This is a genomic window from Novosphingobium profundi (assembly GCF_020524485.1).
GTDB lineage: Bacteria > Pseudomonadota > Alphaproteobacteria > Sphingomonadales > Sphingomonadaceae > Novosphingobium > Novosphingobium profundi_A.
Window position 1 is genome coordinate 172,234 of the sequence record NZ_JAIVLF010000007.1, and the last position, 56,553, is coordinate 228,786.

Sequence of the window (56,553 nt, forward strand, 5' to 3'; positions counted from 1 at the left end):
GCGGCACGACCATCGTCTGGTCTCCGACATTCACGATCATGCCGTCCGAAATCGCCAGCGTGAGCGGCATGGTCAGGATGAAGGCCGTGCCCTTGCCGGGCGTGCTCTCGATGGTGATGCGGCCGCCCAGATCCTTCACGTTCTGGCGCACGACATCCATGCCGACCCCCCGCCCGGAAATGTTCGAAATCTGCGCCGCCGTCGAGAATCCCGGCGCGAAGATCAGGTTGTCGATCTCTTCAGCGGAAAGCTGCGCATCGGGTCCGACGATGCCCTTCTCGATCGCCTTGGCCAGAACGACCTTGCGATTGATGCCCGCGCCATCGTCGGCAATCGAAATGACGATTCGGCCCGAACGGTGCTCCGCCGCAAGGGTCAGCGTACCTTCAGGGGACTTGCCTGCGGCGATGCGATCTTCGGCCTTCTCGATTCCGTGGTCGACCGCGTTGCGGATCAGGTGGGTGAGCGGTTCGCCGAGACGCTCTATGACCGTCTTGTCGAGTTCCGTCGACTCGCCATGGACCTCGAGGCGGACATGCTTGCCGGTAGATGTGGCAAGATCGCGCAGAATGCGCGGCACGCGGCTGAAGACCGAGGCAATGGGCTGGGCGCGAATCGACATCGCCGATTCCTGGATATCGCGCGTCAGGCTTTCGAGCAGCGAGAGCTCCTCGCTGGCATTGACATGGACGCCGTCCAGACGTTGCACGAGCATGGCCTGGGCAATGACCAGTTCCCCGACCAGATCGATCAACCGGTCAAGCTTGTACAAGTCGATGCGGATGGATTGCCCGGCCCCCTGAGACGCCGGCTGTGCGCCAGCGGCGGCCGCGGGTTTGCCCCCGGTTGGCGGCGTATTCGCGTCCGCACCGACCGGTGCGGAAGTCTCGACACTCTGGAGAGGCCGCGCCTCCTCTGGTGCCGGTGCCCCGGCTTCCTGCGGCTGAGAATTGCCATTCGACGCGGCCACGGCCGGTGAAGGTGCCGCTGTAGGCGTGGCGGCTGCATCCAGCTCGACATCGGGGATACGCTCGTCCGCGCCCACCGCGATCGCGCAGTCATCACCGATGAAATCGAAGATGTCGCGGACCCGCTCCTCGCTCACCGTGTCAGGAATGGCGAAGGTCCAGCCCAGATAGCCCTGCGCGACATCGAAGCTGTCCAGCTGCGGAACCTGACCGACATCACAGTGGAGACACGTTCCGCCCAGTTCAGCTACGTCGCGCAGCATCAGGAGCGGCTCGTTGCCGTTGCGCATGGCCCCTGCCCGGGGCCGCAAGTGCAGTTGCCACGATTCGCCTTGCGGTGCCTCTGCGGGGGAGCCGGGCGCGTCAAAATCCGCAGTCAGGTCATCGAGCAGAGCATCGAGATCGATTTCAAGGTCTTCCTCGTCGTCGCTTGCCGCCGCCGCTTGCGCGTCGACCTGCACGGGTTCCTCAACCGGCGAAGGTGCCGGAGCCGCGCTCTGTGGCGCGTTCCCTGCATTGGCGGCCATGGCGCCTTCCATCTCCGCGATCAGACCGGCATCGTCGGGCGCATCCCCGCCCTCGCGCGCGGCCTCGACATGGTCCGCAAGCGTGTCGAGCGCACGCAGCAGAAGGTCGATCAGTGGCGGGGCGATCTCCACCAGGCCTTCGCGCACATCCGAAAGCAGCGTCTCGAAGGTGTGCGTATAGGCCTGGAGCGCGCCATACCCGAACGCACCTGCGCCCCCCTTGATGGAATGCACCGCGCGAAACACGCCGTTGACGGTATCAGCATCCTGCGTGCCTGCACGGCATGCGGCCAGGCCAGCTTCGGCGGCGGCCAGGGATTCCTCGCACTCGACGAAGAATATCTGCTGGATTTCTTCCGGGCTCATGCATCCCCCTCTTCGAAGAGTTCCGATTGAAGGCCGGTCAGTGCGGCCGCCTGGAGCAGGGCCGGCGAGGCTTCGATACGCGCCCCACCGCCACTGCGGCGGGCCGAGACCAGAAGCTGGAGAACCGCCTGTCCGACATGCTCGACGCTGCTGCCATCGATCTCGATAGGCGCATTGCCGACAGCGCCTACGAGTTCGGGCCAAAGAGCTTCGGCAGCGGCGCGGTCACACCGAACCGGCAGAGAGATGGTTCCCATCAAAACGCCCCCCTCACGCCCCAAAGCGCAGGCTGGAGTGGTTCAGGCAAGTCCCGTGGCGGAACGGCATGCGGTTCGATAACTGCGACATAAAACCCTCGCGGATGCGATCGCCGAACTGTCAGGGCCGAGGTGGCCGGGGCGTCGACCGGGGAGTTAGCCGCGCGGCTGCCAACAGCGGGTTTGCCTCAATCTCCGGCATTTTGCGTAAGGCGCTTAAGGGAAATCGTCGCAGCCATTGACTTACCTCCGTGCCGATCCGGCAGTCCGGAAGCACAAGAGAGGTTTCACTCCATGCATGACGCCCGCGTCCTGGTAGTCGACGATTCCGCGGCGATGCGCGCCCTGTTCTGCGATGTCCTGGAGCAATCCAAGAACATCCGTGTCATCGGCACCGCCGCCAATGCCGCCGAAGCGCGCGAACAGATCGCTGAGCTCCAGCCGAATGTCGTCACGCTCGATGTCGAAATGCCCGGCATGAGCGGTATCGAATTCCTCGAAGAGATCATGAACGGGGGTAACCCCCTGCCCGTGGTCATGCTCTCCAGCCTGACCCAGAGCGGGACCGAGACCTCGCTCAAGGCCTTTGAACTTGGCGCGGTGGAATGCTTTCCCAAGCCTCTCAAGGCCACCCCGGAACAGTTCGCCAAGACGGTCGGAAAACTGGGCAAGATCGTCCTCGCCGCGGCCAATTCCAACGTGCGCGACAAGCCCCGCCCCAAGGCCGCCCGCGGCGAGGGCGAGGCGGATGACGACAGCGGCTACCAGTCCAGCGGCATGATCGCAGCCTTCAGCACCTCCATGGGCGGCGTCGATGCCCTCACCGAAGTGCTCGGGCAGTATCCCAAGGCCTGCCCGCCCACCGTCATCATCCTGCAGACCGAGCCGATGCTGGCCGAAATGTTCATCGCCAAGGCCGACAAGGACTGCCGGTGCGCCGTCGTGGCCGCCGCCGACGGCGCCGAACTCAAGCCCGGCACGGTGCACATTGCCTACGATCCTGCCCGGCATGTGATCGTCGAACCGGGCACGCCAGCCAGGCTCCGCCTGGTGGAGCGCGATCCGGTGGGCGGTTTCCGGCCTTCCGCGACGCTTCTTTTCGGCTCACTGTCGCGCGGCAACATGCCCGCGATCGGCGCCGTACTCACCGGTATGGGCGAGGACGGCGCCAAGGGGCTCAAACTGCTCCAGGCGGCGGGCTGCCGCACGCTGGCGCAGGACCGGAACACGGCCACCGTCCCGCAGGCCCCCGCCGCCGCCGTCGAGGCCGGGGCGGCGAGCGCGGAACTGGGGCTTGCCGAACTGGCCGCCGACATCCTCACCAATTGCGCAGCTACCAGCTAGAGCGTCCCCAGCCGCGATAGGCGGCAAACGAAGGCCGCTGGTGGCCTAGTGCCCCGACGCCGGTTTCATGCCGCGTTTGGGCCTGGGGGCGAACCAGATCGCAAAGGCGGCGACCAGAAGCGCGATGGCCGAATACATGGCAACGTGCACCGTGGCCTGCGCCTGGGCCTGCAGGGCCACGATCCGCTCGATTGCAGAACGCGCCATTTCGAGTGGCATGCCCTGCGCTTGCAGCGCCGACATCGTGCGGTCCGTGTGGTTCATGCTGGCCACCAGATCGGCGCCATCGCTGCGCTCCAGGTTCGCCCAAAGGGTCGTCACGATCGAGGTGCCGATGGCCCCTGCCAGGGTACGCCCGAAATTCGAGATCCCCGCCGCCGAGGCGGTTTCGTCCGGATCCACGGAGGCCAGGCCAATGGTCGTCAACGGCACGATCATGAAGGCGACACCTATGCCCTGGATCAGCTGCGGGAAAGCCACCTGCCAGAGAGTGGAATCGGTTGACCAGTACGTGCGCAGGTACGCGCAGAAGGCCAGCCACGAGACGCCCAGGAACACCAGCAGCCGGGGATCGGCGCGCTGCATGAGCTTGGGCACAATAGGCGATGCGAAGACTGCCAGGACACCCGCTGGCGCCATGGCGATGCCTGCCCAGGTCGCGGTATATCCCATTCCTCCCTGCAGCCACTGAGGCACGATGACCACGGCCGAGAAGTAGGTTGCGAAGGCCAGCGCCAGGGCAAACGTCGAAGCGCTGAACCCTCGGTGTCGGAACACCGCGAGATCGACGATGGGGTGCTCTTCGGTCAGCTCCCAGATCACGAAGATCACGAAGAAGATGACTGCAACGACCGCAAGGATGCAAATCGTGGTGTTGTGGAACCAGTCCCGATCATGCCCGAGATCGAGCATCATCTGGAATGCCCCAACCCAGATCACGAGAAGGGCGAGCCCGACCTTGTCGATCGGCAGATAGCGCTTGGGCGAAGCCACATCGCGCAGCAGATAGGCAAGCGAGAGGAAGACCGCGACCACAATCGGCACGTTGATCAGGAAGATCCAGCGCCAGTCCCAGTTGTCCGAGATATAGCCACCCAGTATCGGCCCCGCGATCGGCGCGACAACGACGGTCATCGCCCACATCGCCATTGCCTTGGGATGCGATTCACGCGGGAAGATCTTGAGCAGCAGCGTCTGCGAGAGCGGCATCAACGGCCCGCCGCACAGCCCCTGCCCCAAGCGGAAGATAAGAAGGACCGTCAGGTTGCCCGAGACACCGCAAAGGGCCGAGAACAGACCAAAGCCAAGGATCGACATCAGGAACATCCGGACCACACCGAAGCGTCCCGCCAGCCAGCCCGTCAAGGGAACACAGATCGCCTCGGCGACCGCGTACGTGGTGATCACCCAGGTCCCGCTCTCGGTGGAAACGGCAAGTCCGCCTGCGATATGCGGCACCGAAACATTGGCGATCGTCATGTCCAGCACGACCACGAAGTTCGCCATCGCGAGGACGAAGGCGGTGATCGCAAGCTTGGCGCCGGAGAAGGTCCCGTCCTGCCCGGGCGGTGAGGTCGGCGCAGCGGCCGCGTCCTGTGCCATTACCGCTCGCTCGTCAGGTCGATCTCGGCTTCCATCGAAAGTCCCACGCGCAAGGGGTGGGCCTTCAATTCGTCCCTGTCGAGCTCGATGCGCACCGGAAGGCGCTGCACGACCTTGATCCAGTTGCCCGTCGCGTTCTGGGCCGGGATCAGCGAGAAGGCTGCGCCCGTCCCGCCCGAGAAACCGACGACCTTGCCGTGATACTCGACATCGCCGCCATAGAAGTCGGAGGTCAGCGTAGCGCTCTGCCCGGCCCGCACCTTTCCGAGCTTGTCTTCCTTGAAGTTGGCATCGACATAGAGCTTGTCGACCGGGACAATGACCATCGCGGGCGAACCATCCTGGATCTTCTGGCCAACCTGGATCGAACGCTGCGCCACGACGCCCGCAATCGGCGCGCGCACGACCGTGCGTTCAAGGTCCAGCTTGGCAGCCTCATAGCGGGCCTGGGCCAGCTTGATCTCGGGCGCGGTCTCCACGTCGGTTCCCTTCGTCAGGGCAACGGCAGCCTGCTCCTGCTGCCGCGCGCTGACGGCGCTGGCCTGGGCCTGCTTGAGCGCGGCTCGCGCCTGTTCGAAGGCCGCCTGAGCCGAATCCAGCGCCTGCTTCGCCGAGGTCAGTTCCTCGGTCGACACGGCACCCGAGCCCGCAAGAGCATCGCGCCGAGTAAAGTCCGAGGTAGCCTTGGTCAGATCGGCCCGAGCCGCCTGAAGATTGGCCCGCGCGGTATCGATCTGCGCCTGGTTGGCATCTGCCGCCGCAGCCAGGGCCTCGTTGTTGGCAAGAGATTGCCCGTACATTCGCTTGGCGCGCTCCAGGTTCGCTTCCGCTTCGGCCAGCGCGATCTTCTGGTCCTTGTCCTCGATACGGAACAGGAGCTGCCCCTTGCGGACAGGCTGCGTATCCGTGACCAGAACCTCGATCACGCGGCCCGAGGTCAGCGGCGTGACATCGGCGTTTTCGCCAGCCACATAGGCGTTGTCAGTTGAGACCGAGCGGCTGCCGATGAAGAATTCATAGCCGCCCCACAGCACCGCCGCGACGGCCACGACCCCGCCCAGCCCCATGAGGAGCGTCTTGCGCTTGCTCTTGGGGATGACGCTGCCCTTTTCCGGTACGCCCTCGGCCCCGGCCCCGCCGCCCGTGTTCGTGTCAGTCATCGCTATTGGCTTTCTCGTCGTTTTCTTCGGCATAACCGCCGCCAAGCGCGCGCTTGAGCGCGACATCGCTGGCGAGCGTTGCAAATTGGGCATCCAGCGCGGAGAGGCGCGCGTCGAGTTCGGAAGTCTGGCTGGCCAGGACCTCAATGTAGGTGGTGAGCCCCGCCCCATAGCGCTGCGAGGCGAGACCGAACGCGGCCTTGGCCTCGGTCTCGACTGCCAGGGCGTGCTCTCGCTGACGAGACGCGGAATCGCGGCTCGCAATCGCATCTGCGACTTCCTGCAGAGCCTCGATAACGGTCTTGTTGTAGCTCGCGACCATCGAATCGTACCCGGCCCGCGCCACACGGTAGCGACCGGACAGGGCGCCCCCCTGGAAGATAGGCAGGCTGACCGCCGCACCCGCGCTGCCATAGTCCGAACCGTCGTCGAACAGATTGGAAATCCCGAGCGACGTCAAACCGATCAGGCCACCAAGAGAAACGTCGGGCAGGAACGACTTGCGGGCATATTCCGTGCCGCTTTGCGAAGCCTCGACAATACGGCGCGCTGCGACGATGTCCGGTCTGCGACCGGCAAGAGCGATTCCCGCATCTGCCGGCACGCGCGTCATCGCGATACCGTCAAGGGGTGCCGGTACAAGATCCTGCGTCCGATCCGGTCCCGCCCCCAGAAGAGCCGCGAGCGCGTGGCGCCGCCTGGCGATCTGCTCACGATTGGCGACGATCAGCCCCCGCGCACGGGCCACTTCGGCCCGTGCCTGGCGCAGTGGCACCTCGTTCTCCAGTCCTTGTTCAAACCGCTTGGCCGTAAGCTCCTCGGAGCTTTCCCGCACATCCAGCGCTTCCTCGAGGACTTTCTCGCGCTCCAGCAAGCGTGCGAGGTCGAAATAGGACGAGGCGATTTCGCTGGTCAGGACGAGCTCTGCCTGCCGCACTTCGGCAAGGGCCGCCTCCGTGGCCGAGGTAGCGGCCGCAAGGAGCGCGCGGTTCTTGCCCCAGATGTCCAGGTTCCAGTTCGCGGACAGGGCCAGGGTCCCGTAGTCTTCCCAGCCCTGCGGAAGGGCGGACGCCGGAGTTCCGTTGTTGTAGCTCTGCTTGGCGAATTCACCCGAGCCTTGCGCGCCCAGCGAAGGCAGCACGCTCGAACGCGATGCCTGCAGCGCACCGCGCGCCTGGCGCACCCGAGCAATCGCGGAGGCCAGATCCGGCGAATCCGTGAGGGCTGCCTCGATCAGGCCATCGAGTTGCGGGTCGTCATAGCCCCGCCACCACTGGGACGGCGGCCATTCCTCGCCCTGTCCGGCAGCCGTGATCGACCGCTCCATTTCGAACGAAGATAGCGGTCGTATCTCGGGCTTGGGCCCCAGGTCCGGCGCACATCCGGCAAGCGAAATCGTGGCAGCCAAGAGGAAACTTGCTGCGACTCGTGAGGGGAATATCGTACTCATCAGTACACTTTTTATCGTTGCATCACTTGCAAGAGTCAACGGAAAAGTGTACTACCTAGTTTAGGTATGGATCAGAACATTGGGAAACGGGAGCGCAACAAGGCGCGCAAGCGGGCCGAGATCGTGGAGGCCGCCCGCACGTCCTTCCTTGAGCAAGGATACGCCGCAACGAGCATGAGCGCGGTTGCCGATGCCCTGAGTTGCTCGAAAGCGACCATGTGGTCGCATTTTGCATCGAAAGAGGATCTGTTCGCAGCCGTCATTGACGACCTGGTGGGGCAATTCTCACAGGAAATCGATGAAGTCCTGACCCGCCAGACGTTCTCCTGTCCGGCACTGCACCGGGCGTGCCTGCGGTTTCTCGACTGTCTTCTCAAGGATCATTCGATCCGCCTCTTCCGCCTCGTGCTGAGCGAGGGCGAACGCTTCCCCGAAATCAACGAAATGTTCTACACCCGGGGCCCTGAAAAAGTCCGGCGCGAGGTCCATCGCTTTTTCTCCACTGCATTTTGCGAAGACGATGCCCAGCGCCTCACCACCGTGATTACCTGGGCGATGACAGGCTTTCGTACCGACATTCTGCTGCGCCCGGTAAAGCCCGATGCCGCGGAATGCGAAGCCTTCGTCGACGATCTCATCGCCTCGATCGACTGGGAGCGGCTGAGTCCCCGCCGGTCCAACACCTGAAGCTCCCGGGACAACTCAGGCCCGGTGCTTTTTTACCTACGGCAAGGCTGCTAAAGCGACAGGCATGAACCACTCCCCCATTCTCGTCGTCACGACCGGCGGTACGATCGACAAACACTATTTCGACGCCCTCAGCGAATACCAGATCACCGAAAGCGTGATGGGCAAGCTGCTCGAGACAGCACGGGTCGCGCACCCTTTCCGTATCGTGGAACTGCTGCGCAAGGACAGCCTGGAACTCACCGAGGAAGACCGCGACCTGATCGCCCAGACGATCCGCGCCGCTCCCGAGACGCGGATCGTGCTTACCCACGGCACCGACACCATGACCGAGACCGCACAGGCGCTCGCTGGCATTCAGGACAAGACGATTGTCCTGTGCGGCGCCCTGACCCCAGCCAGATTCGCCGAAAGCGATGCGGCGTTCAATCTCGGCATGGCCTTCGCCACGGCGCAGACCGCCGCGCCCGGCGTCTGGATCACCATGAGCGGCACCGTCTTTAACGGCCTGCAGGTGCGTAAGGACCGCGAGGCGGGCAAGTTCGTCGATATCTGAGGCCCCCGCTTAGGCAAGTTCCACAGGTCCCGGCTTCGTGACTTCCCAACCAATTGCCCCTTAGCCTGAGCGCTCTCCCGACACGTGCAGGTACCTGGCCTCGTGCCTGACCCGCGCGGGGGATGAGAGAGCTTTCGCGAGGGGGCAGGCGTGACAACGACGATTTCCTGCGGGCACGAACTTCCGGGCGCCCTGCTCTATGCTCCCATCGGCGCTCTGATCATTGAGCGCACAGGCCTTATCTTCGGTGCGAACGCCAGCGCCGCGAATCTTCTTGGCGAGTCCGATCCCGAACCGCTGCGCCATTCGCTGATCTATACCTGGCTCAAGGAAAGCGACTCGGAAACCCTGCGTCACATGGTCGACGTCCACTTTCAGGCGCCGGTCGAGACACGTGCGGGTTGGACCCGCCGCATGACGATTCCCAGCGTTGACGGCTCCGAACGTCCGGTTGAACTTACGCTATCCCCCTTCCCCGAGTCTCCAGAAGCCAATGCCATTGTGTTCGTGCGCAGTCTCGAACGCATCATGACCGCCGAACGGCGCTTCGCCCAGATATTCGAGAACCTCCCCGTCGGCCTTCTCGTCGTCGACAGCCGCCAACGTATCGTCAAGGCGAACCGGACGCTCGGCGCCGATTTCGGCTATTCCCGGGAGGAGTTGATCGGCCAGTCGCTGGCCATGCTGATCCCCGAACGCTACCGCTCTGCACATCGCGATCATCTACAGGGGTACGTAAAAAGCCCCAGTTCGCGGATGATGGGGGTTGGAAGAGACCTCACCGGGCTGCATCGCTCAGGGCAGGAGTTCCCGATCGAGATCGCTCTCACCCGCCACGAGAACGCCAGCCAGCCGCTGTACATGGCCATCGTCACCGACATCACACACCGCAAGCGCTCCGAAGTCGCCATGCAGCAGACCAACGCCCAATTGGAAGAATTCACCTATGTCGCCAGCCACGACTTGCGCTCCCCCTTGCGGGGTATCGCCGACCTCGTCAGCTGGATCCGCGAAGACCTCGAGGGCCATGAACTCCCCCCCGATGTCGCCCGCAACTTCGAACGCGTCGCGATCCGGATCGAACGTGCCGAACAGATGATCGACGACCTCTTGAACTACGCCCGTATCGGGGTACGCGACCCGCAGCTTGAAACTCTCCAGCCCCGAGACTTGATCGACGAGGTACTTGCGACGAGCAACATTCCGGGCAGTTTTTCCCTGGAGATAGATGTGGATGCGGGCCCGCTGAAGGCCGCCCGTGCCCCCCTGTCCGCCTCGCTGAGGAACCTCCTCAGCAATGCGGTCAAGCACCACGGTTCGCCAGGCGGACGCATCCGTATTCAGGTCACCGAGGATGGGCGCTTCACGGTCTTCACCGTCGAGGATGACGGACAGGGAATTCCCTCTGGGAACGAAGAACGTATTTTCAAACTCTTCCACCGAGGATCGACCCGGGTGGAAGGCGACGGCGTCGGCCTCGCGTTCACCCGGCGCATGATCAATGCGAACGGCGGCATGATCTGCGTCACACCGCACGGTGAGATGGGAGGCGCCCGCTTCGATATCTACTGGCCACGCATTCTGCTTCGGGAATTCAAGGATGGTTGAAACGCCACCGGACCTTCAGACACCATCGGATGTCGTCGAATGCACCGTCCTTATCGTCGATGACGACGATGTGGCGATCGAGGGCGTGCTCCGTTCCTTCCGGCGGCACGACGTGACCTGTCCAACGCTGACGGCCGGGGATGGCCGCGAGGCCCTGTCCATCTTGCGCGGGACGCATCCCAGCAAAAACATTTCGCCGCCCTACATCATCCTGCTCGACCTCAACATGCCCGACATGGACGGCTTCCAGTTCCTCCAGGCCTTGCGCAAGGATCCAGCCTTGCGACGTAGCGTCGTGTTCGTCCTGAGCACGTCGGCCCGCGATCAGGACATGCGCCGAGCCTACGACGAACATGTGGCTGGCTACATGGTCAAGTCTGCCGTGGGCCCCCAGTTCGCTCGGTTGGCCGACTTCATTCGCAAGTACACCGGCACCCAGAATCTCCCGCGAGACGCCTTATGACCAAGGACATTCACCGCTCCATGCAAGATCACCACGGCACCGGTGACGAGGATCTTCTCGAGGTTCTCATCGTCGATGACGATGATGTTGATCGCGAGAAGCTCTCCCGCATGCTGCATCGCACGGCCTGGAACGTGCACGTCGAGGAGGCCGCTTCGCGCTGCGAGGCTCTGGAACTGATCCGCAACCCGGACAGCCGTTTCGACATCGTATTTCTTGACTTCGGCCTATCCGACGGTGACGGCCGCGAACTGCTCCCGGCCATTCGCGAAGAACTGGATCCGGACTGCCCCATCATCGCTGTCACCGGCCATGGCAGCGCCGAGATCGCCGCGGATTCGATCAAGCAGGGGATGACCGAGTTTCTTACCAAGCGTATGCTCTCGGCCGAGAACGTCGCCGCGTCTATCGAGGAGGGCATCGCCTGGCGGCAGGATCGCAAGGCCGTGCGCCAGGCCGAAGCGGAACTGACCCACAAGAGCCTGCACGACCCTCTCACCGACCTGCCCAACCGCACGCTTTTCTTCGACCGCCTGACGCAGGCCTGCGCACGGGCCCGCCGCAGCGGCGACAGTTTCGCCGTCGTGATGGTCGATCTCGACCGGTTCAAGGAAATCAACGACAGCCTCGGCCATGCCGCGGGAGACGTGGTTTTGCAGACGGTCGCGCGCCGGCTGCGCGCCCATCTGCGCGAAGTCGACACCGTCGCCCGCCTTGGCGGTGACGAATTCGCCATCATCCTGGAGTCCGTCGCCACGGTGGATGCCGCCACGGCAATGGGCGAGAAGATCAATCAGTTGATCGAACAACCCGTTCTCCACGACAACCGTGTCCTCTACGTCGGGGCCTCCTTGGGCATGGCCCTGTGCCCACAGCTCAGTTTCTCGCCCACGGCCCTTCTCTCGGCCGCAGACAGCGCCATGTACAAGGCCAAAGCCGGCGTCGAGAAAACATGCGTGGCGCGCAGCCAGGAGCTTCAGGATCCCGATGAACTCGATCACAAGGGGCTCCTCGAAGAATTGGCCGAAGCCATCGCGGCGCGCGAGATCCAGTGGCACTGGCAGCCCAAGATCGACCTGCTCCACGCCCGGGTCACCGGCTTCGAGGCCCTGGTCCGTTGGGTTCCGCACGACAGTGGCGATGTGTCTCCCGAACAGCTTATCCGGGTCGTCGAACAATCGCCCCTGATCGAACCCTTCACGATCCTTTGCCTGGATACGGTGCTTGGCCAGTTTGCAACGGTCCACGAAGCCTGGCCGGACACCAGCATCTCCATCAACGTCTCGGCGCGCATGCTGGAGCGTCCCAGTTTCGTCGAGAATGTGCTGAGAAGCATTTCCATGCATCAGATCAACCCGGAGCGCGTCATCCTGGAATTGACGGAAACCGCGCTCATCGCCCATCCCGCGCAAGCCCGGCGTGTCGTCGAAAAGCTCCACCAGGAAGGCGTGCGCCTTTCCATCGACGACTTCGGCGCCGGCTTCACCTCCTTTGGATATCTCCGGGACTTCACGATCGATGAAATCAAGATCGATCGCTCCTTCATATCCCGCTGCACCCAGAGCACCTTCGATCAATCGCTGATCACGTCCCTCGTGGTCCTGTGCAACAGTTTGGGCATCAGTCTTGTTGCCGAAGGGATCGAAGACGAATCTGTGCGCGCCCTTCTGGTCTCGCTGGGGTGCCCCTTCGGCCAGGGCTACGGCATCAGCCGTCCGCTTCCGTTCGACCACCTCCAGAGCTGGATGGTCAAATGGAACTCCAGCCCCCATTCCCTACCGGCTTACAGTCCGGAATCTCGCCTTCAATAGCAACCGCCAGCCGGGTCCTTGAACAGTGTCCCTCCGACAGGTCGTCCGGCCTTCATCCCTGATCCGGTTCATGTGAGGTTCGCGACGCTTCAGGCAAGGCACGGCCAAGCATACCGAATCAAGGATACTCGAGATGAAACATCCGCTCATGGGCCTCGTCCTCGCGATTGCCGGAGCAAGCCTGCTCCCAACGGCCGCTTTCGCCGATCCTCCACGCCATGCACCCGCGCATGGCTACCGCAACAAGCACCATCGTGATTACCGCCATGACGACCGCCGCGGCCTGTACGATGCGCGCGGACGCTACCGTTCGCCCCGGCGTATCAGCCGCAACTCCCATGTCTGGCGTGGCCGCGACGGGCGCTACTACTGCCGCCGTGACAACGGGACGACCGGGCTCATCATCGGCGCGGGTGTCGGCGCCCTGGCCGGACACGAGTTGGCCGGTCGCGGCGATCGCACGCTGGGCACCATTCTGGGCGGCGTACTCGGCGGGGCGCTTGGCCGCGAAATCGACAAGGGCGATATCCGCTGCCGCTGATGACATTGATTTTCTGCTGAAATTTTCACCGCGCCGCGATGGAGCCGTAAGAGTTCCGCCGCGGCGCGTGTGCCGTTGGCTTTCCGGGTCTGGGGCACCCCGGCCCCGCTCCGCAGGCAACCTTTTCCTGCACCGGCCTTGCCGCTTTCCACACGCCAGCCCCCTTCCCTCGTCCGGCATGTTATGCTCCTATAGAGCACGATGCGTCTCTCCTTGTGCCACATACCCCGCTGGACTTCCTCGGTTAACGTGCCGAACGGCCCCGAACACGCGTTCTCCCGGGCGCTGCCTTGCGCGGATCGCGGCGCGTGAGCGGCAACACCCGGACTGTCCTGATTACAGGAGGTGCCAGGCGTATCGGAGCCCATCTCGCCCGCGCCTTCGGTGCGCAGGGGTGGCATGTCGCCATCCACTTCGGAAATTCACGTAAGGAAGCCGAAGCCCTCGCCGACGAGTTGCCGTCTGCAGAAACCGTCTCCTGCGATCTCGATGACTGGGACGCGGGCCCCGCCATGATCCGCGATCTTGCCGAACGTCGCGGCGATTGGCGCCTTCTGGTCAATTGCGCGGCCGTTTTCGAATTCGACGATGCAAAGGTGCTGCAGCCCGACACGTTCGAGGCCGCAATGCAGGTCAATGCCGGGACGCCTGCCCGCATGGCCCAAGCCTTTTTTGCCCATGCGCGAACACCGTCGGGACGTCGCCTGATCCAGATCACCGATCAGAAGCTGCGCAATCCCAATCCCGATTTCTTCTCCTACACGATGAGCAAGCACGCGCTTGCGGCAACGATCCCGATGCTTTCCATGGCGCGATCGCGCCCGCAGGATCGGGTCTACGGCCTGGCCCCCGGCGCCATCCTTGCGAGTCACGACCAGACCGAGGACGAAACCGAGATCTCGCACCGCATGAACTTGCTGCGCCGAAAAACCTCGCCCGACGATATCGCGCGTACCGCACTCTTTCTGGCGGAAGGCCCGCTTGCCAGCGGTGAGACCGTCTATGTCGATTCCGGGCAACATCTTGTCCCCCAGCCCCGAGATGTCCTCTTTCTGGCACGAACCTGAAACAATCCCGGACTAGGCGCGCTACGCGCCTGTAGCTCTGCCCCCCAATTCTTCTTCTTTCAAACTAGTGACGACTGGATACGATGGCCATTCTAGACAAGTTCCTCGAAAGTGGCGTGCGCCACGGCACCCTCGAAGTCTCGCGTCCCGATGGCTCGAAGACCCGGTTCGGCACGCCGACCGAAGGCTATCCCAACGTCCGCGTGCGCTTTACCGACAAGGCCGGTGAACGCCGTATCCTGACCGACCCGCGCATCGGCGCGGCCGAGGCCTACATGGATGGCCAGCTCGTTCTTGAAGAGGGCGACATCATGGAGCTCGTCCAGCTGCTGCGCCAGAACGCGCCGTGGGATCGCGGCGGCGAGGTCAAGGAGAAGACCCCGCTCAAGCTCGCCACCGACAAGGCCGTCACCCTCATCGATGGCATCAACCGGGCCACCAGCGCCAAGAAGAACATTGCCCATCACTACGACATCGGCAATGAACTCTACAAACTCTTCCTCGATCTCGAGCACATGCAGTATTCGTGCGCCTACTGGCCCGAGGACGGCATGACGCTGGAACAGGCGCAGACGGCCAAGCTGGCCCATATTGCAGCCAAGCTGGCGATCGAGCCTGGCCAGCGCGTGCTCGACATCGGCTGCGGCTGGGGCGGCATGGCGATCTACCTCGCCAAGCACTACGACGTGAAGGTCCACGGCATCACGCTCAGCGAAGAGCAGATCGAACTCGCCAAGGTCCGTGCCGAAGAAGCCGGTGTCAGCGACAAGGTCACCTTCGAGCTCGTCGACTACCGCGCCATGCCCAAGCGCGGCGACAAGTTCGACCGCATCGTTTCGGTCGGGATGTTCGAACACGTCGGCCAGGCCCAGTTCAAGCAGTTCTTCAAGTCCACCGCCGAACTCCTCACCGACGAAGGCGTGATGCTGCTCCACACCATCGGCCGCATGGGCGGGCCCGGCACCACCGACGCCTTCACCCGCAAGTACATCTTCCCCGGCGGCTATATCCCGGCGCTGAGCGAGACGGTCGCGGCCAGCGAGAAGTTCCGCCTCATCGCCTCCGACGTCGAGAACCTGCGCCTGCACTACGCCTTCACCCTGCGTGAGTGGTACAAGCGCTGCGTTGCGAACAAGGATGCCATCATCGCCCTGATGGACGAGCGCTTCTACCGCATGTGGATCTTCTACCTGGCCGGAGCCACCGCCGCCTTCGAGAGCGGGTCGATGTGCAACTACCAGATCCAGTACACCCGCCTTCGCCGCACACTGCCGCTGACCCGCGACTACATGGGTGCCGCCGAAAGCGCGCTGCGTCGCCGCTGAGCGGGCAAAGCCGTTCCCGCGGTGAGCTGCGCAACACCATTGCGCAGCTCACCGTTGCACACTTCGGCGGGTGCTGTTAGGCGCGCGTCCCGAAGAAGCGCATTTTCTCGCGGAGAACACGGCACCCATGTCCGACATCAAGAAGGTCGTTCTCGCCTATTCGGGCGGTCTCGACACCAGCGTCATCCTGAAGTGGCTTCAGGTCACCTACAACTGCGAAGTCGTGACCTTCACGGCTGACCTTGGTCAGGGCGAGGAGCTCGAGCCCGCACGCGCCAAGGCCAAGCTGATGGGCCTGCCCGACGAGAACATCTACATCGACGACCTGCGCGAGGAATTCGTGCGCGACTTCGTCTTCCCGATGTTCCGCGCCAACGCCCGCTACGAGGGTGACTACCTGCTGGGCACCTCGATCGCCCGCCCGCTCATTTCCAAGCGCCTCATCGAGATCGCCAAGGAAACCGGCGCCGATGCCATCGCGCACGGTGCGACCGGCAAGGGCAACGACCAGGTCCGCTTTGAGCTGTCGGCCTACGCGCTCGATCCCGCGATCAAGGTGATCGCCCCCTGGCGCGAATGGGACCTCAACAGCCGCACCGCGCTCATCGCCTGGGCCGAGCAGCACCAGATCCCCGTTCCCAAGGACAAGCGCGGCGAGAGCCCGTTCTCGACCGACGCGAACCTCCTGCACACCTCTTCGGAAGGCAAGGTCCTCGAGGATCCCTGGGAAGAGACCCCGGATTACGTCTACTCGCGCACGGTGAACCCCGAAGACGCGCCCGACGCGCCGGAATACATCACCATCGACTTCGCCAAGGGTGACGGCGTCGCGCTCAACGGCGAAGCCATGTCGCCCGCCACCCTGCTCACCGCGCTCAACGAGCTTGGCCGCAAGCACGGCATCGGCCGCCTCGACCTCGTCGAGAACCGCTTTGTCGGCATGAAGTCGCGCGGCATGTACGAGACCCCGGGCGGCACGATCTACGCCGCGGCCCATCGCGGCATCGAGCAGATCACGCTCGACCGCGGCGCGGCCCACCTCAAGGACGAGCTCATGCCCAAGTACGCCGAGCTCATCTACAACGGCTTCTGGTTCTGCCCCGAGCGCGAGATGCTCCAGGCCGCCATCGACCACAGCCAGGAAAAGGTCGACGGCACCGTCCGCCTCAAGCTCTACAAGGGCTCGGTTTCGGTCGTCGGGCGCAAGTCGGCGAACTCGCTCTACTCCGAGCGCCACGTCACCTTCGAGGACGATGCGGGCGCCTACGACCAGAAGGACGCGGCCGGCTTCATCAAGCTCAACGCGCTGCGTCTGCGACTCCTGGCCCAGCGCGACCGGTAATCTTTTCATCGCAAGCTAGCCGAATTTCAGGGCGGCCCGTTGCCATCGCGCGACGGGCCGCTTTTTATGGAGTCCCATCCTTGACGCTTCGCGGGTAAAAGCGGCTCCATCGTCAACGGCCCAGCGGGGTAGGTTTTGCAGGTTTCACGCTTCGGATTGCTGGCAGGCATTGCCGCCTCGGTCACGCTCCCGCTCGCCGGGCCCGTCCACGCCGATGCCGGGGCTGCCCCCATCGAAGCTGTTGCGGCCGTCGCCGCAGTTGAGTCCGCACCTGCCATGATTTCGCAGCCGGTTGTCCAGGAACTCCCGGCCACGCCGGAAATCGTGGAAGACGCCTTTGAATCGATCGGTTCGGGTGTCGCCAGCTACTACGGCCTGAAATTCGCCGGTCGCCGCACCGCCAGCGGCTCCATCTTCGATCCCGAGGAACTGACCGCCGCCCACCGCAGCCTGCCCTTCGGCACGCAGGTCCAGGTCACCAATCCGCGCAACGGCGAAAGCGTCGTCGTCACCATCACGGATCGCGGGCCCTACCACGGCAACCGGGTCATCGATTTGTCGAAAGCTGCCGCACGCGAAATCGGCATTGTGCGCCGTGGCTCGGGAACGGTCGAACTCGCCGTCCTCGCTCAGGAAAGCTGAGCCACTCTCCCCTCTGACTTCACCTCGCTGCGACCCGAGGCTTGCCCTGACGCCCTTCAAAAGGGTCGGACCGGCGCAGTCTGGAGGGGGTGGGGGGGACTGACTGCGCCGGCCTTCACTAGCGATAACCGCATTCCCCGAATTGCGTTCCCGGCCCCCGTCACTTTTTTCCAGAAATTTTCGCAAGCCCGATTCCGCCCCGTCCGAGGGCTCCGAAGGTGACACAGTTGACACCCTCCAGAGGGCACTGTCACCCGCCTCCCCCGCGCCGCCCGGAGGCGCGCCAACCAGCGCATCCACCCGCCCGCACGAGGCCGCGCGCCAGCCGTCCCACTGCGCCCCGCACAGCGCCTGCGCGGCAGTCCAGTCAAACCCGCACACCTCGGCCTCATCAGAACCCTCGTCGTCCGAGGCCACGCGCGCCGCGTACCATTCGTCCTCGACCACCCGGCACATCGCTTCCGAGCCCTGCGCCACGAAATCCTCGCGCCCCCGCGGCAACACCGGCGAGACCGCGTCATAGTTCGCCCGGTCCTCCACCATGTCCGCCTCAGGTCTAAGCCCCGAGACCAGCGCCAGCACCTCGTCGAACCGCTCCGCCAGATCGGAGACAGAGTCCGCCCCCAGCACTTCCCCCGCCTGCCGGTCGAGCCGCCCCAGGTGCGCCAGCAACAGGCGCGAATCGAACCGACGCCGCACCCCCACCAGCTCACCCCGGAACCACACGCTCTCCTCCACGCCCTCCAGAGCGCGCGAGGCCAGCACCTCCTCGGCATGCTGGCGCGCCAGCACCAGAGCCCCGGCCCACCCCGCCGCAAACACCCGGTCCCGCCGCCGCAGCACATAGGCCGACTGGCGACTCATCCCCACCAAGGCACAGGCCCCACGCACATCCCCCCGCTCGGCCAGCGCGTGCAGGAACCGGACCTTGCGGCCCGCGTCCCAGCGCCCGTTCGGTGGAGTTTCGTTGTCGTCAGAAGAAGAAGAAAAAGAGGAAATGCGAGGGCCATCGCCCTCGCGCTCCCCAACCATCTGCGCAGTGGGAGGCGCAGGCCGAGCGCCCTCCCCCGGCAAACCGATATCCCGGTCACACGGAATCCACCCCCGCCCAAACCGCGTGGACGACGACGCCGCCTGCCCCGCACACGACGATCCCGCAAAAGCCTGCACACTGTCGGTCATGGTCCACCCTTTCGATGCTCTCGAAAAGCCATTCCGGCGCGGAGTAACCCTCAACGCGCCGGGGTGAACCAGATCATGTATCGCATATTCAGGGGTGTAGGAAAGGCAACAGAAGATTGTTCTCACTCGAAATATCTGAGGGGATCCAAACAGCCCCCCTTTCACTTTTCTATTCAAGACGATAATCTCCCAGCCACACAAAGGCTATCGCCTCAACTCAAAGATCTGAGCCCTAAAATGAAAACAATTTCATTCTTCAATAACAAAGGCGGCGTTGGAAAAACCACCTTAACCGGAAATATCGCAGCCTATTTTGCCCTAGAGAAAAACAAACGTGTACTAATTATAGATTGCGACCCCCAATGTAATATTACACAGTTTATACTTGGGGACAGCAAAACTATAGATCTATATTGGCCATCCAACGACAAGAAAGAAGAAACAAAGTCAAAAACTGTACTAGATCTAGTTGGCCCTATAATTAGTGGCGATGCAGAAATAAATTCTAGAATAAAGCCACTTCGCTCAAGCATGAATAGATTTGGCGTCGACCTTTTACCTGGACACCCCAGATTTTCGACATTTGAAGATGAACTATCAGCGGCTTGGTCCGAGCTACCCACAGGCAAGGCAGGCGGATTTAGGCGAACAAACTGGCTTTATTCGTACCTTAGCTCGATTGAAGATCAGTATGATCTAGTATTTATTGACGTAAGCCCATCCCTCGGAGCACTCAATAGATCTGTCCTTCTTTCATCAGACCACTTCATAACTCCACTTGGGGCAGATGCCTTTAGCGTGCTTGGCATCCGCAACATATCAAGATGGATGACCGGATGGCTAGAATACTATGAAGTCGGCCTGGAACAGTCCAATCGGCTAAATCCAAACGGCCTTAACGATTATGATATCCGAACGGAGTTAGAAATAAAGAATGGGTTCCTCGGCTACACGCTACAGCAATATATCGCAAAGGCCAAAGCTGGCGTAAAACGACCAACGAAAGCTTACGAACGAATCATCCAAGATATTCCAGGCGAAATACAAAATTACCTGCAGTCGTTCAACTCTATTTCAAACACCGACCCTCACCTCGGCGACGTCCCAAATCTGTATAGCCTCATTCCACTTGCGCAAAGCGTAAACGCCCCCATTGTCGCCTTAGGGTCTGGAGATGGGCTAGTAGGGAATCAATACAGTCAAGCCAGGAACTACAAAGGCATTATCGGCGACCTTGCTGAGTCAATTCTGGCTAGAGTTTAATAAATGAGTATTTGGCCACCATCACTTGTAACCGAGCTCGCTGAACGACGCGCAGTAATTTTCATCGGAGCAGGAATTTCCAAAGCAGCCAAATCAGAAATGCCATCATGGCCCAAGCTCCTGACGGACATGAGCGCACATATAACCACCAAGAAAGACAAGAAACTTACAGATAAATTAATCAAGAACGGGCGCCTACTTGACGCCGCCGAACTTATTAGCAGCCTCGTGCTGCCAGCGGACCGAAGATCCATACTTGAAAATCAGTTCAAAATTAAGCCAGAACCAATATCCGAAATTTACAGTGATATCCTGTCGCTAGACCAAAAAATTTGCATCACCACGAACTACGATCAATTTATTGAGAAGAATTTCGAGCACTTCAGCGGCACGGGCGTATCTCATCAAGTCAGACTATATACTTATAAAAAAATACTATCCGACATCAGGTCTCCGTCAAGAATACTAATAAAGTTACACGGATGCATTAGCGACCCTCCAGATATTGTCTTAGATAAAAGGTCATACTTCAAAGCAAAATCCGAAAACCCAGGAATATACGAAACTATAAAAGCCCTCTGCACACTAAACACTGTACTTTTTCTTGGCTATTCAATGAATGACCCAGACATTCAATTAATACTCGAAGATATTAACGCAGTATCAAGCACAGAGCATCGTCACTTTGCCTTAGTTCCGAAATTCGAACACCCATCCCTACGCGAAGCTAATTCCCAAACATACAACATTAACTTTATTGAATATGCGAACGGAAGGCATGATTTAGTTCCAAAATATATAAACGAACTACGAAGCAGTGTCGAATCTACTCGCGCATCATATGGGACGAGAATTTAAACAGCATAGAAATATGCTCGTGCCTCATCCGCGTGCGCTATTCAGACACGTTTGCAAGGTGTCGTAGTGTGTTTGCTTGTCACCATAACAAAGCCCAACGGGCCTTTTGCCCCGTCCCCGGCACACCTGCCCTCGACAGTTCGGGGAGCGCGAGGGCGATGGCCCTCGCATCCTTCCCCCTTCTGACTTCGTAAAATTGCGAACTCCGGAAGTTCGTTAACTAAGTAAAGACCTCTAGCCCATAAGAACCCCGGTCAGGCGCGCAGGCGCAGGGTGTGCGCGGTTAAGGGGTATGACACGTGGTTCACAGGTTGCAGGAGGCTTTCGCGACCCTTGAGGGCGAGCGGGACTACACGCAGGGGCTTGCGGCGTGGATTGCGGCGGGGGATCTGGACCGGGCCGAAGAGGTCTTGGCGGCCGACCTGGCCGCGCTCGACACCGATCTGGCGCGGCTGTGTCTGGCCACCCCGCGCGCGGCGGTGGAGATTTCGGGCTGGGCCGAGCTGGTCGATGCCGTGGACATGCACGAGGGCGCTCCGATCACCGCGCTCACCATCGGCCTTGCCAACGAGCTGGACGTCGCCTTCGAAAAGGACGTCCCCCACGCCCCCGTCCTGCTCCACGGCCTCTACACCGACGAGGCCTTCGCCTTTTCGGCCACCTCGCCCGAAGAGCTGCGCGCCCTGTGCGCCGCCGACGAGGCCCCCTGGGCTGAGCGCGAGGAAGACATCGAGCTCTATCTGGAGATCGACGGCCTCACCGCGATCAACACCGCGCTGCTGCGCCACAAGCGCCGCTACTTCATCCGCGAGGACGCAGAAGGCGCCCCGGCCCCGCGCGCCTATGTCGAGGCCGTGCTCGCCGCCTGGCTACGCGCGCTGCGCTTCCACCAGGCCGTCGCCACCGAAGTCGCCGTGCAGGGCCTGCCCGGCCGCGTCGCGGTGATCTCGGGCACGGTCGACATGGGCACCGAGGCGGCCATGGTCCACCTCGCAAAGGGCGCGCTGACCGACGACACCTTCGGCTCGCTCGCCGCCGTGAGCCTCCAGCGCAAGGTCCCCCTGCCCGCCTACGACCCCAACGCCACCGGCTCCGCCATCCGCCGCAAGGTCGTCGCCGCCGAAACCGAACACGCCCCGCCGCCGCGCAAACCCGGCTTCTTCGCGCGTCTCTTTGGACGGCGCTGAGGAAGGGAAGAAAGCATATCCGAGGGCCATCGCCCTCGGGCTCCCCGAACTGTCTGGCTCACCTCCCGCGCGCCACGTGGCGTGAGAAAGGCGAGGTCGACAGTTTGGGGGTCAAGGGGCGATGGCCCCTTGAAGAAGTCCTTCCTGCTTCGCCTTACGCTTCCAGCAAGGGCTTGAGGTAGTGCCCGGTGAAGGAGCGTTCGTTCTTTACCACGTCCTCGGGCGTTCCGGTCGCCACGATCTCGCCCCCGCGCACGCCGCCTTCGGGGCCGAGGTCAATCAGCCAGTCGGCGGTCTTGATGACGTCGAGGTTGTGTTCGATCACCACCACCGAATTGCCCTGTTCGACGAGGCGGTGCAGCACTTCCAGGAGCTTGCGCACGTCCTCGAAGTGCAGGCCCGTGGTCGGCTCATCGAGGATATAGAGCGTCTGCCCGGTCGAGCGGCGCGCCAGTTCCTTGGCGAGCTTCACGCGCTGCGCCTCACCGCCCGAGAGCGTCGTCGCCTGCTGGCCGACCTTGATGTAGCCAAGGCCCACCTCGCACAGCATCTGCATCTTGTCGCGGATCGGCGGGACCGCCTTGAAGAACTCGACCGCATCCTCGATCGTCATGTCGAGCACGTCGGCGATCGAGTGGCCCTTGAACTTCACCTCCAGCGTCTCGCGGTTGTAGCGCTTGCCGTCGCATTCCTCGCAGGTGACGTAGACGTCGGGGAGGAAGTGCATCTCGATCTTGATGAGGCCATCGCCGTGGCACGCCTCGCAGCGCCCACCCTTGACGTTGAAGCTGAAGCGCCCGGGCTTGTAGCCGCGCGCTTCGGATTCGGGGAGCCCGGCAAACCAGTCGCGGATCTGGGTGAAGGCGCCGGTGTAGGTCGCAGGGTTACTGCGCGGGGTGCGCCCGATCGGGGACTGGTCGATCTCGATCACCTTGTCGCAGGCCTCCAGCCCACGTATCGCATCATGGGGCCCTGCGATCACGCGCGCGCCGTTCAAGGTGCGGCTCGCGCCCGCCTGCAGCGTGTCGATGGTGAGCGAGGACTTGCCCGAACCCGAAACGCCGGTCACGCAGCAGAACGTGCCCAGCGGAAACTCCGCGGTGACGCCCTTCAGGTTGTTCGCGCGCGCGTTCTCGACCGTCACCGACTTGCCGTTGCCCTTGCGGCGCGTGGCCGGGACCTCGATCCTGCGTTCGCCGGTGAGGTACTGGGCGGTGAGGCTGGTCTTGCTCTTGAGCACCTGCTTCAAGGTGCCCTCGGCCACGATCTCGCCGCCGTGGACGCCCGCGCCGGGGCCGAGGTCCACCACGTAGTCGGCCGCGCGGATCGCGTCCTCGTCGTGCTCGACCACGATCACCGTGTTGCCGAGGTCCCGCAGGCGCTTCAGGGTTTCGAGCAGGCGGTCGTTGTCGCGCTGGTGCAGGCCGATGGAAGGCTCGTCCAGCACGTAGAGCACGCCCGAAAGCCCCGAACCGATCTGGCTGGCGAGGCGAATGCGCTGGCTCTCACCGCCCGAAAGCGTGCCCGAGGTCCGGTCGAGGTTGAGGTAGTCGAGCCCGACGTTGTTGAGGAAGCCGAGCCGCTCGTTGATCTCTTTCAGGATGGCCTTGGCGATCTGCGCCTGCTGATCGGTGAGCTTGCCTTCAAGGCTCCCGAACCAGGCGAAGGCGTCCGCCACCGAAAGCCGCGCGGCGTCGGCGATGTCGCTTTCGGCAAGGCGCACGCACAGCGCCTCGGGCTTGAGGCGCTTGCCGTCGCACACCTCGCAGGGCTGCGCGGTCTGGAAGCGCTGGAGCTCCTCGCGCATCAGCGCGCTGTCGGTCTGGACAAGGCGGCGGTTGAGGTTGCCGATCACGCCCTCGAAGGGCTTGGTGACGGTGTATTCCTTGCGCCCGTCCTTGAAGGTGAGCGGCACCGGCGATCCGGCCGTGCCGTCGAGGATGACGATGCGCACCTCGGTCGGCAGGTCCTGCCAGGGCGTGGTGAGATCGAAGCCGAAGTGGTCGGCCAGGCTGCCCAGCACCTGCATGTAGTAGGGGGACGGCGGGTTCGACTTGGCCCAGGGCACGACCGCACCCTGCTTGAGCGTCAGCCCCTCGTTGGGGACGACGAGCTGGGGGTCGAACTCCATCTTCTCCCCCAGGCCATCGCAGGCCGGGCACGCGCCCTGCGGCGCGTTGAAGGAGAACAGGCGCGGCTCGATCTCTTCAATCGTGAAGCCCGAGACCGGACAGGCGAACTTTTCCGAAAAGACAATGCGGTTGGCCGGAAGCCCCGCGCCTTTGAGGTTCTTCTTGCCCTTGGCCCCCTTCGCAGCCTCGGCCTCGTCCTCGCGCCCCGGCACCACGCCATCGGCAAGGTCGACGTAGGCAAGCCCCTCGGCCAGCTTGAGCGCCTGCTCGAAACTGTCGGCCAGGCGCGTCTGGATGCCGTCCTTGACCGCGATACGGTCCACCACGACCTCGATGTCGTGCTTGTACTTCTTGTCGAGCGCGGGCGCGTCTTCAATGGGGTAGAGCTCGCCGTCGATGCGCACGCGAGTAAAGCCCGACTTCTGCCACTCGGCCAGTTCCTTGCGGTATTCGCCCTTGCGGCCACGCACGACGGGGGCCAGCAGGTAGAGACGCGTGCCCTCGGGCAGCTCCATCACCCGGTCGACCATGTTGGAGACGGTCTGCGCCTCGATGGGAAGGCCGGTCGCGGGCGAATAGGGCACACCCACGCGCGCCCAGAGCAGGCGCATGTAGTCCCAGATCTCGGTCACGGTGGCGACGGTCGAGCGCGGGTTGCGGCTCGTCGTCTTCTGCTCGATGGAAATGGCGGGCGAGAGGCCGTCGATGTGCTCCACATCGGGCTTCTGCATCATCTCGAGGAACTGGCGCGCGTAGGCCGAAAGGCTCTCGACATAGCGGCGCTGGCCTTCGGCGTAGATCGTATCGAAGGCGAGGCTCGACTTACCCGACCCCGAAAGCCCGGTGATGACGATCAGCTTGTCGCGCGGCAGCGCGATATCGAAGCCCTTGAGGTTATGCTCGCGCGCACCGCGCACGGTGATGTGGGTCAGACTCATGGGGGCCTATGTTCCAGATTTGTTCGCGCCGTTCAAGCGCCCGGCGCGCAGATTGGCCCCCTAGATATGTCCGCGGGCCCCAAGCGCAATGCCTTGAGGGCCCTGCGGTTCCCCAGCGCCTGGGGCTTCGGGCCTGGAACGTGCCCGAAAACCCGGCGGATCAGGTGCCGCGGCGTACGCCCATGGCCTCGGCCTGAAGCCCCCGGCGCCACTGCTGGTGGTTGGCATAGGCCTGCCACTGCACCTTGGTCCCGCAGGTCAGCCCCGGCCGGGTCGAGAGGACTTCGCGCTCGATAGTGCGGCAGGTGAGTTGGTCCTCTTCGGAGGCCGACGCGTTGTAGCGGGCAACCTCGCGCAGCATCTTCGCGTTGGGGCCTTCGGCTTCTGCGGCAATTGCCGGAACGGAAAGCCCGGCCACGCCGGCCACGGCAAGGGTCAGAACGGATTTACGCAGCATCGCATGTCTCCTTCGGATCGAGGCCCAACCCGAATACTGAGCAAGGTTACTTTGAGGCAGAGAGGACAGCAAGATAAAATTGTCCAGACGTCCAACAGATTTCCGCAAAGAAGGAAGTTCTTTTCAAGGGGCCATCGCCCCTTGGACCCCAAAACGGGCGACCTCACCTTTCTCGCGCCACGTGGCGCGCGGGACGTGAGCTCGACAGTTCGGGGAGCCCGAGGGCGATGGCCCTCGGACTGCATTTCTTTCTTCCCTGCCTCAGGCCAGTCCCGCCTTCTCGACATGCGTTTCGACCCGCTGGTCCTTGTCCTTGCGCTCCGAGTAACGGTCGACAAGCTGGTCGGCGTGAGGCCGCAGGAGGACGGTGAAACGCACCAGTTCCTCCATGACGTCGACGATGCGGTCGTAGTAGCTCGATGGGGTCATCCGGCCCGCCTCGTCGAACTCCTCGTAGGCCTTGGCGACCGAGGACTGGTTGGGGATGGTGAACATCCGCATCCAGCGCCCCAGCACGCGCAAGGTGTTGATCGAGTTGAACGATTGCGAGCCGGCGCTGACTTGCATGACGGCCAGCGCGCGCCCTTGCGTCGGGCGCAGGCCCTTGAACGCCAGCGGCAGGTGGTCGATCTGCGTCTTCATGATGCCGGTGATCTGGCCGTGGCGCTCCGGGCTGCACCAGACCTGCGCTTCGGACCACAGCGCATGTTCGCGCAGTTCGTGGACGGCCGGGTGATCATCGCCCGGCACCTGGTCGGGAGGCGGAAGGTCGCGCGGGTCGAAGATGCGCGTCTCGCAGCCGAAATACTGCAGGAGGCGCGCCGCCTCCTCGACCGCAAGGCGCGAGTAGGAGCGTTCGCGCAGCGACCCGTAGAGGAGCAGGATACGCGGGGGTGGATCCAGCTCGCCCAGCCCCAACGCGGGGCGCGCGTGCGCGTACTCGGGGCGCAGTGCGGGCAGGCTGTCAGGATCGGGAAGATCGCGCAGATAGCGGTATTCGGACATGAAGGGGAACGGCTCCAACGGTGGGACTGGCCGCATCGCAGGGAGCCTGCGGCGGCAACCCATCGGGAATACCCGATGCGATGCGCCTGCGTCAAACGGTCGGACCTTCCGCCCTGGAGAAAGTCAGAAGAGGCAAAGAAAGGATTTCCGAGGGCCATCGCCCTCGGGCTCCCCGAACTGTCTGGCTCACCTCCCGCCCGCGACGTGGTTCGAGAGAGGTGAGGCCAGACAGTTTCGGGGTCCAAGGGGCGATGGCCCCTTGGAAAAGACTCCTTGCTTACGCGCTCTCACCGCATCGCGGCGGCCAGCTTGGTGTGGTAGCCCAGCCGGGCGTAGGCGCCGCCGTTGTAGGCGCGCGCGAAAGCGCGGCAGTCGTCGGGATCGGTGGAGAGCGCGGCCATTTCGTCGTTCAGCTCGTTGTATTCGACGTAATGGGCGAGCAGTTCGTAGTGCTTGAGCTCGGAGGCGACCGTGCTGAAGGCAAAGGCGAAGGGGCTGGCAAAGCCGAACTCGTCCCACCACTGCCCCAGCACCTGGAACTTGCCCCAGGAGCAGGCCATGAAGGCGGCATCGACATCGCCGGTCACGATCGCGCCCGCCAGCTTGTCCCAGCTGCTTTCGCTGTAGCCGCCGTAGCGCGGATTGCTGAAGGCCGCGACCGACCAGCGCCCGCCGGTGTACTTGTGGAACTTGTGCCGCTCGTAGAGAATCTTGGGCCGCCCCTGCCGATCAAACCCGCCGCCCGAGGATTCCACCTGCGCCACCGCGCGCAGCTGTTTCACGCTGACGTGGAGGCGCTCGGCCAGTTCGGCCTCTTCCGCATCGGTGATGGCGGGGGCCTGGGTATTGGTGAAGGCGGTCAGCAGCGCCGCGCGCGACTTGGGGCCCCAGATCCCGTCGGGCTTGGCGCCCACGGCCGATTGCAGCTCGACAATGTTCATGACGATGTCTCCCGACGGCTCGACAGGCCCTGAAAATGCGACTTCCGGCGAAGTTGAGTCAAAGAATTTAAGATGACAAAGGCCGTAACGGCAGTCCGGGATCTTGAGATTTCAGGACAATTTACGGTGTAGGCACACCCTGCGGCCACCCGTTCCGGAGCTGCGCTGGATGGCGGCTCGCTTCATCGCAAGACCTTTGCAATCGTGTGCTCGTCGCGCCTAGCAAGACCCCACGGGACATACCGGGACTTGAGGGAAAACGATGAGGGGTATCACACGCGCCACCGCGCTCGCCGCGCTGGCGATTGCCGTCACCACCACGCCGGCGCAGGCCGACGATCCGCGCGATCCCGGGATGCGCTCGCGCGCCGCGCGTGAGGCCGACGCGGCTGAAATCCGCCGCCTCAACCGCGAACAAGCCGCCTACGTCGCGCGCCGCGATGCCCGCTACGCGCAAGGCTGGGACGCCTGGGCTGCGGCCGAGGCCGACCGCCGCGACTATGCGGACTACAGCGCCCGCGCCTACGACGAGGATAGGCGCGCCTACGAGGACGACCGCCGCAGCTACGCCCGCGCCCGCCAGGACTACGAGGCCGACCGCGCCGCCTGGGAACGCGACGTGCGCGCCTGCCGCCAGGGCTACTACAGCCGCTGCGGGGGCTGACCGGGCCGCGACAGGAATAGGACGAACACATGAGAATCCGAGGGCCATCGCCCTCGGGCTCCCCAAACTGTCTGCCTCACCTCCCGCGCGCCACGTGGCGTGCGAAAGCCGAGGTCGCCCATTTCGGGGTCCAAGGGGCGATGGCCCCTTGAATAGAATCTTTCCCACGCCTGTTCTCTACGTAAACCCACGTAAAAGCGAGCCCTCAGCCGCGTTTCGTCGCGTCCTGAGGGCAGTCTGCACCAGCGCCCCAATGAAACACTTTGTTTTACACAGAGAGAGGCGTATAGTCCAAAATTACCGCAGGGAGAGGTCGCCGCAATCATAAGTTGCGATAAACCGGGCGAACTTCCCGATGCCTTGGCATCCCGCCAGACATCCTGATCGCCGACTCGGCGCCTGATTGACGACCAGGCACGCACCGAAACGCAACGCCCTTCGTGAGAGCTTGCTGCCCAGTGACGCAGCCCGTCCCCCACGCCTGAAATTCGAACGCGAAACGGGCCGATTGCCCGGAACGGACACACTGTCCGCAATGCCTCTACCTGCGTCCCGCGCGGCTCCCCATGGGCTGCGCACCGTAGAGGAGAAGCACCATGAACAGGCTTACCATCGCCGCCTGCACGCTCAGTTGCGTGCTGCTGGGAAGCGCCGCCTCGGCGTCCAACGAAGTGGTCGTGCAAAAGCACGTCTGGGACGACCGACCGACGGTTGCCGTGCGTTACAGCGACCTCGATCTCGACAGCACCAGCGGGCGTGACGCGCTTGACCTGCGCTTGGTACGCGCGGTGAAGAGCGTGTGCGGCGCGCCGGACCTGCGCGAACTGCAGGACATGGCCCAGATGCGCGACTGCCGCGTGACGTCGCTCGCCCGCGCCCACGCGGACCGCGACGCGCTGCTGGACATGCGCATGGCCGCACGCGGCAACCCCGAACGCCTCGCCGCGCTCGATACGTCCACGCTGCGCGTGGGACAGTAGAGAAAAGAGGATTCAAGGGGCCATCGCCCCTTGGACCCCGGAGCTGTCGACCTCGGCTTTCGCACGCCACGTGGCCGCGGGAGGTGAGCCAGACAGTTTGGGGAGCCCGAGGGCGATGGCCCTCGGAAGATCCTTTTACCGCACGTGCAGGATCACGGGCTCTGGAACGGGTACTTCCCCGCCCCGATCCGGCACACACGAAGGGCAGGAACCGCACATCTGCGGTCCCTGCCCTTTGGTGCCTTCAGGCGTTTCCTGCCAGGCTGCAGTGATGCTGACGCATCAGCCCCCTGGAACGCTCAGGCGCCGCGCGGACTTGACCAACCTGCGATGAGGCAAGCTCACCGCCGGTTGGTATCACGCGCGGATCAGGCCGCGGCCTGGTGCTGCGCGTTGGCTTCGAGGTTGAGCAGGTCTGCCATCTCGAAGGCCAGTTCGATCGACTGCGCGCCGTTGAGGCGGGGATCGCAGTGCGTGTGGTAGCGGTCGCCCAGGCGCTCGTCGGTGATGGCGATGGCGCCACCCGTGCACTCGGTCACGTCCTGGCCGGTCATCTCGACGTGGATGCCGCCCGCATGCGTGCCTTCCGCGCGGTGCACCGCGAAGAAGCCGCGCACTTCGGAGAGGATACGGTCATAGGGACGGGTCTTGAGGCCCGAATCGGTCTTGATGACGTTGCCGTGCATGGGATCGCACGACCACACCACCGGATGCCCTTCGGCCTTCACCGCGCGCACCAGCTTGGGGAGGCCCGCCTCGACCTTCTCATGACCGAAACGGCTGATGAGGGTCATGCGGCCCGGCTCGCGGTTGGGGTTGAGCGTGTCAAGCATCTTGAGGAGCGCGTCGGGCTCCAGGCTCGGACCGCACTTCATGCCGATGGGGTTTTCCACCCCGCGCAGGAACTCGACGTGGGCCGAGCCCTCGAAACGGGTGCGGTCCCCGATCCACAGCATGTGCGCGGAGCAGTCGTACCAGCCGCCCGTCAGCGAATCGCGGCGGGTCAGCGCCTGCTCGTAGGGGAGCAGCAGCGCCTCGTGGCTGGTGTAGAACTGGGTGCCCTGCAGCTGCGGGACAGTCGTGGGATCGACGCCGCAGGCCGACATGAAGTCGAGCGCCTCGCCGATGCGGTCGGCCATCTCGGCAAACTTCTCACCCCAGGGGCTGCGGTCGATGTGCTCCATCGTCCACTTGTGGACCTGGCTGAGGTTCGCATAGCCGCCGGTCGCAAAGGCGCGCAGCAGGTTCAGCGTCGCGGCCGACTGGCCATAGGCCTGGACCATGCGTTCCGGATCATTGCGGCGCGCCTGCGCATTGCCCTCGATCCCGTTGATGATGTCGCCGAAGTAGCTGGGCATCTCGACGCCATCGACCATCTCGGTCGGCGAGGAGCGCGGCTTGGCGAACTGCCCGGCCATGCGCCCAACCTTCACCACCGGCTGCTTGCTGGCGAAGGTGAGCACGACGGCCATCTGCAGCAGGACGCGGAAGGTGTCACGGATGTTATCGGGGTGGAACTCGGCGAAGCTCTCCGCGCAGTCCCCGCCCTGGAGCAGGAAACCGCGGCCCTCGGCCACTTCGGCGAGGTCCTTCTTCAGTTCGCGCGCTTCGCCCGCAAAGACCAGCGGCGGAAACTTTGCCAGGGTCGCCTCGACCTCGTTCAGCTTGGTCTCGTCGCCATATACCGGAAGGTGGCGCGCTTCCTGCGCCTTCCAGCCATCCGGGGTCCAATTGCTCGCCACGTCGTTCACTCCTGAAATGCGGCCCTCTCCCGGGCCGTTGCTGCCGGGACGCCACGGGCGCCCGGATACCTTGCACGAAGCCTCGGCAAGGCGGGCCCCATAGCCTCTGCCCGCAATTTTTGCAAAGAAGCTTTGCCCAAAACCGCCAATCGGTTGCGCGGCAGGGTTTTTTGCGAAGCCCTGCCGCGTGGACCATCGCGCGTTACTTTGCCGCGACCTTGCTGCCGCTCCCTTCTTCGGGGATCACCTCAAGCCGCCAGGAATTGCCTTCGCCCAGATACTTGGCGGCAAGCGCCTGCATCTCGGCCGGACTGGTCTGGGTAAAATCGATCAGCACCGAGCGCACCGAGCCGAAGCGCGCAGGATCGCGGCTCGCGCCTTCCAGCTGGTTCATGAAGAACGAGGTGCTGGACGCCGCGCGCGTCACCTGCTGGCGCAGCGGTTCGGTGACACGGGCCAGTTCGTCGGCGGTCGGCGGGTTGGCGATGAGGTCCTGCGCGATCTCCTCGGCGGTCTGGTAGAACACGTCGACCGACTTGGGATCGACCTGCGCGACCGCCGTGATTGCCCCGCCCGCCTGGAGATCGACCGGCCAGGTCGAATAGACATAGGGCGAATAGGCAACGCCCAGCTTCTCGCGCACCGCATCGATCAGGCGGTTGGTGAAGAGCTGGGTGAGGATTTCCAGCTGGCGCGATTCGCGGATTTCCAGGGTACCCCCGCCGGTTGGCCAGGAGAGCACGGCGGCGGCCTGGTCGGGATCGCCATGGTGGTGCAGGACAACAGGCTTCGTACTGGGCTGTGCCGCCGCGATATCAGGCGCCGTCGCGGTGCTGCGCGCGTCCTCGCGCGGCTTGAGAGCGCCAAAGGTCTTCTCCAGCGCGGCAATCGCGGCCGCCTTGTCGAAGTCCCCGTAGATCTGCACTTCGACCGGCCCTTCGGCGAGCGCCTTGGACCACACGCGCTTGAAGCCCTCGGGTGTCGCCTTGTCGATCTCGGGGGGCGTGGGCGTGGCAAAGCGCGCGTCCTTGCCGTGCTGGTAGTAGGCGAGGTCGCGGCTGAGGATACCCTGCGGCGAAGTGGCGAACGTATCGTACTGGATCTTGGCCGCGGCCTTGGCGCGGCGCAGCGGGTTCTCGTCCCAGCGCGGCAGGTCGAGCTTGGCCGCGAAGAGATAGAGCTGATCCTCCAGGTCCTGCGGGCGGGTCTCGGCCTTGAGCTGGAAGGCGGCGTCATCGACGGTGAACTCGAAGCCCATCTTGCGGCCCGTCGAGATCACGTCGAGATCGTCGAGCCCCAGCGTTGCCAGGCCCGATCCCACCAGCGCGTACTCGCCCAACGTCAGGTAGGGCGCGTCCTCGGGCGCGATCGAGCGCGTGCCGCCCCCAAAGCGCACCTTGGCGACGACGCGGCCCGGCTCCTCGGCGACCGGCCAGAGCAGCGCCTTCACGCCATTCGCAAAGGTCAGCTCCTCGATGTCGAGAAGGCCGGTGGGCTGGTCGGCGATGGGAGCGGCCGGTGTGCCGATGGCGGGCAGCGTGTCGAACGAGACCGGCTCGGCGTTGGCGACCCGGCGCGCGGTGGCGTCAGGCTCGACCGGCGCGATGAGCGCGTCGCGAAGGGCGCTCGCGGTAACCTTGCCCTCCTCCTGCGTGGTGAAGAGCGCGCGCGTCACGGTGCCCGCGAAGAGGCCACGGGTGTGGTCGAGCACCGCTTGCGGGGTGAACAATGCGCGCGATTCGCGGAAGATGCGCAGTACGTCCTTGGGCGAGGCGACCGTCTCGCGGATGTCGAGCGCGTTGACGAGATCATCGGCGAGCTGGGATCCGGGCAGGATCCGCTCCTGCTCGACCGGGACCTGGAAGGCGACGTCGAGCTCGGCCACCTCGCGGTCGATCTCCTCCTGCGTGGGCGCGCGGGTCATGGCATCGGCAATCACCCCGCGCACGTCCTTCAGCGCCTCCTTCCAGTCATCGCCCAGCGGCGTGACCGACATGAAGGTGACATCGGCGCTGCGCGAGATCTTGTCGGTGTTGACCGAGGCCGAGAGGAAGCTGCCCCCGGCGCGCGCGCGGGTTTCGAGGCGCCGGTTGATGATCGCCTGGGCAATCGCGTCGGTCATCAGCCCCTGGTTGTAGGGGATATTGTCGACGACCTGGTTCCAGGGCCGCAGCGTCGCCACCAGAAGCGAGGGCGGCAGGTCGGGCTCGACCAGCACGCGGGTCTCGCCCACGGGCGCGAGTTCGCGGTTGTTGCCGGCAAAGCCCTTGGGCGCGGCGGGTTCGCCAAAGCTCGGCGCCTTGGCCTTCTCGCCCTTGGCCTGCCAGTCGCCGAACCACTTGCGCACGTAGCCCTCCAGCATCGCCGGGTCGGCATCGCCCGCGACGATCACGGTGACGTTGTCGGGCCGGTACCAGCGCTTGTAGAACGCGCGCACGCTCTCCTGTGTCGCGGCATTGAGCGATTCGAGCGTGCCGATGGGCTGGCGTTCGGCGAGCGGCTGGCCTTGGTAAAGCGTCTCCTGCATCGCGTTCTGGACGCGCAAGGCCGCGCCGCCGCGCTCGCGCATCTCGGCGAGCACGATCGGGCGATCCTGCTTCAGATTGTCGGCCGAAAGCGTGGGCGCGGTGACCATGCCCGACATCAGCTTGAAGGTCTCGTCGAGCGAGGTGGGCGTCGCGTTAGGCAGGTCGAGCTTGAACACGGTCTGCGTCGCCGAAGTTACCGCGTTGGTGTCGGTCCCGAAAGTCGCGCCCAGCCGCTGGAAGGCGGCGATGGCCTGGCCCGAAGGGATGTACTTCGACTGGCGAAACAGCATGTGTTCCAGGAGATGCGCATAGCCGCGCTCGGCGTCGGTCTCGTAGAGCGAACCGGCATCGACGCGCACGCGGATCGAGACCTGGCCGGGCGGCACGCCGTTCTTGCGCACCGCATAGCGCAGGCCGTTGTCCATCTCGCCGAAGTGCCAGGCCTTGTCGTGCGGGATGTTGCTGCCGCGGTAGAGCCAGGGGTCCTCCTCGTTCGTCTGCAGGACCGGCGCGGGCGGGGCTTCGGGGACCGCGCCCTCGGCGGGAACAGGAGCCGTGGGAGCCTCCTGCGCGGATGCGGACGAGACAGGGGCCTGGAGCAGGAAGGCAAGACAGGCGAGCGAGCTGACGGCGCGCGAAATAGTGGTCATTGCCAAGGCTATAGGATGCGGGCGGATTAAGGGCCAGTGAATAGAGCGCCGCGCGCACCTGCTCCGGGCATGCACAAATATCACCTTTAACCTTTATAACCGGCGACTTGATTGAGATCGGCCGCAATCTGTGACGCCCACAGCCCCCGGACAAAACGTCCCGCCCGCGCCCCACGACTTGATTAAAAGCCCCAAAAGCCTAAATCGCGGGCATCATGTTTATTGAAACCGAAACGACTCCCAACCCCGCCACGCTCAAGTTCCTGCCTGGTCGGGAAGTCATGGCCGAAGGCACGCGCGAGTTTACCTCGCCCGAGGACGCGGCCGCCTCGCCGCTCGCCGAAGCGCTGTTTGACCTGGGCGACGTCACCGGCGTCTTCTTCGGCCACGGCTTCATTTCGGTCACCGCGGCGCCCGGCGTCGAGTGGCCCAGCCTCAAGCCGCAGGTCGTCTCGATCCTGCTCGACCACTTCGTCTCCGAAGCGCCGCTGTTCCGTCAGAGCGGCAACGGCATCGCCGTCCCGCCCGAGAGCGAGGATGCGGACCTGGGCGATGATCCGGCCGATGCGGACATCATCGACCAGATCAAGGACCTGATCGAGACCCGCGTGCGCCCGGCCGTGGCCAACGATGGCGGCGACATCGTCTACCGGGGCTTCCGCGAAGGCGTGGTCTACCTCTCGATGCAGGGCGCCTGCTCGGGCTGCCCGTCCTCGAGCGCGACGCTCAAGCACGGCATCGAAAGCCTGCTCAAGCACTACGTGCCCGAAGTGAGCGAGGTGCGCGCGGCCTGATCGGCCGCCCCTTCCCACCTTTCCCCGACAACAACAAAGTCAGCCCGCCCGCGTGTCGCCCTCGCCCTCCCCGTCGCCTGCCGCCAACCCGGCGCGCACCCTCGTCATCGACAGCGCCACGGCGGCCTGTTCCGTGGCCCTTCTGGAAGGCAATACGCTGATCGGCGGGACGTTCCGCGTCCTCGGGCGCGGCCACGCCGAGGCGCTGGTGCCGATGATCGCGGACCTGCCCGAACGCGGAAAAGCCAACCGCATCGCGGTCGCGCTCGGCCCGGGCAGCTTTACCGGCGTGCGCGTGGGCCTTGCCGCCGCGCGCGCCCTGGCGCTGGCCTGGGGGGCCGAGATCGTGGGCTATCCCACCCTCGCGCTGGTTGCGGCCATGGCGCGCGAGGCCTTCGGCGAAGGCCCGCTAGACGTCGCCATGACCGGCGGACACGGCGAATGGTTCGTCGAGAGCTTCGATGCCGCGGGCGAGAGCACCGCGCCGCTCGCCTCGCTCAAGCCCGAGGCTGCCGCCCAGGCCCTCACCGCCCAGCGCATCACCGGCAACGAGGCCGAAGCGCTCGTCGCCGCGCGCGGCCACGGCACGGCCCAGCCCCTGCTCCCCGATGCGCGCGCCTTCGCGGCCCTCCCGGCCGTCCACCTGACCCGTGACATCAGCCCGCTTTACGGCCGCGCGCCCGATGCGCGCTTGCCCGGCGGCAAGATGCCCGGCTAGTCTGCGCACTCCTGAACACAAGTAGTCCCCGGCAGCAGGATCCCATGACCGAAGACCTCGACAAGTTGATGGAAGTCATGACCGCGGCCTTCGACCCGCTATACGGGGAAGCCTGGACCCGGCGCCAAGTCGAAGACGCGCTACTTTTTGGGCATACGTACTACAGCCTTGTCGATGCCCACGGGAATGCCCCTAGCGCAAAGACCCCTGCGGCCGGGTTCACGCTCTCGCGCCACGGCTTCGACGAAGAAGAACTTCTCCTCCTGGCCGTAATTCCGCAGGAACGTGGGAAAGGCCTCGGCAAAATTCTTCTCGAATTACTTAGCGATTCCGCTAAACATCGCGGTGCGCAACGGCTGTTGCTGGAAATGCGAAAGGGAAATCCTGCCGAATCCCTTTACAGCGCATTCGGTTTCTACCAGATCGGGGAACGCCCCGATTACTACCGTTTATTATCGGGAGAGCGCGTCAACGCGATTACATTCGCGCGCGACCTCTGAATTTAAATTGGGCAGATTCAAGGTTTCAATCCATTTTGGCAGCAAGAAGGCCAAAACAACTTACGATACTACTTGAAACATTGGCTCATTTGATCCATTGCATCTCTCGGCAAGTCACAGATGTGTCGGCCAACGAATGAATGCCTCAAGGTCGCTATAGAGGAAAATATAATGGAAACTGTTCAGCCCGACATGAGCGAAACGCTCATCACCCTCACTTCCGACATTGTTGCCGCACATGTCAGCAACAACAGCGTAACGGTCGATGATCTCCCCTCGCTGATCAACAATGTTTACGGCGCACTTGCCGGTCTTGGCGGCACCGCTGCCGTGGAAGAAGAAAAGCCCGAGCCCGCCGTTTCGGTTCGCGCCTCGATCAAGCCCGACTACATCGTCTGCCTTGAAGACGGCAAGAAGCTCAAGATGCTCAAGCGCCACCTGATGACGCACTACAACATGACCCCGGAAGAGTACCGCGCGCGCTGGAACCTGCCCGCCGACTACCCGATGGTCGCCCCCAACTACGCCGAAAAGCGTCGCGAACTCGCGAAGAAGATCGGCCTGGGCCGCAAGCCCAACGCCCGCCGTGGCCGCAAGCCCAAGGCGGTGGCTGCCTGATAGGCGCCAGCAACGGAAAAGAGGGTACGCCTGAACCTTGCTCCCCCCACCTCGCCCGGCCCGACCTTACCGGGCGAGAACAGTGCAAACGTTCGCCGTCCCCCTTTCCCCTTTCCCGATTCTTTTGGTATCGGGACGACACCGGCCCCCTGTGGCCGGTGTTTCCTTTTGAATAAGACAGGTCAGACGTGAGCCAGCCCATCGACATTGAAGCCCTTTGCGCCGAGCGTGGCCTGCGGATTACCGAACAGCGGCGCGTGATCGCCAAGGTTCTGTCCGAGAGCACCGACCACCCCGACGTCGAGAAGCTGCACGAACGCGCCACCGCGATCGATCCGGGCATCTCGATCGCCACGGTCTACCGCACCGTGCGCCTGTTCGAGGAAGCGGGCATTCTCGACCGCCACGACTTTGGTGACGGACGCGCCCGCTACGAGGCCGCTCCCGAAGCCCATCACGACCACATGATCGACGTTGAAACCGGCGCCGTGGTCGAATTCGTCGACCCCGAACTCGAAGCCCTCCAGAAGCAGATCGCCGAGAAGCTGGGCTTCCGCCTCGTCGATCACCGCATGGAACTGTTCGGCGTCAAGCTCGACCGTGACGAGGGCTGATACCCCAGCCCTTGCCCCCTTTCCCGCGCGTGCCGGCCCACCCGGCCAGCCGCGCGGACCGGGCCGCTGAGCCCGTGACCTCCCCCGCACACGACACCGAGCCGGGCGCCGCCTGGCCCCGTCCGCCCGTGCTGGGCTGGCCGCTGATTGCCCTGCGTCTCGGGGCGCTCCTCATCAGCCTGATCGTCGCGGTGGCCGCCTACTATGTCTTCGCGCTGTTCACGCGCCACAATCCCGTACCGCCCCTCTTCCTGCGCACGCTGGGCGCCATCGCAGGGCTGCGCCTGCGCGTGAAGGGCACCTTGCCGGGCCGGGGCGAGACCGCGATCTTCCTCTCCAACCATATGTCCTGGCTGGATATTCCAGCGCTTGCCGGCACGACGGGCTGCGCCTTCGTGGCCCACGACGGCCTCTCCGTCTTCGCCCCCTTACGGCGCCTGTGCGAGATGAACGACACCGTCTTCATCGCCCGCCACGACCGCCGCTCGGTCGCGCAGCAGGCCGAGCAAGTGCGCACCGCCCTGGCCGAAACCGGCAGCCTCACCCTCTTCCCCGAAGGCACGACGAGCGACGGGCGCGGCCTGCTCCCGTTCAAGTCCTCGCTGCTCTCCCCGCTCGAAACCGACCTGGCCCACGTTGCGATCCACCCGGTCTGGCTCGACTACGGCCCGCAGCCCGAAAAGGTCGCCTGGGTGGGTGACGAACCGGGCCTGGGCAACGCGCTGCGCATCCTCGCGCGCACACGCCCGATCCCGGTGACCATCCACGTCCTCCCGGCCCTGACGCGCGAGGAGCGCACCAGCCGCAAGACCATCGCGCAGGCCGCGCGATCGCGCATCGCGGCGGTGCGTGGAGTTGTTGAGTAAGTAGAAGAGATTTCCGAGGGCCATCGCCCTCGGGCTCCCCGAACTGTCGAGCGCAGGTGTGCCGGGTGTCGCGGCTCGAGGGGGATAGGGGAAATCGGATTGAGGGGCTTTGCCCCTCTATATCCTCTGCCACACCCTCACGCGTCATGCGCTCCGATCCAGGCCCAAGCTGCGCAAGACGGTTCCGGGGTCAAGGGGTAATAACCCCTTGAATCATTACCTTCTTCTTCCACGAAAAAGGGCGCAGCAGACCAAGATCCACCGCGCCCTTTTCAAGAACCGACTGCGCTCAGCGCGTGGCGTTGTAGGCGATCTGTTCATCGTTGAGCTGGAAGCCGACGAGCACCTCGAAGGTCGCGCGTGTCACGGCCGCGCGCACGGTCGGATCGGCGAGCGGGTCGAGCGCGGCGTCCTGATCACCCGGGCGGCGCTTGGCGGTGATGCGGTCACGCACTTCGGGGGGCAGCGTGGCCGCGCCGCGGTCGATGAAGGCCGAGCCGTTCGCGGTCGCCTCGGCGCGCGCTTCGCCGTCGGCGAACTGGAGCGTCACCTGGCCGATTCGCTTGCTCACCACCGAGTTGCCGCCCTGCAGCACGGTGACGAAGTAGGGGAGCGTCACGCGGCGCGCACCGTTCGTGTCGCTGCGCTGGGCGCGCACGAGGAAGTTGACCTGGCTGGTCACCTTGTCGGTGCCTTCGCCGCACTGCGCGCGCACCTGCGTCATCGTCGCGGTGACGTCGATGTTGTCGGCGGTCTTGGCGCCTCCGGGCCCGAAAAGCGTGATGTCGCCGGTGTAATCGGGGATCCCGACGGCCGGGCAGGCGCTGCGCACAGCGGTGATCCCGACGCCCGAGTTCAGAACGATCTCACCTTCCGACTTGCAGGCGCTGAGGGCCGTCGCGGCCGCGGCGGAGAACAGGACTGTGGCGGTCAGGCGGCGTGCATTCATCATGACATCCCTTGAGTGGCGTGCGCTTGCCCTAGCGATGCAAGCGGCAAAGCGCTAGAGGGCGCAGTATGAACGCGCCCTTTCCATCCCCGGCCGAGTCCGCGCCCGCCTCTAGCGACGCTGCGTCGACCAAGGCCCCGCTCCGTCTCTTCATTGCCGCCCCGCGCGGCTTCTGCGCCGGTGTCGACCGCGCCATCGAGATCGTCGAGCGGGCGATCGAGAAATACGGCCCGCCCGTCTACGTGCGCCACGAGATCGTCCACAACCGCTTCGTGGTCGATGGCCTGAAGGCCAAGGGCGCGATCTTCGTGGAGGAACTCGACGAAGTGCCCGACGGGGTTCCGGTGATCTTCTCCGCGCACGGCGTGCCCAAATCGGTGCCGGCAGCGGCCACCGAGCGCGGCCTCGACTGGCTCGATGCGACCTGCCCGCTGGTCTCCAAGGTCCACCGCCAGGCCGAGCGCCAGATCGCGGATGGGCGCCACATCCTGTTCATCGGCCACGCCGGCCACCCCGAAGTGATCGGCACCTTCGGTCAGGTCCCCGAAGGCGGCATGACGCTCGTCGAGACGGTCGAGGACGTCGCCGCACTGGACTTTCCGGCCGACGCGGAGCTGGCCTACCTCTCGCAGACCACGCTCTCGGTGGACGATACGGCCGCGATCATCGCCGCGATCCAGGCCCGCTACCCCAAGGTGGCCGCGCCCAAGGCCGAGGACATCTGCTATGCGACCTCGAACCGCCAGGCCGCGGTCAAGCGCGTCGCGCCCGACTGCCAGCTGATGTTCGTGATCGGTGCGCCCAACAGCTCCAACTCGCTGCGCCTGGCCGAAGTCGCCCAGCGTTCGGGCGCCTGCGCGCAGCTCATCCAGCGCGCCAGCGACATCGACCCGGCCTGGCTGGAGGGGGTCGATACGGTGGGCCTGACCGCTGGTGCCTCGGCGCCCGAATCGCTGGTCAACGAAGTGATCGCGCGCCTCAAGGAACTGCGCGACGTCAGCCAACAGGAATTCGTCACCGCCACCGAAACGATCAGCTTCAAGCTGCCCAAGCAGCTGACCACCTGAGCCGCGCGCCCAGCCAAGCCCAGCAAAGCCAACGAGCATAAAGACAAAGACATGGCCGTTTACACACGAATCGGCGCGGAAGACATGGCCGCGATCGTCGACGCCTTCGACGTGGGCACCCTGCTTTCCGCCAAGGGCATCGCCGAGGGCGTCTCGAACAGCAACTGGCTGCTGGAGGCCCAGCGCGGCGAGGAAGAACCGCGCCGCTTCATCCTCACGATGTACGAGGAGCGCACCGACGTCGAGGACCTGCCCTTCTTCCTCGACCTGCTCGACCACCTCGCCGCCAACGACTGCCCGGTGCCGCGCACGATCCATGACCGTGAGGGCGCCAGCCACCGCTTCCACGAAGGCAAGGCGCTTGCCCTGATCGAGTTCCTGCCCGGTGTCTCGGTCACCGAGCCCACCGCAGGCCAGGCCCGTTCGGTCGGCGCTGCGCTCGCCAAGGTCCACCTCGCCGCCGCCAGCTTCCCGGCGCGGCGCACCAACACCATGGGCCTTGCCCGGTGGAACCAGCTTCTCACCGACTGCGGCGAGGAAGGCCTCAACCTCATCCACCCCGAGCTGGCCCGCATCGTCAAGCGCGAGCTGACCAGCCTGACTCTGGGCTGGCCGCTCGGCCTGCCCGAGGGCGTGGTCCACGCCGACCTCTTCCCGGACAACGTGCTGATGCTGGGCGAGGAAGTCACCGGCCTCATCGACTTCTACTTCGCCTGCACCGACATCCTGGCCTACGACGTTGCCGTGACCCACGCGGCCTGGTGCTTCAGCGACGACGGCACGCGCTTCGATCCCGAGATCTCGCGCGCGCTTCTGGAAGGCTACGAAAGCGTACGCCCGCTCTCGGACGAGGAGCGCGCCGCGCTCCCGCTGCTCGCCCGCGCCGCCTCGATGCGCTTCCTGTCCACGCGCGCCTATGACTGGATGAACACCCCCGAGGACGCGCTCGTCACCCCCAAGGACCCGCTCGCCTTCGCGCGGCGGCTCGACTTCTACGCCAGCCCGGAAAACCGCGACCTCTTCGCGAAGGAGGGCTGAGGCGATGAAGAAGATCGAAATCTTCACCGACGGCGCCTGCAAGGGCAATCCCGGCCCCGGTGGCTGGGGCGCGCTCCTGCGCATGGGCGAGCACGAGAAGGAAATGTCGGGCTCGGAAGCCGAGACGACCAACAACCGCATGGAGATGACCGCGGTCATCAAGGCGCTCGAAGTGCTCAACCAGCCCTGCGAGATCGTGCTGTGCACCGACAGCAAGTACGTCATCGACGGGATCACCAAGTGGGTCCATGGCTGGCAGAAGAAGGGCTGGGTCAACGCCGCCAAGAAGCCGGTCGCCAACGACGATCTGTGGCGCGAGATGCTGGCCGCGACCAAGCCGCACAAGATCACCTGGCAGTGGGTGCGCGGGCACAACGGCCATGCGGAAAACGAACGCGTCGACCAGCTCGCCAGCGACGCGGCCAAGTCGGTGGCCTGAGAGCCACGGGACAGGCGCCCGCGCGCGGGCCCACAGCGGGCGATTGCACGCGCTGAAATTTCGTTGCGCAAAACGCAACCTATCGCAGAGTCGGCCCTCGCGATCCCCGGATTCGCGGGGGTCTTGCGTTTCCTGCCCCACCTTCGGGCCCTGTTGCCCGCACGACACGAAATTTCTTTGGCCTCTCCCGAAGACGCGAGGCCCGCACTCCGCCTCCGATATGCCGCAAGTGCGAAGGTTTTCGCTGCATTTGCGAAATTGCAAGTCACTCGTGCGCTATATGCAACTGCCCCCACCTTCTAAGGGCGCCCCGATCGGCCCATAATCAGGGGCATGGTGAAGCTGATCACATCGCATGTGCAGAACGAACTGCGCGAACTGACCCGTCCGGGCCCCCGCATGGCCGACGAGATCGCCTGCGTGCTCTCGGTCATGCTGGCCATCGTGCTGGCCCAGCTTGCCGATGCGCGCATGGTCAACTGGGCGGCAGTCTCCGCACTGGTACTCCTGAAGAGCGACACCCTGGAAACGCTGCTGCGCGGCGCGATGCGCATGGTCGGCACGCTGGCGGGCGGCGCGCTCGCGCTGATGTTGGCGCCGCTGGCCCTGCACTCGCTCGTCGTCGCCGTGCTGAGCGCAGGCCTCGTGGGCGGTATGGGCCTTTACGGCATGCTGACGGGCCGCCGCGCCTACGCCTGGTTCCTGTTCGGCCTGACCTTCGAGATCGTCCTTCTCGACAAGCTCGCCAACCCCGACCTTGCCACTTTCGAGCTGGCCTTCACCCGCGTCATCGAAGTGGGCGCGGGCACGCTGGCCTGCGTCGTGGTGAGCCTGGGCGCCGCGCTCATCTCGGGCAAGGACTGGCTCGCCAACCGCAAGGCGCGCCCGGAGCGCATGCGCTGGAACGCGACCGCCGCGCGCCACGCCGCGCAGACCGGCATCGCGCTCGCGGCGCTGCCCCTCCTCTACCACTTCGTGAAGGTGCCCGAACTGACCCAGGCCGCGATCACCATCATGGCGGTGATGATCGTGCCGGTCGCCGGGCTTGGCCAGAGTGGGCTTGTCCCCGTCAGCCGCCGCCTCCTGCACCGCGCCATCGGCTGCGTCGCAGCCGGGCTGCTGGCCATCGGCCTCCTGGTCCTTGCGCATGGCAATGTCGCGGTGATCATCGCGGGCACCTGCTTTGGCCTGTTCCTGGGCCGTCACCTGGAAACGGGCGGCAAGGCGACGCAGTACGTGGGCCTGCAATTCTCGATTGCACTCCTCACCGCGCTCGTGCCCGACAGCTACAGCCAGATCGAGGCCGGGGTCGCGATGGAACGTCTGCTGGGCATTGCTGTCGGCATGGCCATGCTCGAACCCGCGCTGCTGTCCTGGCACTTCATCGCCAAGCGCCTCCACAGCGCGTCGGCCGAAAAGGCCAAGGCCACGACGCCCGCCGCTGCGGCCTGACCTCTCAGCTAAAACGTAAAGGGCTGTAGGGCGCCGGATCGACCGCGCCCGCAGCCTCGCCCAGCAGCAGCCGCGCGGCGAGATCCGCGCCGGCAGGGGCGGTCTGGATGCCAAAGCCCCCCTGCCCTGCGCACCAGAAGAAGCCTTCCACCTCCGCGTCGAAACCGTAGACCGGCAGCCGGTCGGGCGCGAAGGAGCGCAAGCCCGCCCAGCGGTGCTCGACACGCGCGATGCGCCAGTCCACCACCTTCTCGAAGCGGTCGATGGCCAGCGCGATGTCGAGCTCTTCGGGCGCGGCATCGCACGGGGCGCTGGGCGTCTCGTCATGCGGGCTCAGCCACAGGCGTCCGTTCTCGGGCTTGAAGTAGAAGCCACCGGCAATGTCGAGGACAAGCGGCAGGTCCTCGGGCACCGGCGCATCCAGCACGAGTTGGGCAATGGTACGCCGAAGCGGCGTGATGCCGAGCCCGCGTGCCCCAGCCATCTGCGCCACGCTGTCCGCCCAGGCGCCCGCCGCGTTGACAAGAATGCCCGCCTCCAGCGTGCTGCCGTCGGCGAGGTCCAGACGCCATCGGCCCTGCTCCCGGCGCGCGGCGCGCAAGGAAGCCCGGCAGCGGATCGGCGCGCCCGCCTGGCGCGCGGCGGCCAGATAATGCTGGTGGAGACGCGCCACATCGATGTCGCAAGTCGTGGGCTCGAGCGCGCCGTGCGTCCACGCGGGCCTGAGGCCCGGAATGCGGCGTGCGATCTCCTCGCGGCCAAGCTCCTCGACCTCGACCTCCATCGCGCGGAAGGTCTGCGCGAAGGCGGCGACCTCCTCCCGCTGATCGGCGCGGCCGATGGTGAGGCCATGGCGCGGGGTGAGAACACCCAGGTCATGGAGCGCCGGGCCCGATGCGGCGGTCAGCGGCTGTACGCCCGGCCCGCCATAGCTCTCGACCCAGAACGCGGCCGAGCGGCCCGTCGCATGGTAGCCGGGCGCATCCTCACCCTCGACGAGGCAGACCTTGGCGCCCCCCCGGGCGGCCAGCGCGGCGGCCAGCGAAGCACCGGCCATCCCCGCGCCGATGACGGCAATATCAAACTTCTGGGACATAGGGCTCAGCCCCTAGCCGGTGCGACCCGGTCCAGGAAAGCCTCGATTTCGGCAAGTGCATGTGCGCGCACCGGATCGGCCTCGCGCAGGATCTCGTGGGCGCAGCCCTCGTCGTAGGCGACGAGTTCACCGGCAGGCAGGCGCCCGGCTGCGCTGCGGATCGCGGGCCAGGAGACAAGGCCGTCGCGGCGCGTGGCGAGTATCTGCACAGGCTCGCGCACCTTTTCCAAGACGCCGCGCCGCTCCAGCGCGCGGATCGAGGCGATGGCCGCGCGAATCCAACCCCAGCTCGCCGGGCCCATGACGAGGCCAGGGCGCTCCTGGTACCACCACTGCTCATCGGCGTAGCGCGCGGCGTCGTGGGTGAGCAGGTGCTGGCGCGCGCGCTTGACCAGTTCGGGCCGCTCGCTCCCGCTCCAGGCGCGTGCCGTTCGCCCACGCACCGCACATATCGCCTGCGCGACAGGGGCTAGCAGGGCATTGGGCGCCCAGGTCGGATGGAGCCCGAGCATCGGCGCGGAAAGGACCACGGCATCGGGCGCGATGCGCTTTTCCGCGACCGCGCGCAGGACCAGGTTGCCACCCATCGAATGGCCGATGGCGACATGGGGGCCGGGCTGCGAAGCGACGAACTCCGTCCAGATCCCGGCGTAGTCGGCAAGCCAGGTCGCAAAGTCGTCGATATGGCCGGTCGTCGCATCGCCGCCCAGACGTCCGCTGAGGCCCTGTCCGCGCCAGTCCGCCGAGGTTACCGACCAGCCCGAATCGGCCCAATCGTTGAGCGATTCGAGCCACTTCTCGTAGCAGTCGCCCCGTCCGGGCATGAACAGGATCGCGCCGCGCCGCCGCCAGGACGTGCCCCGCGCCGGGATCTGGAGAACGCGGATTTCCCAGCCATCCGCGGCCGTCCAGCGCGATTCGCGGGCATCGGCCGGGACTGCGCGCCGAACCCGTGCGGCTGCGTCCGTCGCGTCAATCGAGTGGCTAATGGGGGACCTCGGGCAGGTAATTACGTTTTGGTAAGTGATGACCGCTAGACGAGGCCCTCCACAAGGGGGACTTCGATGCCAGGCGGCATATTTTCGTACGCTTTGATGGCGGCCTTGGCAACTGCCCTGCTGGTCGCCGCGATCACCGACATCAAACGCCGCGAGATAGATAACACGCTTAATCTTGCGATCGCGCTCGCCGCCCCGGTGTGGTGGCTGGCGACGGGCCTTGGCTGGTGGGACATGGGCCTCCAGCTGGTGCTCGCGCTTGTCACGTTCGTGGTCACCTGCGCCCTGTTCGTCGTGCGCCAGATGGGCGGCGGCGATGTCAAACTTTTAACCGCGCTCGCGCTCTGGTTTGCGCCCGCTCCCTTCCTGCAACTGGTCGTGCTGATGGCCTTGCTGGGCGGCGCGGGCTCGGTTGCGATGGCGGCTTGGAACCTCGACCGGCGCCCCGGCGAGGGCCTGCGCAGCGCGCTTGCGCTGGGCGCCTCGGCGCTCTGGGTGGGCGGCGCGCTCGCCGTCCTGACCGCGCTCGCCACCGGACGCCCGCTGCTTTCGGCCGCCGCACTGCAATCGATTCGCGCCTTTTTCCCCGCCGGATGGATCGTGGCGCTGATCGCCCTCCTCATTCTGGCCGGATTCGCGCTCGGCTTCGTGCACCTCGTGCGGCGCCAGAAATCGCGGATGCGCGTGCCCTACGGGGTCGCCATCGCGCTTGCGGGAGTCTGGGTCCTCGCCCAGCAGGCCCTGACGAGTGCGGCGGTGTCATCCACCGTAAACTAATCTCGATTGACCCGATTTTAACCAATTGTCCCGACAAGGTAACTCACCAAGATCGGATTTTCAGGGGGCTTGAACAGCCATGGATAGAAAGAAGCTGCTGCTGCTGGTCGTTGCGCTTTTCGTCGCAGCCGGCACCGCATTTGCAGCGCGCTCGATGTTTGCCGGAGCCTCGGCTCCCCAGGCAGAGGCCGTGGCGGTCAAGCCCGCAGGGCCCAAGGTCCTCGTCGCCCAGCGGGCGCTTCCGGTGGGGACCATCCTCACCGCCGATTCGATGTCCTTCCAGGACTGGCCCGCCGAACTCGTGAAGGACGTCTACTTCCTCGACGGCGAGGCGGACATGTCCAAGCTCCTGGGCACCGTCGTGCGCTACCCGGTCACCGCCGGGCAGCCGGTCACCCAGGGCGCGCTCGTCGCGCCGGGCGACCGCGGCTTTCTTGCCGCCGCGCTCGGCCCGGGCATGCGCGCGGTCACCATCTCGGTCTCGGCCAAGACCGGCGTGGGCGGCTTCATCTTCCCGGGCGACCGGGTCGACATGATGCTCACCCAGCAGGTCAAGGGTGAAGGCGAACCGCTCAACACCACCGAGACGATCCTGCGCAACCTGCGCGTGCTCGCGACCGACCAGACCACCAACAACGAGGTCGAGGACGGCAAGACCGTGGTCCGCGCCTTCCGCACGGTCACGCTCGAGGTCACGCCGCGCATCGCCGAGAAGATCTCGGTCGCCGAGGAAATCGGTGCGCTCAGCCTTTCGCTGCGCTCGATCGCGGACAACCAGGGCGAATTCGAACGCATCCTTGCCAGCGGCGAAGTCGACGTGCCCGAGGGCGCGACCAAGGAGCAGGAGGAAACCCTCATGCGCCAGGCCATGACCCGCCCGATCGAGGGCAACACCACTTACGTCACCGGCGGCGACGTCTCGCGCTTCCAGCGTTCGAGCCGTCCCGCGCCCCAGGGCTCGGGCTCGGGGCCGATGACCTCCGCGCCGCGCATGGCCGGTGGCCCCGCCGCCGCGCCGCAGGGCTACACGGGCCCCGTGGTGCGCGTCACCCGCGGCAAGGTCACCACCGCCGAACCGGCCGGAAAGTAAGCACCATGACCGCACGCACATTCCGCCAGTCCGCGCGTCACGCCGACGCCGGCCACCCGGCAACCGCAAAGGGCCCAGCCATGAAGCGCCGCCTCTTCCCCTCCCTGCTCCGCGCGACCTACCTGGTCGCCCCGCTGGCCGCCCTTGGCGCGCTCGCACCGGTCGCTCCGGCCGCGGCCCAGTCGATCTCGACCCCGGCGCAGGACATCGCCCTCTCGATCGGCAACGGCCAGCTCGTCACCGTTCCGGGCACGATGGCCGACGTCTTCGTCGCCAACGAGGCGATCGCCGACGTCCAGGTCAAGTCGACCAACCAGCTCTACGTCTTCGGCAAGGGCGGCGGCACGACCACGGTCTACGCCAGCAACCGTGCAGGCCAGGTGATCTGGTCGGCGAACGTGCGCGTCGGCTCGAACTTCGACAGCGTCGATTCGATGCTGCGCCTGGCCATGCCCGAGGCCAAGATCACCGTCTCCTCGATGGGCACCAACACCTTCCTCCTCACCGGCACGATCAAGTCGCCCGAGGACGCCGCCGAGGCCGAGCGCCTGGTCCAGGCCTACGTCGGCGACGCCGCCAACGTCATCAGCCGCCTGCGCACGGCAACGCCCCTGCAGGTCAACCTGCAGGTGCGCATCGCCGAAGTCAGCCGCTCGCTGGTCAAGACCATCGGCACGCGCCTGACGACGATGGACGCGACCGGCGGCTTCAAGTTCGGCATCGGCCAGAACGCCCCGATCGCAAGCAACGGCATTTTCGCGCCGGGCCGCGCGCTGGGGGTCGACAACATCCCCACGGTTCCGGCGATCGATCCCAATTCGGGCGATATCATCGAAGTCCCGGGCACCTCGGTCAACCAGTTGGGCACCGGCACGACGCTGGGCATGGCCGGGCGCCTGTTCGGGCTCGACATCCTGGGCGCGCTCGATGCAGGTGAGACCGTGGGTCTTGTCACCAGCCTCGCGCAGCCCAACCTGACCGCGCTTTCGGGCGAGACCGCCGAGTTCCTTGCGGGCGGCGAATTCCCGATCCCGATCAGCCAGGGCCTGGGCGCCACCTCGATCGAGTACAAGAACTACGGCGTCAGCCTCAGCTACACGCCCACCGTACTCGCCAACGGGCGCATCTCGCTGCGCGTGCGCCCCGAGGTCTCGGATCTTTCGAGCCAGGGCTCGGTGACGCTCAACGGTTTCGAGGTTCCCTCGCTGACCACGCGCCGCACCGAGACCACGGTCGAACTGGGTTCGGGGCAGAGCTTCATGATCGCAGGGCTGCTCAGCAACAACAGCACCAACTCGATTACCAAGATGCCCGGCGCCGGCGACATCCCCATCCTGGGTTCGCTGTTCCGCTCGACCAACTACAACCGCGGCGAGACCGAACTGGTCATCGTCATCACCCCGTACCTGGTGAAGCCGGTCGATCCCTCGCAGATCGTCCTGCCGACCGATGGCTACAGCGCCCCCAACGAGCTGCAGCGCCTGCTCGGCAACCAGCAGAGCGACGGCTCGGGTCCCACCCAGCGTCCGGGCCCCTCGCGCGGGGCAGCCCCTGCCCCGGCACCCGGCGTCGACGTCGGCGCGCTTGGCGCCACGCCCCAGGCACAGCCGCAGCCGCGCCCGCGCACACGTACGGCCGCTGACGACACCGCCAAGCCCGGCTTCACCCTCAAGTGAGAGAGCTGACCACCATGCGCATGTCTTTTCCCACCCGCGCCCGTCCGCTCGCCGCCGGCGCCCTCGTTCTCGCTCTTGCCCCCGCGCTTGCCGGGTGCATGGGCGGTGTCCCGACCAACCGCACGATGTATTCCGAGCACCAGCCCGTGGTGCAGCAGGTCAACTACACGCTCGACCTCAATGCCGACGGCGGCGGCCTCGCCTATGGCGAAGCCCAGCGCCTTTCGGGCTGGCTCGATGCGATGGACCTGAAGTACGGCGACAAGCTCTACGTCGATGACCCGGCCACCAGCGCCGCCGCGCGCCAGGCCATCGCCGCGCTCGCCGAGCGCCGCGGCATCCTCATGGCCGAAGGCGCGCCGATCACCCAGGGCTACATCCAGCCCGGCACGCTGCGCGTGGTGATCGCACGCATGCAGGCCTCCGTGCCCAGCTGCCCCGAGTGGACAAGCAACTCCGACTTCAACCCGGGCAACGGCCTTTCCAGCAACTACGGCTGCGCCACCAATTCCAACCTTGCCGCCATGGTCGCCGATCCCGAGGATCTGCTGCACGGCGCCGAGGGCACGGGCGAGACCAACGCGATGACCTCGACCAAGGCAATCCAGGCCTACCGCGAGGCCAAGCCCACCGGCAACGGCAACACCGTAACCACAGCCAGCACCACCACGGGAGGCCAGTGATGAACGCACCCTGGAAATCGGGAGGCGGCAATGGCCGCGACCAGTTCGCCGCCTACTTGTGCGACGAAGCCTCGCTCGACGTGATCCGCCCGATCGCGATGGAAATGGGCTGGCAGCCCGAGAAGTGCAACAAGGGTGGCCTGCGCAACGCCATCCAGTCGCTCTCGATCACCGCCTCGCCCAACATCCTGATGGTCGACCTGTCGGAAAGCGGCGACCCGCTCAGCGACATCAACGCGCTCGCTGAAGTGTGCGAACCGGGCACGATCGTGATCTCGGTGGGCCAGGTCAACGACGTGCGCCTCTACCGCGACCTCATCGCCAGCGGCATCCACGACTACCTCCTCAAGCCGCTCTCGCCCGCCCAGGTGCGCGACTCGCTGGCCCAGGCCCAGGCGGTCTACGCCGCACCCAAGAGCCATGACGGCGCGGGCGCGGGCCAGCATGTCTCGACCGCGGTGATCGGCACGCGCGGCGGCGTCGGCGCCTCGACCATCGCCACCTCGCTGGCCTGGCTGCTGAGCGCGGACAACAAGCTGCCGACCGCCCTGCTCGATCTCGACATCCACTTCGGGACCGGCGCGCTGTGCCTTGATCTGGAACCGGGCCGCGGCCTCACCGACGCGATCGAGAGCCCGAGCCGCATCGACGGCCTGTTCATCGAACGCGCCATGATCCGCGCCAACGACAACCTCGCGATCCTCTCGGCCGAGGCCCCGATCTCGAGCCCGCTGATGACCGACGGCGCGGCCTTCCTCCAGCTCGAGGAGGAATTCCGCGAGGCCTTCGAGGCCACCGTGATCGACATGCCGCGCAACATGCTCATCAACTTCCCGCAGCTGGTGACCGATGTGAACGTGGTCGTGCTGGTGACCGAGTACACCCTTGCCTCGGCGCGCGATTCGATCCGCATCCTCTCCTGGCTGCGCACCAACGCGCCCCAGGCGCGGGTGATCGTGGTGGCCAACAAGGTCCAGTCCGCAGTCAGTGAGATCGGCAAGGCCGACTTCGAGGCCTCGATCGAGGCCAAGGTCGCGCTCACCATCCCCTACGACGCCAAGGCCGCCGCGCTCGCCGCGAAGCTGGGGCAGACCTTTGCCGATGCCAACCGCACCACCAGGGCGGGCGCGGCGATGCGCGATCTCTCGCAGCTCATTCTCGAAGGTCGCGAGGACGTCCAGGAGGCGGGCGAGGGCAAGAAGGCTTCGCTCTTCGACAAGCTCGATCTCAAGTCGTTCATGTCGGGCATGGGCACCAAGAAGGCGAGCGCGCAGGCGCAGTGATGCTCCCGCTTACGGGGACGCGGCGCACGCACGTACGCGTTCCCGGCCGCAATGACGACGCAGTGACGTAAAGGACCGCAAAGGCGATGACCCCTCTTCAGCTCATCCTGTTCGCAGGCGGCCTCATGGGCGTGATGGTGCTTGTCTACCTTGCCTTTGCCGGCCCCTCGCCGAGCAAGGAGGGCGCGCGCCGCCTGAAGGCCGTGCGCTTTCGCCACTCGCAGAGCACGAACGACCGGGTCGAGGCGCAGATGCGCAAGGCCGTCGCCGCGCGGCGCCCCAAGATGCACCGTCTCGCCGGCTCGGGCTCGCAGCTCGAGGCGCTGGAACTGCGCCTGATGCGTTCGGGCCTGTCCTGGACCTTGTCGCAGTACCTCTATGGCTCGCTGGGCATTGCGGTGGTGGTGACCCTGCTCATCTACCTCAAGACCAGCGCGGTGCTGCTGGCGCTGGGCATCGGCCTGTTCGCCGGCGCCGGCATTCCGCACGTTGCCCTGAACATGATGATCAACAAGCGCACCAACAACTTCACCACCAAGTTTCCCGACGCCATCGAGCTTCTGGTGCGCGGCCTGCGCTCGGGTCTGCCCGTCACCGAGACGCTCACCGTCGTCGCGCAGGAAGTCCCGGGTCCGGTTGGCCAGGAGTTCAAGCTCATCACCGAACGCATCAAGATCGGCAAGACCATGGAGGATGCCCTCCAGGAGACCGCCGACCGTCTCTCGATCTCGGAATTCAACTTCTTCTGCATCACCCTCGCGATCCAGCGCGAGACCGGCGGTAACCTTGCCGAGACCTTGTCGAACCTCGCCGACGTGCTGCGCAAGCGCGCCCAGATGAAGCTCAAGATCCGCGCCATGAGCTCGGAATCGAAGGCTTCGGCCTACATCGTGGGCGCCCTGCCCTTCCTCGTCTTCGGCATGATCTGGATGGTCAATCCGGCCTACGTGGGCGAATTCTTCATCGACGAGCGGCTGATGGTCGCGGGCATGGGCGGCGCGGTGTGGATGGCAATCGGCGCCTTCATCATGGCCAAGATGGTCAGCTTCGAGATCTGAGCGAGGAACACGACCCATGCTCGAGCAACCCACCGGCCCTACCATCCTGGGCTTCGACGTCATCCTCGTCGGCACCTTCCTGGCGATGATCGCAGCGATGGCGACGATGTACGCCATCTACACCGCGCTCACCGTGCGCGACCCCATGGCCAAGCGCGTGCGCGCTCTCAACGCGCGCCGCGAACAGCTCAAGGCCGGTATCAGCACCGGCGCGCGCAAACGTCAAAGCCTCGTCAAGCGCAACGAGACGACCGACAAGATGGGCCGGATCCTGGCCAGCCTGAAGGTCCTGCAGGGCAGCCAGCTCAAGGAAATCCAGCAGAAGCTCGCCCATGCGGGCATCCGCGACAAGCAGTGGGCCGTCGCCGTCGTGTTCGGACGCCTGGTCCTGCCGATCCTGCTCGGCGGCACCGCCGCAATTGTCATCTATGGCATCGACTACTTCCCCGAATGGAGCAGTTTCAAGCGCTTCGGCGGCTTCGCCGCGATGCTGCTGGCGGGCTACAAGGGCCCGGACCTGTTCATTCAGAACATCGCCACCAAGCGTACCGACGCGATCCGCAAGGGCCTTCCCGACGCGCTCGACCTGCTCGTCATCTGCGCCGAGGCCGGTCTCACCGTCGATGCCGCCTTCGACCGCGTCGCGCGCGAACTGGGCCGCGCCTACCCGGAGCTGGGCGATGAATTCTCGCTCACCTCGATCGAGCTCTCGTTCCTCACCGAACGCCGCCAGGCCTTCGAGAACCTCGCCTGGCGTGTCGATCTCGACGCGGTGAAGGGCGTGGTGACGACGATGATCCAGACCGAGCGCTACGGCACCCCGCTCGCCTCGGCGCTGCGCGTGCTTTCGGCCGAATTCCGCAACGAGCGCATGATGCGCGCCGAGGAAAAGGCCGCGCGTCTGCCTGCGATCATGACCGTGCCGCTGATCCTGTTCATCCTGCCTACGCTCTTCGTGGTCATCCTGGGCCCCGCGGCCTGCTCGATCGCCGACGCCTTCGGCGGCGACTAGAACGCCCCCGCCCGACGCTCACGAAAAAGCCCCCTCCTCGCAATGTGCGTGGAGGGGGCTTTTTCGTGGGGATTGCGACGCGCGACGGAGCCATCAGAACAGGAAGTAGATGTCCCCATAGCCATAGTGGGTGTCGCCCCGGTCCTGCACCTTGGGCGCCCGCTTCAGGAACGCGCCCTTGTCGAGCCAGGCCGCGCCGAGATCGATCTTGATGCGCTTGGGAATGAGCCAGTAGCGCACGCGGGCCTGCAACTGGCTCCCTCCGTCGCGCCCACTGGCGCCGCTCGCATCACGAATGCCGGTAAAGGCGAAGGCATCGCCCGTGGAATCCAGCCACAATCGCCGCCAGTCGACGAAGGCGTCGAAGCGCTTGGACGGCGCGATTTCCGCCCGCACGCCCAGACTGCGAACATTGCTGTACCCCAGCGGACCATAGAGCGACGTCGGCCCCCAATCGCCCCGGCGTGGGCCATAGAGCGAATCGAAGCGTTCGTGGCGCGCCGTTCCCGCCTTGTCGCCGCTTGCCATGTCGGCCTGAAGCGAGAGCCGTGCGTCGAGCGATCCGGGCAGCGTATAGCCTGCCTCGCCATGGGCCATGTACGCACGCACCGGAACGCTGGGCGCGTCCTCGTCGCGCGACATGCGGATCCGCCCCAGCTGGAGCGCGGCTTCCAGTTCGAAATCCCAGCGCCCCGCCGCGGGCACCTGGAGACGCCCTCCAACGGTGCGCAAGTGCCGGTTGCGGGTCGCATGCGTGGCATCGTCGCGCTCGTCGAGCACGAAGGCATAGGCTTCCAGCGCCACAGGCCCCTGCTGCGCCGAGGCAAAGGCGCCCCAGAAGCGCAGGTCGAAGCCCTCAGTGTCCACCGACCAGGCGTTCGCGATGACCTCCCCCTTGGTGTCGGGATGGCGCTTGTCCGGCAGGGTGTAGAAGACGCTCAGGCGCGCCTTTCCTTCAGGGTCCTGCCAGTCGAGCCGGGCCCCGGTGAAGGCGTTGGCCGCGTTGCGCCAGCCCGGATCGCCGACAAGTCGCTTGCTACCAAAATTGAGAACCATGCGCCCGGCCGTCACCGAGACCTGGTCCGAAACGTCCAGTCCCACATAGAGTTGAGGGACCTGCAACGGGTCGATGTGCGCGGAACTGATCGGCGTATCGATATCGATGGCATAGCCGCGCGAATCGCGGATTTCGGCCCCCGCGCGAAACCGCCCCCGGGTGTACCTGGCCGCGATGCTTGTCCGTATCGTCACCGCATCGTCCGAGCGCGCGCCCGAACTGCGATAGGCATTGTCGTAAGCCTCGTACCGGAAGCGCACACTGCCCGAGAGGTCGAGTTCCCCTGCTCCCGCAGCCTCCTGCGCCAAGGCCGATGGACTGAAGCCCAGGGCCATTCCGGCCAGAAGCCCCCAGCGCAGCGCCGCGCAAGTCCGCACCATGGGCGGAACGTTCATGGCCAACACCTTTCCGGTAAACCCGCGCACGCCTTCAGAACTCATCCCATTCCCCATCGCTCGCCATGGGCTGCAGCGCCGCCGATCCGGCCGTCCCATAGGACGGAGAGGCTTGCGTCAGGGGCGCGCGCGCCAACTTGTGCGGAGCAAGAGAAGGCGCACGCAGCTGCACGACTTCGCCCGCGCCCAGCTTGAACTTGCCCACCAGTTCGGACAGCCGGTCCGCCTCGCTCGACAGGCTTCGCGCGGCGGCGGTACTCTCCTCGATCATGGCCGCGTTCTGCTGCGTGATGCGGTCCATGGCGCTGATGGTCTCGGTCGTCTGGCGCAGCTTGCCCGACTGCACCTGCGAGGAATCCGCGATCGAGGTCACGAGCTGCGTCGCCGAAGCAATGCTCTCGATGATGCGATCAAGCGCAGCGCCGGTGTCGTTGACCATGACGACCCCGGAGGCGACCTGGACCGAACTCGTCTCGATAAGCTCACGCACCTCGCGCGCGGCGTCGGCCGAACGCTGCGCAAGCGCGCGCACTTCGGTGGCCACCACCGCGAAGCCCTTGCCCATCTCGCCCGCACGGGCGGCCTCGACCCCCGCGTTCAGGGCAAGCAGGTTGGTCTGGAAGGCGATCCCGTCGATGACCGAGATGATCTTCTTGATCTCGGCGGTCGAGTGATCGATCGATTGCATGGCCGCCACCGCATCGGACACGATCTTCCCGCCCGACTGCGCCTCCTCGACGGCCGCAACAACGCTGCGGTGCGCGGTGGTGGCTTCCGAGGCGGTGGAACTGATGTCGCCGCTCAGGTCGCGGATACGCTCGGCAGCTTCCCCAAGATCGCTGGCGTGCTGTTCGGTGCGTGTGGCAAAGTCGCTCGAGGCATCGTTGATCTCGCGCGCGCCCGTGTGGATCGCATGGATCGCGTGCGAGACCGCCAGCAAGGCCTCGCGCAGGCGTCCGGCCATGGTGTTGAAATCGGCGCGCAGCCGGCCATAGGTCGCCCCGATATCGGGCAACTCGGCGGTAAGGTCGCCTTCGGCAAGCGCGCTCAGCTGGGTGCCGACCATCTCGATCATCGCGTGCGTGCGCGCATCGCTGTCGGCCTTGGCGCGGGTCATCACCTGCAGGCGCTCGGCAACGCGGGCGAGGTCGCCGATTTCATCACTTCGGTGCAGATGCGGTACGGTAAATTCCCCCCCGCCATCCTCGATCCGGGCAATGGCCGAGCGGATATCACCCAGTTCGCCCACGATGCTGCGCCGCACGCGCTGCGCCGTGACATAGGCGAAGCCGCAGGCCACCAGCGCCAGCACCACCGAGACGCCGACCATGGTGAGCGCCATGGAGGTCTGCTGGGCATCGATCGCCACCGAGCGCGCGATGACAGGATCGCGGATCGCCTCGATATTGGCATCGACCGTGTCCCCGGCCTCCATGATCCGCGCGACCCCGGCGCTGCCCACGGGCCCATCGGCAAGGACGCCGTCGACCACGGCGACGTAAGCCTTGGCGCTTTGCTCCACCACATCGGCGGCCGACAGCTCATCCGGGCTCAGATGCTTGCGGGTTTCCTCGTTGGAGGCGAAGAAGTCCCTTGTGTTGCCCTCGTAGGCTTCGCGCGTCGCCGCATCGTTGAGAAGCGCGTGGCGAAAGACATCGCGCTCCAGCGAAGCGAAGTCCTTTTCCAGAAGCGCGGCGTAGAGAGCCTGGTTCGCCGCATCCTGCGCGCGCTCATCCATGCGCGCGCCCAGCAGCGAAGAGGCGAGAACCAGAGCGATCATACACGCCCCCACTCCCGCGGCACAGAACGCGAGCAGCGACAGACGCCGACTGACGGAAAGTTTATCCAGGTAAGCGGACACCGATGAAGCCCCTTGTCTCAAGCCGCAGCACTGCGGCGTCGAGCCAGCGCTTAGACCAGGCCCCATGAAAGCCCGCTCAAGTATGCATAAGTAGTTCCCCAATAGCCGCCGGGAACATGAGCTTAGCGACACCAGCGCCGGTCAGAAGCCGCGTATCGGGGTGTCGTACCAGCACGAGTTCTGACGGGGCTGGGAAGGAAGAGGATTTATCCGAGGGCTATTGCGCTCGGGCTCCCCGAACTGTCGAGGTTGAGCGTGTTTGGCGCCTG

49 protein-coding genes (1 of these 49 only partly in view) are annotated in these 56,553 nt (G+C 65.1%); 33 read left to right on the forward strand and 16 right to left on the reverse strand.

Annotation, left to right across the window (positions count from 1 at the left end; genetic code table 11):
- Positions 1 to 1,861, reverse strand: the 5' portion of a protein-coding gene (locus LC060_RS19565) for a chemotaxis protein CheA (RefSeq protein WP_226638380.1). 383 nt of this gene lie to the left of the window's left edge; only the first 1,861 of its 2,244 coding nucleotides appear in the window; the start codon lies at positions 1,859 to 1,861; its stop codon lies off the left edge, out of view.
- A complete protein-coding gene (locus LC060_RS19570; protein WP_213502708.1) occupies positions 1,858 to 2,118 on the reverse strand; it encodes an STAS domain-containing protein in 261 nt (86 codons plus the stop codon). Before LC060_RS19570 ends, LC060_RS19565 begins: the two co-directional genes overlap by 4 nt.
- Positions 2,119 to 2,412: 294 nt before the next feature.
- Between LC060_RS19570 and LC060_RS19575 the strand changes: the two genes are divergently transcribed.
- On the forward strand, positions 2,413 to 3,462 hold the full coding sequence (locus LC060_RS19575) for a chemotaxis protein CheB (RefSeq protein WP_226638381.1): 1,050 nt from the start codon (positions 2,413 to 2,415) through the stop codon (positions 3,460 to 3,462).
- A 45-nt stretch (positions 3,463 to 3,507) separates the two neighbouring features.
- Here the strand turns inward: LC060_RS19575 and LC060_RS19580 are convergent, their stop codons facing one another.
- From LC060_RS19580 to LC060_RS19590, 3 genes are read right to left on the reverse strand one after another with little or no spacing between them, the layout of a single operon-like run.
- A complete protein-coding gene (locus LC060_RS19580) occupies positions 3,508 to 5,064 on the reverse strand; it encodes a DHA2 family efflux MFS transporter permease subunit (protein WP_226638382.1) in 1,557 nt (518 codons plus the stop codon).
- Complete coding sequence (locus tag LC060_RS19585; protein WP_226638383.1) at positions 5,064 to 6,224, reverse strand: HlyD family efflux transporter periplasmic adaptor subunit; 1,161 nt, start codon at positions 6,222 to 6,224, stop codon at positions 5,064 to 5,066. Before LC060_RS19585 ends, LC060_RS19580 begins: the two co-directional genes overlap by 1 nt.
- Entirely contained in the window at positions 6,217 to 7,674 is a 1,458-nt protein-coding gene (locus tag LC060_RS19590; protein ID WP_226638384.1) for an efflux transporter outer membrane subunit, read from the reverse strand. Before LC060_RS19590 ends, LC060_RS19585 begins: the two co-directional genes overlap by 8 nt.
- 66 nt (positions 7,675 to 7,740) lie before the next feature.
- On the opposite strand from LC060_RS19590, the gene LC060_RS19595 reads away from it, so the two are divergent.
- From LC060_RS19595 to LC060_RS19655, 13 genes are all read left to right on the forward strand, one after another.
- On the forward strand, positions 7,741 to 8,361 hold the full coding sequence (locus LC060_RS19595; protein WP_226638385.1) for a TetR/AcrR family transcriptional regulator: 621 nt from the start codon (positions 7,741 to 7,743) through the stop codon (positions 8,359 to 8,361).
- 64 nt (positions 8,362 to 8,425) lie between these two features.
- A complete protein-coding gene (locus tag LC060_RS19600; protein ID WP_226638386.1) occupies positions 8,426 to 8,917 on the forward strand; it encodes an asparaginase domain-containing protein in 492 nt (163 codons plus the stop codon).
- A gap of 150 nt (positions 8,918 to 9,067) precedes the next feature.
- Positions 9,068 to 10,525, forward strand: coding sequence for a sensor histidine kinase (locus LC060_RS19605; RefSeq protein ID WP_226638387.1), 1,458 nt, complete (start codon positions 9,068 to 9,070; stop codon positions 10,523 to 10,525).
- Complete coding sequence (locus LC060_RS19610) at positions 10,518 to 10,988, forward strand: response regulator (RefSeq protein ID WP_226638388.1); 471 nt, start codon at positions 10,518 to 10,520, stop codon at positions 10,986 to 10,988. Before LC060_RS19605 ends, LC060_RS19610 begins: the two co-directional genes overlap by 8 nt.
- On the forward strand, positions 10,985 to 12,799 hold the full coding sequence (locus LC060_RS19615; RefSeq protein WP_226638389.1) for a putative bifunctional diguanylate cyclase/phosphodiesterase: 1,815 nt from the start codon (positions 10,985 to 10,987) through the stop codon (positions 12,797 to 12,799). The genes LC060_RS19610 and LC060_RS19615 overlap by 4 nt, the downstream gene beginning before the upstream one ends.
- A 133-nt stretch (positions 12,800 to 12,932) precedes the next feature.
- Positions 12,933 to 13,340 (forward strand): glycine zipper 2TM domain-containing protein, encoded by a 408-nt coding sequence (locus tag LC060_RS19620; protein ID WP_226638390.1) that lies wholly within the window; start codon positions 12,933 to 12,935, stop codon positions 13,338 to 13,340.
- A 308-nt stretch (positions 13,341 to 13,648) separates the two neighbouring features.
- Complete coding sequence (locus LC060_RS19625) at positions 13,649 to 14,407, forward strand: SDR family oxidoreductase (protein ID WP_226638391.1); 759 nt, start codon at positions 13,649 to 13,651, stop codon at positions 14,405 to 14,407.
- Between the two features lie 83 nt (positions 14,408 to 14,490).
- Positions 14,491 to 15,732, forward strand: coding sequence for an SAM-dependent methyltransferase (locus LC060_RS19630; protein WP_226638392.1), 1,242 nt, complete (start codon positions 14,491 to 14,493; stop codon positions 15,730 to 15,732).
- 127 nt (positions 15,733 to 15,859) lie between these two features.
- Positions 15,860 to 17,074 (forward strand): argininosuccinate synthase, encoded by a 1,215-nt coding sequence (locus LC060_RS19635; protein ID WP_226638393.1) that lies wholly within the window; start codon positions 15,860 to 15,862, stop codon positions 17,072 to 17,074.
- 276 nt (positions 17,075 to 17,350) lie between these two features.
- Complete coding sequence (locus LC060_RS19640; protein WP_319005459.1) at positions 17,351 to 17,716, forward strand: septal ring lytic transglycosylase RlpA family protein; 366 nt, start codon at positions 17,351 to 17,353, stop codon at positions 17,714 to 17,716.
- 1,245 nt (positions 17,717 to 18,961) lie between these two features.
- On the forward strand, positions 18,962 to 20,161 hold the full coding sequence (locus LC060_RS19645; protein WP_226638395.1) for a ParA family protein: 1,200 nt from the start codon (positions 18,962 to 18,964) through the stop codon (positions 20,159 to 20,161).
- Positions 20,162 to 20,164: 3 nt separating this feature from the next.
- The gene (locus LC060_RS19650) at positions 20,165 to 21,019 is read left to right on the forward strand and encodes an SIR2 family protein (RefSeq protein WP_226638396.1); all 855 of its coding nucleotides are present in this window, start codon (positions 20,165 to 20,167) and stop codon (positions 21,017 to 21,019) included.
- A 299-nt stretch (positions 21,020 to 21,318) separates the two neighbouring features.
- On the forward strand, positions 21,319 to 22,206 hold the full coding sequence (locus LC060_RS19655) for a hypothetical protein (RefSeq protein WP_226638397.1): 888 nt from the start codon (positions 21,319 to 21,321) through the stop codon (positions 22,204 to 22,206).
- A 154-nt stretch (positions 22,207 to 22,360) separates the two neighbouring features.
- Here LC060_RS19655 and uvrA read toward each other — a convergent pair whose 3' ends face one another.
- The 4 genes from uvrA to LC060_RS19675 form a co-directional block, all read right to left on the reverse strand.
- A complete protein-coding gene (gene uvrA / locus LC060_RS19660; RefSeq protein WP_226638398.1) occupies positions 22,361 to 25,276 on the reverse strand; it encodes an excinuclease ABC subunit UvrA in 2,916 nt (971 codons plus the stop codon).
- Positions 25,277 to 25,436: 160 nt separating this feature from the next.
- Complete coding sequence (locus LC060_RS19665) at positions 25,437 to 25,733, reverse strand: hypothetical protein (RefSeq protein WP_226638399.1); 297 nt, start codon at positions 25,731 to 25,733, stop codon at positions 25,437 to 25,439.
- A 261-nt stretch (positions 25,734 to 25,994) separates the two neighbouring features.
- Entirely contained in the window at positions 25,995 to 26,738 is a 744-nt protein-coding gene (gene arsH, locus LC060_RS19670) for an arsenical resistance protein ArsH (RefSeq protein WP_226638400.1), read from the reverse strand.
- A gap of 287 nt (positions 26,739 to 27,025) precedes the next feature.
- Complete coding sequence (locus LC060_RS19675) at positions 27,026 to 27,679, reverse strand: N-acetylmuramidase domain-containing protein (RefSeq protein WP_226638401.1); 654 nt, start codon at positions 27,677 to 27,679, stop codon at positions 27,026 to 27,028.
- Positions 27,680 to 27,941: 262 nt separating this feature from the next.
- Between LC060_RS19675 and LC060_RS19680 the strand changes: the two genes are divergently transcribed.
- On the forward strand, positions 27,942 to 28,343 hold the full coding sequence (locus tag LC060_RS19680; protein ID WP_226638402.1) for a hypothetical protein: 402 nt from the start codon (positions 27,942 to 27,944) through the stop codon (positions 28,341 to 28,343).
- Positions 28,344 to 28,939: 596 nt separating this feature from the next.
- Entirely contained in the window at positions 28,940 to 29,323 is a 384-nt protein-coding gene (locus LC060_RS19685) for a UrcA family protein (protein WP_226638403.1), read from the forward strand.
- A gap of 368 nt (positions 29,324 to 29,691) precedes the next feature.
- On the opposite strand, the gene LC060_RS19690 is transcribed toward LC060_RS19685, so the two are convergent.
- Together LC060_RS19690 and LC060_RS19695 are read right to left on the reverse strand one after the other, a co-directional pair.
- Positions 29,692 to 31,065, reverse strand: a complete 1,374-nt coding sequence (locus tag LC060_RS19690) for a class II 3-deoxy-7-phosphoheptulonate synthase (RefSeq protein WP_226638404.1) — start codon at positions 31,063 to 31,065, stop codon at positions 29,692 to 29,694.
- A 202-nt stretch (positions 31,066 to 31,267) separates the two neighbouring features.
- Positions 31,268 to 34,243, reverse strand: a complete 2,976-nt coding sequence (locus tag LC060_RS19695; RefSeq protein WP_226638405.1) for a M16 family metallopeptidase — start codon at positions 34,241 to 34,243, stop codon at positions 31,268 to 31,270.
- 215 nt (positions 34,244 to 34,458) lie between these two features.
- Between LC060_RS19695 and LC060_RS19700 the strand changes: the two genes are divergently transcribed.
- The 6 genes from LC060_RS19700 to LC060_RS19725 all read left to right on the forward strand — a co-directional run bounded on the left by LC060_RS19700 (position 34,459) and on the right by LC060_RS19725 (position 38,353).
- Entirely contained in the window at positions 34,459 to 35,037 is a 579-nt protein-coding gene (locus LC060_RS19700; protein WP_226638406.1) for a NifU family protein, read from the forward strand.
- Positions 35,038 to 35,089: 52 nt separating this feature from the next.
- Positions 35,090 to 35,755: a tRNA (adenosine(37)-N6)-threonylcarbamoyltransferase complex dimerization subunit type 1 TsaB gene (gene tsaB / locus LC060_RS19705; protein ID WP_226638407.1), complete on the forward strand. Its 666-nt coding sequence runs from the start codon at positions 35,090 to 35,092 to the stop codon at positions 35,753 to 35,755.
- A 44-nt stretch (positions 35,756 to 35,799) separates the two neighbouring features.
- Complete coding sequence (locus tag LC060_RS19710) at positions 35,800 to 36,255, forward strand: GNAT family N-acetyltransferase (protein WP_226638408.1); 456 nt, start codon at positions 35,800 to 35,802, stop codon at positions 36,253 to 36,255.
- Positions 36,256 to 36,426: 171 nt separating this feature from the next.
- Positions 36,427 to 36,873: a MucR family transcriptional regulator gene (locus LC060_RS19715; RefSeq protein WP_226638409.1), complete on the forward strand. Its 447-nt coding sequence runs from the start codon at positions 36,427 to 36,429 to the stop codon at positions 36,871 to 36,873.
- Between the two features lie 188 nt (positions 36,874 to 37,061).
- A complete protein-coding gene (locus LC060_RS19720; protein ID WP_148625438.1) occupies positions 37,062 to 37,487 on the forward strand; it encodes a Fur family transcriptional regulator in 426 nt (141 codons plus the stop codon).
- A gap of 74 nt (positions 37,488 to 37,561) precedes the next feature.
- Positions 37,562 to 38,353 carry a lysophospholipid acyltransferase family protein gene (locus tag LC060_RS19725; RefSeq protein ID WP_226638410.1) on the forward strand — a complete coding sequence of 264 codons (792 nt, stop codon included), beginning with the start codon at positions 37,562 to 37,564 and terminating at the stop codon, positions 38,351 to 38,353.
- A gap of 289 nt (positions 38,354 to 38,642) precedes the next feature.
- On the opposite strand, the gene LC060_RS19730 is transcribed toward LC060_RS19725, so the two are convergent.
- Positions 38,643 to 39,302, reverse strand: coding sequence for a hypothetical protein (locus LC060_RS19730; RefSeq protein WP_226638430.1), 660 nt, complete (start codon positions 39,300 to 39,302; stop codon positions 38,643 to 38,645).
- Between the two features lie 68 nt (positions 39,303 to 39,370).
- On the opposite strand from LC060_RS19730, the gene ispH reads away from it, so the two are divergent.
- The 4 genes from ispH (at position 39,371) to LC060_RS19750 (ending at position 43,298) form a co-directional block, all read left to right on the forward strand.
- Positions 39,371 to 40,369: a 4-hydroxy-3-methylbut-2-enyl diphosphate reductase gene (gene ispH, locus LC060_RS19735; protein ID WP_226638411.1), complete on the forward strand. Its 999-nt coding sequence runs from the start codon at positions 39,371 to 39,373 to the stop codon at positions 40,367 to 40,369.
- A 51-nt stretch (positions 40,370 to 40,420) separates the two neighbouring features.
- Complete coding sequence (gene thrB, locus LC060_RS19740; protein WP_226638412.1) at positions 40,421 to 41,407, forward strand: homoserine kinase; 987 nt, start codon at positions 40,421 to 40,423, stop codon at positions 41,405 to 41,407.
- A gap of 4 nt (positions 41,408 to 41,411) precedes the next feature.
- Positions 41,412 to 41,846 carry a ribonuclease HI gene (gene rnhA, locus LC060_RS19745; RefSeq protein WP_226638413.1) on the forward strand — a complete coding sequence of 145 codons (435 nt, stop codon included), beginning with the start codon at positions 41,412 to 41,414 and terminating at the stop codon, positions 41,844 to 41,846.
- 333 nt (positions 41,847 to 42,179) lie between these two features.
- Positions 42,180 to 43,298, forward strand: coding sequence for an FUSC family protein (locus LC060_RS19750; protein WP_226638414.1), 1,119 nt, complete (start codon positions 42,180 to 42,182; stop codon positions 43,296 to 43,298).
- Between the two features lie 4 nt (positions 43,299 to 43,302).
- Here LC060_RS19750 and LC060_RS19755 read toward each other — a convergent pair whose 3' ends face one another.
- Positions 43,303 to 44,394, reverse strand: coding sequence for an NAD(P)/FAD-dependent oxidoreductase (locus LC060_RS19755; RefSeq protein ID WP_226638415.1), 1,092 nt, complete (start codon positions 44,392 to 44,394; stop codon positions 43,303 to 43,305).
- Between the two features lie 5 nt (positions 44,395 to 44,399).
- A complete protein-coding gene (locus LC060_RS19760) occupies positions 44,400 to 45,422 on the reverse strand; it encodes an alpha/beta hydrolase (RefSeq protein ID WP_319005460.1) in 1,023 nt (340 codons plus the stop codon).
- A gap of 66 nt (positions 45,423 to 45,488) precedes the next feature.
- Here LC060_RS19760 and LC060_RS19765 point away from each other — a divergent pair, with 66 nt between their 5' ends.
- The 7 genes from LC060_RS19765 to LC060_RS19795 all read left to right on the forward strand — a co-directional run bounded on the left by LC060_RS19765 (position 45,489) and on the right by LC060_RS19795 (position 52,971).
- On the forward strand, positions 45,489 to 46,169 hold the full coding sequence (locus tag LC060_RS19765; RefSeq protein ID WP_264191998.1) for a prepilin peptidase: 681 nt from the start codon (positions 45,489 to 45,491) through the stop codon (positions 46,167 to 46,169).
- Positions 46,170 to 46,248: 79 nt separating this feature from the next.
- The gene (gene cpaB / locus LC060_RS19770) at positions 46,249 to 47,259 is read left to right on the forward strand and encodes a Flp pilus assembly protein CpaB (RefSeq protein ID WP_226638417.1); all 1,011 of its coding nucleotides are present in this window, start codon (positions 46,249 to 46,251) and stop codon (positions 47,257 to 47,259) included.
- Between the two features lie 80 nt (positions 47,260 to 47,339).
- Complete coding sequence (locus tag LC060_RS19775; RefSeq protein WP_226638432.1) at positions 47,340 to 48,935, forward strand: type II and III secretion system protein family protein; 1,596 nt, start codon at positions 47,340 to 47,342, stop codon at positions 48,933 to 48,935.
- 14 nt (positions 48,936 to 48,949) lie between these two features.
- A complete protein-coding gene (locus LC060_RS19780) occupies positions 48,950 to 49,618 on the forward strand; it encodes a CpaD family pilus assembly protein (RefSeq protein WP_319005458.1) in 669 nt (222 codons plus the stop codon).
- Positions 49,618 to 50,901, forward strand: a complete 1,284-nt coding sequence (locus LC060_RS19785; RefSeq protein WP_226638418.1) for a pilus assembly protein CpaE — start codon at positions 49,618 to 49,620, stop codon at positions 50,899 to 50,901. The genes LC060_RS19780 and LC060_RS19785 overlap by 1 nt, the downstream gene beginning before the upstream one ends.
- 86 nt (positions 50,902 to 50,987) lie before the next feature.
- Positions 50,988 to 51,959, forward strand: a complete 972-nt coding sequence (locus LC060_RS19790) for a type II secretion system F family protein (RefSeq protein ID WP_226638419.1) — start codon at positions 50,988 to 50,990, stop codon at positions 51,957 to 51,959.
- Positions 51,960 to 51,975: 16 nt separating this feature from the next.
- Positions 51,976 to 52,971, forward strand: a complete 996-nt coding sequence (locus LC060_RS19795) for a type II secretion system F family protein (RefSeq protein WP_226638420.1) — start codon at positions 51,976 to 51,978, stop codon at positions 52,969 to 52,971.
- A 93-nt stretch (positions 52,972 to 53,064) separates the two neighbouring features.
- On the opposite strand, the gene LC060_RS19800 is transcribed toward LC060_RS19795, so the two are convergent.
- Together LC060_RS19800 and LC060_RS19805 are read right to left on the reverse strand one after the other, a co-directional pair.
- Positions 53,065 to 54,423: an alginate export family protein gene (locus LC060_RS19800; protein WP_226638421.1), complete on the reverse strand. Its 1,359-nt coding sequence runs from the start codon at positions 54,421 to 54,423 to the stop codon at positions 53,065 to 53,067.
- Positions 54,424 to 54,457: 34 nt separating this feature from the next.
- The gene (locus tag LC060_RS19805) at positions 54,458 to 56,272 is read right to left on the reverse strand and encodes a methyl-accepting chemotaxis protein (protein WP_413465143.1); all 1,815 of its coding nucleotides are present in this window, start codon (positions 56,270 to 56,272) and stop codon (positions 54,458 to 54,460) included.
- Positions 56,273 to 56,553: the final 281 nt, after the last annotated feature.

Coding starts and splice junctions, on each gene's coding strand:
- LC060_RS19790 (WP_226638419.1), top strand. CDS start 50,988: ATGACCCCTCTTCAGCTCATCCTGTTCGCAGGCGGCCTCATGGGCGTG.
- LC060_RS19680 (WP_226638402.1), top strand. CDS start 27,942: ATGAGGGGTATCACACGCGCCACCGCGCTCGCCGCGCTGGCGATTGCC.
- LC060_RS19695 (WP_226638405.1), bottom strand. CDS start 34,243: ATGACCACTATTTCGCGCGCCGTCAGCTCGCTCGCCTGTCTTGCCTTC.
- cpaB (WP_226638417.1), top strand. CDS start 46,249: ATGGATAGAAAGAAGCTGCTGCTGCTGGTCGTTGCGCTTTTCGTCGCA.
- LC060_RS19630 (WP_226638392.1), top strand. CDS start 14,491: ATGGCCATTCTAGACAAGTTCCTCGAAAGTGGCGTGCGCCACGGCACC.
- ispH (WP_226638411.1), top strand. CDS start 39,371: ATGAACGCGCCCTTTCCATCCCCGGCCGAGTCCGCGCCCGCCTCTAGC.
- LC060_RS19715 (WP_226638409.1), top strand. CDS start 36,427: ATGGAAACTGTTCAGCCCGACATGAGCGAAACGCTCATCACCCTCACT.
- LC060_RS19775 (WP_226638432.1), top strand. CDS start 47,340: ATGAAGCGCCGCCTCTTCCCCTCCCTGCTCCGCGCGACCTACCTGGTC.
- LC060_RS19765 (WP_264191998.1), top strand. CDS start 45,489: ATGGCGGCCTTGGCAACTGCCCTGCTGGTCGCCGCGATCACCGACATC.
- LC060_RS19665 (WP_226638399.1), bottom strand. CDS start 25,733: ATGCTGCGTAAATCCGTTCTGACCCTTGCCGTGGCCGGCGTGGCCGGG.
- LC060_RS19635 (WP_226638393.1), top strand. CDS start 15,860: ATGTCCGACATCAAGAAGGTCGTTCTCGCCTATTCGGGCGGTCTCGAC.
- LC060_RS19675 (WP_226638401.1), bottom strand. CDS start 27,679: ATGAACATTGTCGAGCTGCAATCGGCCGTGGGCGCCAAGCCCGACGGG.
- LC060_RS19685 (WP_226638403.1), top strand. CDS start 28,940: ATGAACAGGCTTACCATCGCCGCCTGCACGCTCAGTTGCGTGCTGCTG.
- rnhA (WP_226638413.1), top strand. CDS start 41,412: ATGAAGAAGATCGAAATCTTCACCGACGGCGCCTGCAAGGGCAATCCC.
- LC060_RS19730 (WP_226638430.1), bottom strand. CDS start 39,302: ATGAATGCACGCCGCCTGACCGCCACAGTCCTGTTCTCCGCCGCGGCC.
- LC060_RS19785 (WP_226638418.1), top strand. CDS start 49,618: ATGAACGCACCCTGGAAATCGGGAGGCGGCAATGGCCGCGACCAGTTC.
- arsH (WP_226638400.1), bottom strand. CDS start 26,738: ATGTCCGAATACCGCTATCTGCGCGATCTTCCCGATCCTGACAGCCTG.
- LC060_RS19650 (WP_226638396.1), top strand. CDS start 20,165: ATGAGTATTTGGCCACCATCACTTGTAACCGAGCTCGCTGAACGACGC.
- LC060_RS19600 (WP_226638386.1), top strand. CDS start 8,426: ATGAACCACTCCCCCATTCTCGTCGTCACGACCGGCGGTACGATCGAC.
- LC060_RS19575 (WP_226638381.1), top strand. CDS start 2,413: ATGCATGACGCCCGCGTCCTGGTAGTCGACGATTCCGCGGCGATGCGC.
- LC060_RS19750 (WP_226638414.1), top strand. CDS start 42,180: ATGGTGAAGCTGATCACATCGCATGTGCAGAACGAACTGCGCGAACTG.
- uvrA (WP_226638398.1), bottom strand. CDS start 25,276: ATGAGTCTGACCCACATCACCGTGCGCGGTGCGCGCGAGCATAACCTC.
- LC060_RS19780 (WP_319005458.1), top strand. CDS start 48,950: ATGCGCATGTCTTTTCCCACCCGCGCCCGTCCGCTCGCCGCCGGCGCC.
- LC060_RS19640 (WP_319005459.1), top strand. CDS start 17,351: ATGATTTCGCAGCCGGTTGTCCAGGAACTCCCGGCCACGCCGGAAATC.
- LC060_RS19590 (WP_226638384.1), bottom strand. CDS start 7,674: ATGAGTACGATATTCCCCTCACGAGTCGCAGCAAGTTTCCTCTTGGCT.
- LC060_RS19580 (WP_226638382.1), bottom strand. CDS start 5,064: ATGGCACAGGACGCGGCCGCTGCGCCGACCTCACCGCCCGGGCAGGAC.
- LC060_RS19585 (WP_226638383.1), bottom strand. CDS start 6,224: ATGACTGACACGAACACGGGCGGCGGGGCCGGGGCCGAGGGCGTACCG.
- LC060_RS19615 (WP_226638389.1), top strand. CDS start 10,985: ATGACCAAGGACATTCACCGCTCCATGCAAGATCACCACGGCACCGGT.
- LC060_RS19710 (WP_226638408.1), top strand. CDS start 35,800: ATGACCGAAGACCTCGACAAGTTGATGGAAGTCATGACCGCGGCCTTC.
- LC060_RS19595 (WP_226638385.1), top strand. CDS start 7,741: ATGGATCAGAACATTGGGAAACGGGAGCGCAACAAGGCGCGCAAGCGG.
- LC060_RS19610 (WP_226638388.1), top strand. CDS start 10,518: ATGGTTGAAACGCCACCGGACCTTCAGACACCATCGGATGTCGTCGAA.
- LC060_RS19620 (WP_226638390.1), top strand. CDS start 12,933: ATGAAACATCCGCTCATGGGCCTCGTCCTCGCGATTGCCGGAGCAAGC.
- LC060_RS19700 (WP_226638406.1), top strand. CDS start 34,459: ATGTTTATTGAAACCGAAACGACTCCCAACCCCGCCACGCTCAAGTTC.
- LC060_RS19570 (WP_213502708.1), bottom strand. CDS start 2,118: ATGGGAACCATCTCTCTGCCGGTTCGGTGTGACCGCGCCGCTGCCGAA.
- LC060_RS19800 (WP_226638421.1), bottom strand. CDS start 54,423: ATGAACGTTCCGCCCATGGTGCGGACTTGCGCGGCGCTGCGCTGGGGG.
- LC060_RS19755 (WP_226638415.1), bottom strand. CDS start 44,394: ATGTCCCAGAAGTTTGATATTGCCGTCATCGGCGCGGGGATGGCCGGT.
- thrB (WP_226638412.1), top strand. CDS start 40,421: ATGGCCGTTTACACACGAATCGGCGCGGAAGACATGGCCGCGATCGTC.
- LC060_RS19795 (WP_226638420.1), top strand. CDS start 51,976: ATGCTCGAGCAACCCACCGGCCCTACCATCCTGGGCTTCGACGTCATC.